Genomic DNA, 51,233 nt, shown 5'->3' on the forward strand with positions numbered 1-51,233 from the left:
CATTCCCGTGAATTTTGCACCAGGGTCAATCTTTAGCCTTAGCGACGATACTGGGGAGTCAGGACGGGATTTTTTGAGAATAATTGTGAACGGAAACTGTCTAAATATTGCTGATTTTTTGTTTCTCAATAGTTGTCTAGCTTGTGCTGAATGAATTGGGTTTAATGGCGTGAAGTTGGTATCTAAAACAAATACTTTGGACATATTGTCCCTCCTTGCGGGTAATGTTAGCCTGGACAAAGATTTAAAGGCTTTTTACGCTAACAGCACTGGATTAACCCAATAAGCCTGTTTAACTGTTAACCTCAGCAGCTACAAACTGGCTGCGTATTTGTAGGTGAGATGACCTGAAAATCGTAGTGATTTAACACTTAGTCGGGTAAACTCTGGGCTTTAAAAGCCCCCACTTACCCGAAGGGAAGTGGTGGGTAATTTACTCTACTTCGGTTTCTATTTTGTCTCCACGTTCAAGTTCCCAAAGAATTTGATTACCTTCACGTCTTACCCGTGAAACTATCCAATTTCGCCAGCGCCATTCATCACCTCTGCTAGTAACGGCGCTAGAGTGAACACTCATTAAGTCTGCTAATTCTGAACTGGTGATTAGGTAGCCTTTTTCGGCAATTTCGTCCGCAATACGCAAAGTTTCCACTAAGTTACGAAGTTGTGAAACCCTCATTTCAATGGGTTGTTCGTTGGTTGTAGTCGCGGTTGGAGCGGTAGAAGGTTCCATAATGGTTATATCTGATACAGATGAACTGCTTTCCAGTGTATTTTGATTAATTATTATTGTAGAGTTGATCGGATAATCAGATACTAGTGATTCACTCATTTCACTGATTTTAGGTAAAGTTTCGTAAACAGAGTTGGAGAATAACTGTTGTAGGTTAGGGGTTTTACCATTAGCGAAGCAGCGAGCGATCGCATCACAGCGTTCATTACCAATATTACCAGAATGTCCGCGAACGTGCTGCCATTTTATCAATTGGCTATTAAGTTGATCGAGGGTTTCCAAAAGGTCTTGATTTTGTACAGGATTACCATCTGATTTTTTCCAGCCTTTCCTTTTCCAACCGGGCATCCATTTAGTAATAGAATTAATCAGATATTCACTATCAGTGTACAGGGTAATAGGTTGAGTTTGTCCAGATGATTTAAAAAATTCCAAGGCCGCGATCGCCGCTTGCATTTCCATTTTATTATTAGTGGTATGCTGGAATGAATCACCCATTTCGTGAACTGAACCATCACAGAAATAGATAACTGTACCCCAACCCCCAGGACCAGGATTACCTGTACAAGCACCATCTGTGTATATACTTTGAATTAGGCGTTGATTAGACATGATCAAGAATTGCTATATTATTGATAACGTTACATTAATTTTAACTTGACAACATCAGTGAAACCGCAAATTTGAGCAAATGGGATCATTTCTGCCCAACTGAAAAAAGTAATATTTTCAATATATCAGTGGTGTAGATCAAAAAAGAATTTTACCCAATTCGATTTTGGTAACACATATATTTAATTATCTTATTTTGGAAATGTCGTCAATTTTTTTTCCACCACTCATTCAAAAAATTAATATGCCAATTGCTGACAAAGCAGGTGTTAAAATATACATCTTGCGTCTTGATCTGATGCACCCCCAAATTAACGGTAATAAATGGTTTAAGCTAAAATATAACCTTGTCGAAGCTAAACAGAGAAATTTATCCACAATTCTGACTTTTGGTGGTGCTTATTCTAATCATATTTATGCTACCGCAGCCGCAGGAAATATATTTGGTTTCCGCACTATTGGAGTAATTCGTGGAGAAGAAAATATCCCTTTAAATCCTACTTTACAATTTGCAGTTACACAAGGTATGGAATTAGTATATATTGATCGTCAGACATATAAACAACGCCATACAGAGGAATTACAAAACCAATTAAAACAGCGATTTGGGAAAGTATTTATTATTCCTGAAGGTGGTTGTAATTTAAACGGTATGCGTGGTTGTATAGAGATATTAGAAACAATTAAAGACTTTAATACTGTTTGTTTAGCTTGTGGTACAGGAACAACATTAGCAGGGATAACACTATCATTAAATCAACCACAAAAAGTGATTGGTTTTCCTGTTTTAAAAGGTGGTGATTTTCTCAATCAAGATATTAATAATTTACTCAGAAATTATCTAAATTCTGACTTACCTACACCTGTTAATTCTCCCGCACATTGGGAATTAATTTGTAATTATCATTTTGGTGGTTATGCTCAAGTAAAAGATGAATTAAAACTATTTTGTGATAATTTTGAACAACAACATCACATACCTTTAGATTATATATATACCGGAAAAATGTTTTATGGAGTTATGGATTTAATCAAAGAAGGTTTTTTCAAGTCCGAATCTTTACTATTAATACATACAGGAGGTTTACAAGGTAATAGCGGATTTAGATAATTTTTATAGATAATTTTTCATCCCTGATTTTCTCAAAATGCAGGGATTTAAGATTGATGATTTTCACTAATTAGGCTTATAAATTTGCTTGTTGTTGTAACCAAGAATCTACAGGTTGTCCGTCCTTACGTTTGAGTTCTATTTCTATGACCATGACTTCTTGAGAACCGGGAGGTGCGGGTTTTTTGTGGAAGATAACCTCATAATCTAAAGGATTGTGATTATGTTCTTTTAACCAATCTTGGACTTTAGTAAGTGCAAAAAATGATTGTCCTTGGGCGAACATTTGGGTAATTTGCATTTGTAATCTATAGGGATTAATGCGACTCATTTTTATTGACTCCTTTGATATTTATAATTATGATGATCTCACGCAGAGGCGCAGATTGAGGTTTTTATTTTTATTCTTGTATGTTGAAATCTACTTTATCATAAATATCTGATAATATCATTTGACAGGAAATAGAGGCTAGATTTAAGTTGATATTTCCATCTGTAAATTCGGAAAATATCCATTGATTATTATCGGTTTTACAATATTGTTCAATGTGCATTGTGTACTGATCGATTAAAATATATTCTTGTAAGGTGGTAATTGTCCGATAAGCTGCAAATTTTTCATCTCTATCATAGCCTTTAGTAGATTTTGATAAGACTTCGGCAATCATTACAGGATTTACTAAAGTGTCGGTTCTTCCTTCTTGATATTCTAAGGGAGTTTTCACGACCATAATATCAGGATAGGTATGAATTTTTCTGCTGGGAATCCAAAGACGTTGATCTGTGACAAAGACTTGATAAGGTTGACGTTTAAGAAGATAATTGAGTGTACCACTGAAATTAAGTGCAAGTTGGTTGTGATTGGGTGTTCCACCTGTCTTATGTATAATTAATCCGTTGATATATTCGTGACGTATTTCTGAGTTTACCTCTAATTCTAGGTATTCTTGGGGTGAATAGTAGGGTGTTTCTTGTGCGAGGGTCATAATTTTAATTTATAGGTTTTATGGGTTGTCAATGTAGGCGATCGCTTCTACTTGCTCAACTAAGTTATAATTATAGTCTAGCAGTTTGTTTGATTTGACAAAAAATTTATGGTGATATTTTTGTCTTTAAATTTTGAAATTACAAATCGTACAAATCCTTAAACCAATTAATAAAACCCTGCACCTTGGGAGTCTGCGGATTTAAAATATTATACTTGATGGCTTGATGTATTTGTCTACCTGGTTCATCTTGCCATGCTAACCAGGTATAAATTTCCGCTTTATCAATATAAGATTCTTTGAATGTTGCACCTTTATTTTTTGCTTCTCTTGCTACATCCTGTGCATATTGCCAAATATATTCTCCCTGTTCTGGAATCATATAACCTAAAAATGTTTCTAACATCCCTTCGATAATATTATCTGGCATAATCCAAACACCAATTTTCTTATCATCTTGTGTATTAATAATTAATCCTGTTTCTGGTATTTGTTCAGGAAGATGAGAAATACTTTCAATTTGCAAACAAGCATTTCTGATACTTTGCCAACGTAAAGACGCATTATCATCTGCATCTACCATTAAACCTAAATGTGTACATCTTCCAGTTTGTAATTCTGTATATATCAGGTCATAAGTAATATTTTCATAACCTCCACATTCTTGAATTGATATAATTGCTTCCTCTTTTTTCGCTCCCCAATAAATTCCATTTTTTTCAATTAATTCTGGTATGACTCGTAAATCATCTTGACCTTCAACTAATAGACTTTTGGGGTGATAATGTTTTGCCATTGCTAACGTACCTCTAATTCTCTTTCAGCAGCAATAACAATTTGTGCTTCATTAAAAACTATACTTTTTTCTTTACCTTTTTCAATTCTATGAATTCTAATACCATCATTAGTTACATTTTCTGTTTTTGCAATATCAGCTAAACTCTGCCAACAATCACTATTATGTGTAGTGGCAAAAACTTGGACATTTAGTCTTTTCGCTGTATCCCAAATCATTTTCCACATATCAGACATTGCAGTAAAATGAAGTCCAGTATCTATTTCATCTACAAATAAATATCCATCTTTAGCTGATACTATAGCTAGTGCAAGTCCTAATATTCGCCAAATTCCATCTCCCATACTGCCAATTGGTACACGCTTACCATCAGCCAGAAGCACCAGAAAACCACCCCGTGAATCTGGTGAATACCTCAATTTTTGAGAACTAATAGGAGCAATACGTTTAATTTTTGAGTCTATTTTATTTAATGCTTCCGCTACAATGTTTTCTTCAGGTGTTAATACTAATTGATCAAATAAATCAATCATTTCTTCTGTTTTTAAAGAAGATGATTTAACAAATTGTGTTTTTAGTTTTATAGATAAACTTTCTTCTTTATTGCGATTACGCGACAATCTAAGAGATTCAACTGAAATACCACTATCACGTGATATTTCTCGTAAAATGACAAATTGTTGTTGCCCAATTTTCCATTTAAAAGAAAGAATGAGTTCATTTAACTTATCAAAAGAAGTATCTTCTTTATAAATAATGGACTCAGGTAAATATGGAGTATGTATCAATACATCAAGCTCTTCTTGAGTATTGTCATTAATACCTGAAATAGAAAATTTACTCTTATCTTCAATTTGATGACCATAAAAAAAATGCCGAATATCAACTTGACGATCTCTTTTATTATGATTACTCCAAAAATACTCCCCTCTGTTAATCATTATTTCACCAAGTGGCTCAAGATTAGTTCGTGAAGATAAAAGCTGAATAGCTTCTAGTATTGATGTTTTTCCGCTATTATTTTCACCAACCAGTAAGTTAATTCTGCCTAATTGCTGAAGTTCAAAAGACTTGAAACCTCGAAAATTCTCTATTTTTACACTTTTTAACATAGTTTTTTCAATGAAGACAACAGAGAAATAATGATAGTAGAATTATTATAACATTCAGATACCTGATTTCTTTTACAAGTGGGGTATCTAAGGGGATAAATTAGTCTATAGCATCAGCATTAATATCTATATAATCTTCTATTGCTTGTTCCAATAGTTTAGTTTCAACACTAGAAAAGTTAGGAGATGGTAAAAATAAACTAACTAAAGGCTGAAGAACTGGATACTTTGCAACTCCCATGAGAAAACCGATTGCAAATTGAGGAATATGATTTCTCACAAAATTTGTAAACTCTATAAAAATACCGTAAATTTGCTCCCACCAAGTTGGATCTCTCCTAGCTATTTCATTATGAATATTGTCAAGTTCCGTTAGAATATCCTTGCGCTTTAGGTTTAAAAAATCAATACCATCACGAGTTAAAATACCATGTCCATTCCACGTCATTGTGAGATGCTCAACATTATCCAGTATTTTTACAATTTTTCCATAATGTAATTCATTAATTAAAGTCTCCTTAGAATATATATGGGTTTTAAATATCCAAAAACCTTTTTGTTCATAAATCATCCATCTTATCCGTTTTATTTCTCTGTCTATCTTTGTGAATGCTCCTCTAAGAATAGTTTTTTGCTCAAATGAATATTTTTGATATTCATTGATTTTTTGTATTATCATCATGATTAGAGTTATCCGGTAAGTTTTTTAATACTTATATTGTATCATACTAAATGTAGTAATTTATATGGATTTAATAAAATTTAACACACAACCTCTGTAGTAGGTTGGCGTTGAAAATTGTCGTTATGACAAGGGAACAGGGAACAGACAAGAGGTTTTGGGCAACTTTACTTTTTGTTACATACTTAGGTTTTTCTCTGTCCACCTACTTAGTGCTGTTTCTCTAAACAGAATAAATCACTAATCACGCTATGATAGTAAACAATAAAAGTTAAAGAAGTTCTCAAAATCCTAGAAGAAGATGGTTGGTATATAGATCGCATTAGAGGTAGTCATCGTATCCTCAAAAATGAAAATAAATCAGGTATCGTAGTTGTACCTGGAAAACCAAGTGATGATATTCCCATAGGTACACTTTCATCAATTTGGAAGCAAGCAAAATTAGGAGAAATATAATGATTGAATACACAGTAATTTATGAACGTGGTCAAACAAACTGGGGTGCTTATGTTCCTGACTTACCCGGTTGTGTCAGCATTGGGGATACTTTAGCAGAAGTACAAGAAAATATTAAAGAAGCTATAGAATTGTATTTGGAAGTATTGAAAGAAGATGGAAAACCTATACCCAAACCTTCTACAGAAGTTGGTAAAGTTGCAGTGACAATATAAATTCAAATCCCCGACTTCTATTAAAAAATCGGGGATCTAAATCCTATTTCAACGCTGCTAACAAATCATTTTTCGCTGTTTCTAAAGCCTCCGGTAATTTACTTGCGTCACGTCCCCCAGCTTGCGCGAGATTGGGTTTTCCACCACCTCCACCTCCACAAATTTTCGCTATCGTTCCCACAAATTTCCCCGCTTGGACACCTTTGTGATTCACTTCAGAACTAAAAGCTGCAACGATACTCACTTTTCCGGCTTCGGGAATAGAACCTAAAACCACCGCCCCATTACCGATTTTTTGCAGTAATCTTTCCGCAGCATCTTTTAATGATTCTGGGTCAATATCTGCCATTTGAGCAACAATAATTTTATGTTCTCCTACTATTTCCGCAGTTTGTAATAAGCTGTCAGATTTAACAATTGCTATTTGTGATTTCAGGCTTTGAATTTCTTTTTCATTGTTGCGAAGTTCGGTTTGTAAAGTGGTGATTCTGTCGGGTATTTCTTCGGGTTTGACCTTAAAGCGATCGCACAAATCTTTGACTACTATATCACGCACATTCAAATAATCCAATACCGCCGCCCCAGAAACCGCTTCTATTCTTCTCACCCCGGAAGCAACTCCCGCTTCAGAAATGATTTTAAAAACGCCAATTTCCGCCGTATTATTAACATGAGTTCCCCCACATAATTCCATGGAAACACCTGGGAAATCAATCACGCGCACTTGATCACCGTATTTTTCCCCAAACATGGCCACTGCACCTTTCGCTTTTGCTTCTGCTATGGGCATCTCCTCGATTGTAGCACCATGGGCTTCAGAAATCCAACTATTTACTAATTCTTCAATTTGGATAACTTCCTCACCGGTTAAAGCGCGAGGACAATTAAAATCAAACCGCAATCTATCAAAAGAAACCAAAGAACCAGCTTGAGAAATTCCTTCATCAACAACTTTCTTTAATGCAGCTTGTAATAAATGAGTTGCTGTGTGATTAGCTTGAGCGCGACGACGACAACCCCGATCAATTTGGGCGGTAATATTGTCACTAATCCTAATTGTACCACGTTCAATATATCCAAAATGAATAAAGAAATCAGATTCTTTTTTCACATCTTCAATTCTGACTAAAACACCATCACCACTAATATATCCCTTATCCCCAATTTGTCCCCCAGATTCAGCATAAAAAGGAGTTTTATCGAGAACAATTTGTACTTCTGTTCCTGCTTCTGCTGCTTCTTGGGAAACACCAGCAACTAACAAAACTTCGATTTTTGCAGTAGTTGTTAATTGGGTATAACCAATGAATTGTGTAGAGTGAATATGTTCTGCAAGTTTATCCAAAGAACCTTGTACAGTTAAATCAATAGTTTCGTGTGCTGCTTTTGCTCGTTCTACCTGTTTTTGCATTTCTGCATTAAAACCATCAACATCAACAGTGAGGTTATTTTCGGCTGCGATTTCTTGGGTTAATTCTAAGGGGAAACCGTAGGTATCATAGAGAGTAAAAGCACTTTCCCCACTAATAGAAGTTAATCCTTTTTGTTTGATATCTTGGATAATTTCAGCTAATAGCTTTTCACCTCTATCAAGAGTTTTCAAGAAGTTAACTTCTTCTCTTTGTAATTCCGCTTTAATAGCAGTTTCTCTTTGTCGCAAATTGGGGTAAATTGATTCGGAAAGAGAAATTGCGGTTTCTGCAACTTGGTTAATAAATTCCCCAGCAATTCCTATTAATCGGCCATGTCTAACTACCCGACGAATTAAGCGCCGTAAAACATAACCCCTACCAACATTAGAAGCGCGAATTTCATCAGCAATCATGTGAACTACAGCACGCACATGATCACCAATTACCTTTAAAGAAACTTTCGTATTTTCATCACCTTTGTGATAATCAATTTTGGCAATTTTCGCCGCAGTTTCGATAATTGGGAAAATCAAATCTGTTTCATAATTATTAGGAACTTTTTGGAGGATTTGCGCCATTCTTTCCAAACCCATTCCCGTATCAATATTTTGATTTTGTAACGGCGTTAAATTTCCTGAAGCATCCCGATTATATTGCATAAATACCAAGTTATAAAACTCGATAAAACGCCCATCATCTTCTAAATTAATATGATCATCACCTAATTCCGGGTGAAAATCATAATAAATTTCCGAACAAGGACCACAGGGACCAGTAATACCTGATACCCAGAAATTATCATCAGCACCCATGCGCTTGATGCGTTTTTCTGTTACACCAATATGGTCGCGCCAAATAGCAAAAGCTTCGTCGTCTTCTTCAAACACACTGACAACGAGATTTTTAGGGGAAATCCCAAACACTTGAGTAGATAATTCCCAACCCCAGGCGATCGCTTGGGCTTTAAAATAATCACCAAAGCTAAAATTCCCCAACATCTCAAAAAATGTATGATGGCGTTTAGTGCGTCCCACATTTTCGATATCATTGGTACGAATGCACTTTTGGGAAGTTGTAGCGCGTTTAAATTCCGGTGTCCGTTGTCCCAGAAAAATCGGCTTAAATGGTAACATACCTGCTATAGTCAGCAGCACAGTAGGATCTTCAGGAACAAGGGAAGCACTTGGAAGCGGTTGGTGTTCTCGCTGTGTGTAGAAGTCGAGGAATAATTGACGAATATCGTTACCGCTAAGAAACTGGAGAGTTGAAGACATGAGTGTTTAAGAAATCAAATTTAATTAATTGAGGAAAATCTGCAAAAAGCATCATTACTATTTATAACTTATGACAGCAAAGATGAAAAATATTCAGCTTTCAGCATTTTTTGTCAGAATTTCCCATGACAGATTAGTATAGAAATTACCATCAATTCCTATACTTTAATTATATTTCCAAGGATCTGATGGAGATTGGATATAAAAATATTAGACATCTTGTGAAAATTATCGTAAGGACAATTCATGAATTGTCCCTACAAGAGTTCCAGGTTATGCACATTTAATGACCAAAGATGTCTATTTAATTTATCTCTGGTTCAACACCTAAAGCACGCAATTGTGCAATTAATTTTTCTGTTTTTCGTCTTTCTTGATCTGCGCGTTGTTTTTCTTGATCTGCGCGTTGTTTTTCTTGGTCTGCGCGTTGTTTTTCTTGATTTGCGCGTTGTTTTTCCCATTCTGCGGGAGTTAATACCCAATTACCATTTTTATCATACCAACGCAACCAAGGCATATTGACGTTTTTATAACTTCCTTCCCAAACTCCTAAACCTAATTCTATACTGGGTATCCAGAAGCGGGAATTTGTTAAATTTGCTTCAGTATAGCGATCGCCATTTAACTGAAACATTCTAAACTCAGATTGATAACGATCAAAAATTGCGTAATAAGGTACTCTTAAAATCTGCTCATAAATCTCCCATTTAACAGGGGGTTTTTCCACATCTCGCAATGTTTGACCTAAATCTTCTTTTTCTGTTCCTGGTGATAGCAATTCAACGATAATATAGGGATTAACAGCTTCTTGCCACACTACATAACTTAATCTTAAATCTTGATGATCACCATATAAATATGGTACACCTAAAACCGCAAACCAATCAGGACGTTTATACCACAATGGATGACGAGAATCATAATACAGATTCATGTCACTACCTGTAAATATTTCCTGACTGTGATAATTAGCAGGTGCAAATGTTTCTGATAATAATTGTGGTTGCAATAAATGGAATTGATCTGGCAAACCTTTCTCCTCTGGATCTTCACTCGGTAGATCATACATTGTGGGTAATGTTTCTTTAGGGGAAAGTGGCGGATCTGTTTGATACATTTTTCACTGTCCTCAAGCTATAATTTATATTTCTATTATGCCGCACTCTCACGAATCACCTTTTTACACTCTTCAACATCAACCCCTTTTTTCATTGCTTCCACCAAAGCTTGATAACTTTCCCAATTCTCCTGAATCAGATTTTTAGATTGAAGCAAATGAAAGCGTTGTTTTTGCTGATAAATATGCTCAGAAAGACCAATAACTTGTAAAAATTGCATTAACTTAATTTTATCATCATCACCACCTTGAGGAGCATCAAAGATCAAAGTTTCCGCAGCAATTCCCGCCATTAAAATTGTACAATAGCGCTCTAAAATTTGGGTACTAATTTCACCTTTTTCTATTTGCGTTGTTAACCCTTTATCATCTATTGATACCCCTCCTTGTCCTGGTTGTCCTTGTTTCCAAGCTTCCCATGCACTAAGAGTATAGCCAGTTATGGGGATTTCTAACAAGTGAGCCACGAGAAAATGACCCGCTTCATGATGTAAAATGCGTTCTTTATATTCTGGAGAAAATCGTGCCAGGAAGTCTAAAAATATCGTTCCTCCCTTACCTTGAAAACTGAAATTATCTAAAGTTGCAATTCCTAAAAACGTCACTGTAGCTAAAGCTGGTATTGTGGGAGAAAGATGTATTAACGGTCCTAATAAAGTGGAAAAAGTCATCAGGAAAATAGATATAGCAACGAGATTTATCGCAGTTTGGCTCATGGGAAGTTTTTTTAATATAATAAAATAGAATTATACCTAATTTCTCAGCCATCAAATCAAAATTATGCAATCTCCATTAAGTATTTTTAGTGTTGAACAATACCTAGAAGCTGAAAAATCTAGCGATATTCGCCATGAATATGTGGCGGGACAAGTTTTTGCAATGGCGGGTGCAAGCGAAGAACATAACCTGATAGCTGGTAATATTTACGCTATACTACGTCCCCATTTGCGTGGGAGTTCCTGTCGTGCTTTCGTGTCAGATATGAAAGTAAAAGTTAAAATCAGGAATGCTAATATATTCTACTATCCTGATATTATTGTTACTTGTGATCCTGAAGATAAGGAAAGGTACTTTAAAACTCGTCCTAATTTGATTATAGAAGTTTTATCTAATTCCACAGCAACAATAGACAAACGTGAAAAACGCATTAATTATCAAACTATAGAGAGTCTAAAGGAATATGTTCTAATTTACCAAAATCAAATAAAAGTAGAAGTTTATCGTCAAGATGATCAAGGAAATTGGTCAACGGAAGTATTAGGAAAAGATGATAAATTACATTTAGATTCAGTGAAGTTAACTTTGACAATGGCAGATATTTATGAAGATGTGATAGCGGAATTTAAAAAGTAATTTTGGTTCTAGCTTGCTTTCCTAAAATGGTAGAATAAAACCCAAAATTAAATTTTTACTTCAAAACAATACCTTATCTAAAACACACTAATCTATTAGTTATAAGTATCATCTCTCCTTGCGGTTGATTTGGAAACTACTGGCGACAGCTTGATACCTTTGCGTTAATTAGGACATGGAAATATATACGCTCTCTGCATGGAAAAACCCCCTGAAGAATGTTAAAGTATGTTGTTTAAAGCTGTGGTGAATTCCTCGTAGGGAGCTACCCCCACAATTGTTTTTGATAATTCACCGTTTCCACTGCCCGCAGCGGATTCTCTAATGCCGGATCTGTGACAACACTTGATGCAACCGGAATTGCAGCTAGGTTAACTACTGCTGTGTTTACAGCTAACTCTGCTGCTCAATTTACCTTTGGTAGTCGCAGCTTTGTCGCTATTAACGACGCTACCGCCGGATTTAGTGCCACTACGGATGCCATCATTGAGGTGACAGGTTTAACTGGTACTCTGACAGTTAATAACTTTACCACTGCCCTAGCGTAGCTTCTGGTATCCTTGAGGTAAACCACATTGTAGAGACGTTTCATGAAATGGCGTTGCTGATTTCCGGTATGATAGGCGAAAGGTGCGATTCATCTAGCGATCGCTAATAAATATCATACCCAAATTCAGCAACGCCTATTATTCAATATTCTCCTGAATATTTTCCTTTGCTACTCGTTGATGAGATGCTACTGCTAAAAGTTCCTCTACTATATCCCAAGCAGATGCACATTCACGAGAAGAATCACCTTTGGCTGTACAAGTTGCTCTCGCTTCTTCCCGTGCCACTTCTATTTCATCCTCAATAAAGATGCGTTTAGGATTTTCAAACAAGTCACTTTTTCTGAGAATATCAGTAATAGAAATTATCCCTAATAACTTACCTTTAATTACAGGAGCGCGACGGATATGGGTGTGAGCAAATAAACGAGCTACATACTCTACTCCCAGCTCAGGATTGACGACAATACAAGGTTTGGTCATAATTTCATAAACTCGCACTTGTTTGGAGTCTTTGCCATAGGCAGCAACTTTATAAACAATATCAGTTTCGGTGATCATGCCATAGGGATCATTTTCGGTACGAGGTTCGACAATTAAAGAACGTAAACCTTTAGATTTCATCAAACTTACAGCTTCCGCTACAGTTGCTGAACCACGAATTGTAATTACTTCTGTGGTCATTATATCTTCAGCTTTCATCATGGTTAAAATCCTTAAAGTAATGAGTATGAATCTGTGGAATTTTGATTGGGTAAATGGAAAAATATCGAGCAGAATGAAATAGATTCACTCATCATTAATATTTCTTCTTCACAAACCTCCGGAGAAAGATGAGATGTAGTTAATGGTTTAAAATTGCTTGGTATTCCGGGTGCATAAGCTTCAATTACACTACCATCCAGAGAGCGCATTACCATCAGGTAGTCACAAACTGGACACTCTGTACGGATAATTTGATTCATCAAAGAATGCTTGTGAGCTAGTTTTCCATCAGTTAAAAACTGACGTTTTGCTTCACTACCGCAATTAGGACATGGAAATATATACGCTCTCTGCATGGAAAAACCCCCTCAAGAAGGTGAAAGTATTTTGTTTAAAGCTGTGGTGAATTTCTCATAGGGAACTACCCCCACAACTGTTTCTGATAATTCACCATTCTTGAAAAACATAACTGCGGGAATACTGCGAATACCGTACTTTTTAGCAACGCTTTGATTTTCGCCGTCACCAACATCTAATTTGACCACTTTTACCCGATCTTTGTATTCTTGGGCTAGTTTATCCATTAAAGGAGCAACGATTTTACAAGGTCCGCACCAAGTTGCGGTACAGTCCATCACAAACAATTCTTTCTCCTCTAAAAGCGATTCAAAGTCTGATTTTTGGATATATTGAACAAGAGTTTCATTCGGACTTTCAGAACTAGCCATAAGTTTCTCCAGCAAAAATTAAAATTGGTGATTATCTGGTCGGGAAATGGAAAATGGTCAATGATAAAATAGAATGTTCATGAGTTAAATTATTGATTGAGGTCAAGCGAACACCAGAATTACAGTAACCCTGATGCCATAGAAAGTTCAATCTTTTGATGTTTCTTTTGTTTCGCATAAAATACTCACGACTTTTACTTGATTTTTGGGTTATGCAGATAAAATCTGTTTTCCTTCCTTGATTGATTTCTTCCTAATATTTAAAGTTTTTTTGTCTATTATTAACCGAGGTTTAGAAACAGCATCTTGCAAAAATTGAGTTATTACTTCCACTGAACGATCGCCATTAATCACAGTTAAAAAACCTTGTTGGCGATAATGCTGAATTAGGGGAGCAGAATGCTCTTGATAGACTTCTATTCGTCTGTAAATAACTTGATAATTATCGTCTGAACGACCCCGTTCCAGTAACCTTTGTACCAAAACATCAATGGGGACATAAAAGCTAAAAACTTGGTTGTAAAGCTTTTCTGGTAATACAGATCTGCCTTGAGGTAGGATTTCTAATAGTAGTTGATCAAGAAGTTTCACCTGGGACAAATTACTAGGAAATCCATCCAGAACCCAACCCCTTTGGGCAGAGGAATGACTTAAGCGTTTGCGGATGATATCAAGGATTAAATCATCTGGAATTAAATCACCTTTTTCTACATAGGGCTTGACTTTTAAGCCCAAATAAGTCTCTTTGGCGATCGCCTGATGGAATATATCATCAATAGATATATGGGGAATTTGCCATTGGCTTGATATTGCAGCCGCTTGTGTACTTTTCCCAGCACCTGGTACTCCCAAGAAAATCAATCGCATTTAAACACCCCCTATTTTCAACCGCAGATCAGACGGACAGAACAGATCTCAATAGCTATGCAAAAATTAATACTAGCATTGATAAAGTAAATGCAAAGATAGAAAGACGTAAACAAAACTCTCACTCATCAACTGGCAAAGACCAATATTTGAGATATAATCCCCATAGAATAGAAATGATTTTTTTCTAAAAACAATGGCAACTGAAAAATCAAAAGACTCTTACATCAGAGACAAGCTAGACCAAGCCAGAAAAGCGAAAGCAGCCAGTGGCGGCTATGCCGGCTATGGTTCACCTGCTTTTGGTCAACAGTCTGTTAATGGTGAATTAGTGGAAGATCCATCTGAACAACAGATTATTGAATTAATTCGCCGTCACCACAAGTCAGGAAAATCACTTCCACAAATCGCCGCTTGGCTTAACCAGCAAGGATATCAAACCAAGCGGGGGAGTCAATGGCAACCTGTATCAGTTAAAAGGGTTTTAGACAGGCTCTATGGTAAAATACAAAGAATTTCCGGTATGGACGAAGACTGATGTACATATTGGCTCTAATTTAGAACCACAAAGTAAAAATGTCTTTTTTACCCCTACTGAGATAGATAACCCCGAATTTTAGCCCATATTTACCTTTTGATAATTCAATCCTTTATATAGAAACTGTTTCCCCCCTTTCATCCTTTACATCCCTCGTATTGTACCTGAAATTTATAGAAAATAATATGTATATCACAAAAAACTTTACAAAACTTTATAAATTAACTTCATCGGCTATTGTCAAATATGGAAATTGATGACCCACTCATTGGCGTTCCTTGCTTAGAAGATGCGATAGATAAGCGTCCACTGGTTGTTACACCGAATACTTCCCTAATTGATGTTGTCAATTTAATGAATCAGACGCGAGGTAATAGTTGTTTCTTACCTGATTTTGATTCAGAAATGGGTTTTAGTTCCATGCAAGGTACGCGGTCAAGTTGTATTTTAGTCATAGAAAGAAACAAATTACTGGGCATTTTCACAGAAAGAGATGTTGTTAGACTTACCGCCATGGGTAGAGATTTTACTGGTGTGAAAATAGCTGATGTCATGATACATCCAGTAATAACCTTAGTGGAAACTTCATTTCGGGATATTTTTGCGGCACTGTTTTTATTTCGGCGGTATCGGATTCGCCATTTAGTGATAGTCAATGAAGATACACGAGTAGTAGGAATTGTTTCCCCAGAGAGTATTAGACAAGTTTTGCGCCCCACCAATTTACTGAAAATGCGACGGGTATCAGAAGTCATGACAAACCAGGTAATTCATGCAGCACCCACAGCCTCCGTACTCAGCTTGGCGCAGATGATGGCAGAACATCAAGTTAGTTGCGTGGTGATAACGAAAAGTGGTTCTGGGAATGATGCTGAATCCGCTGGGAGACCAGTAGGAATTGTTACAGAAAGAGACATAGTACAATTTCAAGCATTGGGCTTAAATTTGCCTGAAATTCAAGCAAAAACAGTGATGAGTACACCGTTATTTTTACTGAGTCCAGAAGATTCCCTATGGTCTGCCCATCAAGAAATGCAAAAGCGACGAGTGCAGCGATTGGTTGTATCCTGGGATTGGGGCGCAAAGTTAGCTATCGTCACTCAAACCAGTTTATTGCGGATATTTGACCCATTGGAGATGTATGGAGTCATAGAAACCTTACAATTAACTGTAGCTCAATTAGAAACAGAAAAAGCTAAATATTTGCAGAAACAAAATAATGTTAGAGAACTATCTATACAGCCTAGTTTAAAGGAGATAGGGAAACAAAACATAGTTACTAATGAAAATTTAGATACCTTGATTTCTACTGTTGAAAGCCGGATAGAACATTTGATCAAAAATCCTGATTTATCCAGAGAATTACAGCAAATGTATTTAAGTTTAGCGACAACGGAGATACAGAAAATCCGTCATTGTCTTAATAACTGAAAAATCCTCAAAAATTGAATTTTTGGGAGATTTTACTGTTTTTTACAGAGATTTGTTTGATTGTGTTCACCTACTTATTCATGATAATCACTACCAGAACCAAACCGCCATTTATCTATTAACCGATGCCAATAATATTGTTTTTCTTGTGGTAGATTATTAACTAATATTTCTAACATTGGACTGAAAGTAAACAACCTAGTATACACAATTAAATTTACATAATGTAACATCCAATCTAATAAACTTAATAAACCCACTTTGGGAATGATTTTTGCAACTAATAAAGGATGAGATAAACCAGTTTTTAACAAAGTTTTTGTTAACGCCCCAAATTGGACAATATCTTGTAAAAAAGGTTTTAAAACAGGTGTTCCTAACTGCTGCATTTGTGCAAATACGGCGGCGAGTAATTGGTTAATTTGATTGGGGTTAATTTGTTGATTTACTCCTACACTCATGGCTTTTTGAAATAGCCAAGTTACACTTAAACTCGGTTGATATGGTTGGAGAATTGCTAAAGATTTGGCAGATAATTGATCAGTTTTTAAGGCTTCATGAACTCCCAAAGTTAACCTTTGTAAATGACGCACCATAGCCCCAAATCCACCAAAACTTAAAGGAGATTGATTTCCGCTACTATCTCCTACAAATAAAATCCGATTCCAAGGAGTTTGTAAAGGACTTTGACGATAACTGGGAAAGAAACCAAATAAGGCCCGTTGAAAATTGAGGTGATTAATTTCCACACCTTGATATTCTGGTAATAGACGGAAATATTCAGCAAATAAAGTTTCTAAGCTCAATCTTTCTGGTGCTGAATCTAAATAAGTGAACAAATAAGTTGTTCTCCCGTCTTTAGCGGGAAATGCTTCCCAAAAATATTGACATTGATTTTCCAATGCTGTAAAAGATAATAATAAATCACCAGTTTTATTCTCAGGAAATCCTGTAGCACAAGTTCCCACAACTAAACAAAGTGCATCTGGTTTTTTTCCTTGACGTGCTTGTTGGCTAATTGGTGATAGATTTCCCATGACATCTAATAACAATTTTCCAGTAAATTGGTTATTGATAATAACTCCATTTTTGTGAATTACTACATTACTAAAGGGTGTATTTTCAAATAGTTTTCCTCCAGCATTCAGAAAGCGAGTTTTTAATGTTTCAAGTAAATAAATAGGACTTATACCAATATTAAGAACATCTTCTACCCAAATTTCCGTACCTCCTGAAAAGCTAACTCGTGCGGGATTATATTCAGTAACAATAGCCTGGTTTAATTCCGTTTCCGTTAGTAATTCCAATTCCCGAAATACTTTTAACTCTTGGCGAGAAATATTCCATTCCTGTTCTCTTCCTCGCAAAATTCCCCTTTCTAATAATGCTACGCGCAAACCCCGCACAGCTAAAGCGCAACCAATTAAAATTCCCAAAGTTCCACCGCAAATAATGACATCAAATTGTAATGATTCTAAATTTTCGGGATTTTCTTGAACTACATTTGGTATGGGTGAGTTATTATCTCTTAGAGATGTTAAAATGGCATCTGCACGACGCAAGCCGCCTAAAATATCCCCTGGGAGTTGAGAAAGAATTTCTTCAGTTAGTGACATAAAGCTTAATTTCAGAAAAGTTCTGTTACACAAAAATAAGGTTTTTAGCCACATCTTGCATAAGTCCTAATATTGATACTATACTATCTTTAACGTTGCCGATAGCCGGGGTGGAGTAGCCATATTCAGCCATGAAAAGTCTCTAAAATCACTATTTACTTAAATTTGCAGGATTTACTTAATTTACAGGAAACACTTATGAACCGTTCTCAGATAGTTGCGATTATTACAGGGGTAATTTCTATACTTCTGGCTATTGCTTACCTCATTGTTGTCCAAATTATTGATTATCGGGATATGAAACCAGCCCCTACTAGTCAACTCAGCCCACAAGTAGTTATTACAGTCAGTAATTTACCTGGGTCACTATGTAAGTTACTTGTTAAAGTATAAAAAATGGGGTGGTAAATACTGCCCCTAGATTATAGATACTGCTTGAAAAGTTAATCTATAGATTAAACATGATGGTTACTATTTAATAATCGAATGTACAGAAATATAAGAATCACTTACAGAAATCATTGCAAATTCATCTACTTAAATAATTTATTTTTGTTACAGATAAGGGTAAACTGTTCATAATAATATTAAATAAAAATAAATTGCGATTATCAATGATCACTAGATTAATAGGGATCAACGGTATTTGCTGTGTTTTCTTTAAGTTTTGCTGCAAATTGTAGAGGTAATTGAATGGGTCAGTATTTACTAGATACTATTTGGCTAGTCCCGGTTTATGCTTTGATAGGTGGGCTTTTAGCCATACCCTGGTCACCAGGAATAATTCGCAAAACAGGTCCTCGACCAGCGGGATACGTAAATGTAGTCATGACCTTTTGCTCATTTGTTCATGCTGTTCTTGCTTTCTTTGTAATTGGAAATCATCCAGCCCAAGAAGTATTTATTCCTTGGTTGTCAACAGCGGGTTTAAATCTCACCATTAATTTAGAAATTTCTGCTGTTAGTGTGGGGGCGTTAATTATTATTACCGGCTTAAATTTGCTGGCGCAGATATACGCTATTGGTTACATGGAAATGGACTGGGGTTGGGGACGTTTCTTTTCCTTATTAGGATTATTTGAAGCGGGTCTTTGTGCTTTAGTATTGTGTAATGATTTATTTTTTAGTTATGTAATTCTGGAAGTCCTTACCTTGGGAACTTACCTATTAGTAGGTTTGTGGTTTAGTCAGCCTTTGGTAGTGACTGGGGCGCGAGATGCTTTTTTAACCAAACGGGTCGGAGACTTGTTTTTATTAATGGGTGTTTTAGGACTTTGGACACTTTCAGGGACTTGGAATTATACAGAGTTGACTGCTTGGGCGGCTACGGCGAATGTTGACCCCACAATTATTACTTTAGTATGTTTGGGCTTAATTGCAGGTCCGATGGGTAAATGCGCCCAATTTCCCCTACATTTGTGGTTAGATGAGGCAATGGAGGGACCTGTTCCTAGTACAATTTTACGAAATTCGGTGGTCGTCGCCAGTGGGGCATGGGTGTTAATTAAATTACAACCTGTATTTAGTTTATCTCCCGTCGCAGCTTCTGTAATGGTGGCTATTGGTACAGTAACAGCCATTGGTGGGGCGTTAATTGCGATCGCTCAAATTGACATTAAACGCTGTTTATCCTATTGTGTTAGTGTTTACATGGGCTTGGTATTTATTGCCGTAGGCACACAACAAAATGAAGCTGCGCTACTATTAGTCCTCACCCATGCTTTATCCTCTGCATTACTGGTCATGAGTACCGGGGGAATTGTTTGGAATAGTGTCACCCAAGATGTTACCCAATTAGGTGGATTATGGTCACGTCGTCCCATGTCCGGTTTAGCATTTATTATTGGTACATTGGGTTTAATAGGTTTTCCCCCTTTAGGTAGTTTTTGGGCATTATTCAAATTAGCTGATGGTTTATGGGCAACACATCCGACTTTAGTAGGAATAATTATTATTGTCAATGCCTTAACTACATTCAGTTTAACTAGGGAATTTGGTTTAATTTTTGCTGGTAAACCTAAACAAATGAGTGAACGTTCTCCTGAAGCTATTTGGTTAATGGTTTTACCAATGATGATTTTATCAGGCTTTGTTTTACACCTGCCTTTAGTATTACAAAGCTTGTCATTGCTTCCCGACTGGGCAACATTAAATAAAGATGTCGCCCTACTATTAATTTGGTCAAGTATATTTGGTTGCAGTATTAGCAGCATCATCTATTTAGGCAACATTCCTAAACCAATTCGTTTACCCTGGCAAGGTTTACAAAATTTATTTGCTTATGACTTTTACACTCCCAAACTGTACAAAATCACCATTATTTTCGGCGTTGCCCAACTTTCTAAATTTGCCGATATCCTAGATAGATTCGTAGTAGATGGTATCGTCAACTTTGTCGGTTTATTCTCTCTTTTAGGTGGTGAAGGATTGAAATATAGTAACAATGGACAAACTCAAACCTATGCCCTGACAGTGCTTTTAGGAGTAGGTGTTTTAGGCGCTTGGTTGTCATGGCCTTTTTGGGGTGTGCAGTTCATGAAATTAATTTTTTAATTTGCACCCGACTTATAGCATTACCAATTAACAATTCCCAGATCATAAATATGTTGAGTGTTTTAATTTGGCTGCCAATTATAGCCGCTATAATCATCGGTTTTTATCCAAGAAAAGATATTCCCGCGAGTCGAATTCGTTTAGCATCTTTAATCATTACAGGGTTAGTTTTGCTGTGGAATATTTTGATTTTGTTCAAATTTGATATCAGCAATTCGGGGACGCAATTCACCGAATATTTACCCTGGAATGAAACCCTGGGGTTGAGTTATCAATTAGGAGTAGATGGATTATCAATATTAATGTTAGTATTAAATAGCTTCCTCACTTGGATTGCTATTTACAGCAGCAGTAAAGATACAGAACGTCCTCGGTTATTTTATGCCCTGATTTTGTTTGTTAGTGGTGGGGTAGCCGGTGCTTTCTTATCACAAAATTTGCTTCTGTTTTTCCTGTTTTATGAATTGGAATTAATCCCCTTTTATTTACTAATTTCCATTTGGGGCGGGGAAAAACGAGCTTATGCCGGCATGAAATTTCTGATTTATACAGCCATTTCCGGGGCTTTAATTTTAGCCACATTTTTAGGAATGGTATGGTTAACAGGTTCTCACAGTTTTGCTTTTGATGCTGTTGCCACTGAAAAGATTTCTGCGGGAATGCAATTAATATTATTAGCAGGAATAGTTCTAGGTTTTGGGATCAAAATTCCCTTAATTCCCTTCCATACCTGGCTACCAGATGCTTACGTAGAAGCTTCCGCACCTATCGCTATTTTATTAGGTGGAATATTAGCCAAATTAGGAACTTATGGCCTATTAAGATTTGGTTTAGGAATGTTTCCCCAAGCTTGGCATATTATCGCCCCAACATTGGCAATTTGGGGAGCAATTAGCGCGATTTATGGGGCGGTTGTAGCCATTGCCCAAAAGGACATCAAACGCATGGTAGCATATAGTTCTATCGGCCACATGGGCTATATTTTACTAGCAGCAGCCGCAGCCACACCTTTAGCATTAGTTGGTGCAGTAGCCCAAATGTTTAGTCATGGAATCATTCTCGCTATTCTCTTTCATTTAGTGGGAATTATTGAAACTAAAGTTGGTACAAGAGAATTAGATAAACTCAATGGTTTAATGAGTCCTATTCGCGGTTTACCATTAATTAGTGCCTTGCTAGTTTTAGGTGGTATGGCAAGTTCTGGTATTCCCGGTTTAACAGGTTTCATTGCTGAATTTATTTCCTTTCAAGGCAGTTTTTCCAGCTTTCCAGTTCCCACAATTTTATGTGTAGTTGCCTCTGGTTTAACGGCAGTTTATTTTGTCATTCTTCTTAACCGTACCTGTTTTGGTAAATTGCAAAATAACCTAGCTTACTACCCTAGAGTCGTCTGGGCAGAAAAAATTCCTGCACTAATTTTAGCATTGTTAATTATCTTTTTGGGAGTACAACCCACCTGGTTAGTTCGTTGGAGTGAAACCACAACTACCGCTATGGTAGCCGCAATTTCCCCCACTGAAAAATCGGTAATTGCCTTAAAATGATATAGCTTGGGAATAAATTCCCAGGCTCATAGCAAAAATCATCTCAAGATGACTAAATAACCCGAAAATTTTTTAGTAAACTTTAGTTTACTTTGATTATTAGCCCGGAAGTTCATTTCCGGGAGGGTTTGAAAACTAACAGATACACTATTGTTTTAACAAACACAAAAAATATTATGGTACAAACTTCAGAAAAACCAAAAGCCAAAATTCCTCCTTCAAAACACGAATTTGCAGAAATTATTCATCGCTTAGAAGCTGGTGGTTCAATGTTACCAGATACCCCAGAAAATTTAATGCAAATTATCGGTATTTATAAAGCTTATGCCGTACCGATGGATTTTTATTGGCGAGATTTATTATATATTGCTGAAAGGGTATTTTTAGATCCTTTACCAGCTTTTAAATACTTCCTACCACAGGAATATTTAGACCTCCATAATCACTATGCAGGTGATGATGCTGATTTAAGAATTTGGCGAGGTGAAGCTACTGCACACCCAGAACTTTTGGCATTTATGGAAAAAGGTGAAACCATTAAAATGCCGAAAATATTCCATCATTTATTCCATGATAGAATCAACATGGAATTTGCCGAAGCTTGTATGCAGGCTATGCTTTGGCACCGCAAAATGTATGCACCAGTAAACCAATTTGATGCTTATTTAGATTCAGCCGAATATCAAGCCAATGCAGATAAAGCAATTAAAGCTTATTTTCGGAAAAATCCTCTAATGTTGGGACTTTATAAACTGTTTCCTGATATGTTTTTGGAACAGTGTCGGATGATGTCCTATTATTCTAATTTAGGACTTTTCTGGGAAGTCATGGCACCGGTATTTTTTGAAATGTCAGATATTTATGATGAAGGTGGTTTCAAAAGTGTACCTGACGCTATGAACTTTCTCATAAATGGTATATTTGCTATTGCAGGTCGCCCCATTTACCATCATGTTTATATTGACGGTGAATGTTATGAAATTATCCCCAAATCAAAAGCGTTTACCTGGTTATATGAAGCCGCTTTACCCTATGTGGAAGCCGTTTTTTATCGCACCGCACCATTTAGAGGCACAAAGTCATATAATGCCCAAGCAGGGGAAGTTCCAGAAGACCAAAAAGACTTCCATTATGGTATTCTTTATGCTGATGTATTTCCCGTCGGTACAGCAGGTATTCCTCCGACATTATTAATGCAAGATATGTTGCATTTTTTGCCTCAATATCTTGTTGATTATTATCAACAATATTGTCGAGGAGAAGAGGATATTTTAATTCAATTGGGAATTACTTTTCAACGTTCCATGTACAATGTAACATCTGCGGTAATTCAAGCTTTAAGAACTGCTCTTTTATATCCTTTAGATGATGAAAATCCCCAGCATTTACAAGCAAATCGAGAATTTTTTGAAATGCAGTTAAATCGCTTTACTCGTAGTGATTATAATATGCGTGATGCTGCTAGATTACGGGATATTCAAAGACAGGATTATAGATAGAATCTGCGGAGAAAATAGATACCCGACTTGTTGCAGAAGTTGGGTATCTCCCTATTTGTTGATTTTGTAAAGATTTATATTTTTTCAGTAAATTATTGAATATCTATGGAAAAATTATGTCCTTAGTTAGACTAAGTTATAAATAATTAATATTAGGCTGTTAAACAAAATTACAGCCAAATCACAAAATATAAAATGACTAAGATCATTGTCACTGGAGTTGCGGGTTTTATTGGTTCTCACTTAGCTGAAACATTATTAAAACAGGGAGAAGAGGTAATTGGTATTGATGAATTTAATGATTATTATGATCCCCTGTTGAAGTGGAAAAATATCGCCAATTTTCAACATTACCCCAATTTTACTTTAGTAGAAGGGGATATACAATTTTTAGATTGGCAAAAACTGCTTTTAGATGTCCAATTAGTTTATCATCAAGCGGCCCAAGCTGGAGTTAGAGCCAGTTGGGGGAAGGGTTTTCGGGCTTATACTGAACGGAATATTAACGCTACACAAGTTTTATTAGAAGCTGCTAAAGATGCTCAAAATCTCCAAAGATTAGTGTTTGCATCTACATCTAGCATATATGGTGACGCGGAAACATTACCAACCCATGAAGAAATTAAACCTTTACCCGTGTCACCCTATGGTATTACTAAATTAGCGGCCGAACAGTTGGGAATGTTATATCATAAAAACTTTGGTGTCCCGTTTGTATCCTTACGTTATTTTACGGTCTATGGACCAAGACAACGGCCAGATATGGCATTTCATAAGTTTTTTAAAGCAGTGTTGCAAGACGAAGCAATTCCCGTTTATGGTGACGGAAAACAGACCAGAGATTTTACTTTTGTCAGTGATGCGATCGCTGCTAACTTAGCTGCTAGTATTGTACCAGAAGCAGTAGGGCAAATTTTCAATATTGGCGGCGGCAGTAGAGTCATTTTATCAGAAGTTTTAGATACCATGGCGGAAATAGTCGCTAAACCCATCAAACGTCATTATATCGAAAAAGCCATGGGAGATGCCCGTCACACCGCTGCTGACGTATCCAAAGCCCGAAAAATCCTTAATTATCAACCCCAAGTATCCTTAAAAAATGGCTTAACCCAGGAATGGGAATGGGTGAAGAGTTTGTATAGTGTATAACTAACAAAGATCCCCCACTTCTTAAAAAAGTCGGGGATCTGAACCTGGTAAATATTCAGCTATAATAAGACAATATAAATCTTAGATTACCAAAAATCCCCAAAATACCCAGGGAGTTAGAGTTATGGTTGCTACTCCAATACCGACCGTTGCCGAACTATCAAAAGTGACAATTTCTTGGGAAGCATTACCCGAAGATTTTATCTTAGAAGAAGAACCTGTGGAAAACACCGCACAACCATTAATTGCTGGAGCATTACGAGAAAGTCTAGAATTAAGTGGATATATTCAACCCACCATGCTTATAGCGGCAAATTTGGGCATCTGTGCCACCATGGATGGTAAACTTGTTGTCAAAGCTCCAGATTGGTTTTTTGTGCGGACAGTTTTACCCTTATCTGGGGTGACAGATAGACGCAGCTATACACCCCACCTAGAAGGGGAAATTCCCAGTATTGTCATGGAATTTTGCTCAGATACTGACGGAAAAGAATACTCAGCTAGACGCACTTTCCCCCCCGGAAAATGGTTTTTTTATGAACAAATTCTCCAAGTTCCTACTTATGTAATTTTTGATCCCCTGACTGCTGTATTAGAAGTTCATCAACTTGAGTCAGGACAGTATAAATTACAGCCAATAGACCCAAATAATCGTTACTGGATTACAGATATGGGATTATTTTTGGGATTGTGGGAAGGGGAAAAGGAAGGTCGCATAGGTTACTGGCTACGGTGGTGGGATCAAGCAGGTAATCTGTTGCCATGGGCTGTAGAAAAGCTAGAACAGGAACAGCAACGGGCTGAACAGGAACAGCAACGGGCTGAACAGGAACGTCAACGGGCTGAACAGGAAAGCCAACGGGCTAAAAGGTTAGCAGAACAGTTACGCGCACTGGGTATTGATCCAATTGATTAAATGTGCGGTTTCTAAAATTGTTGTAGAGATGTTTCATAGAACGTCTCTACATTCTTTTTTGCGGGATACCTAATTAATCCCCAATACTGTTCGGTTAAAGGGAGATAGTGGGTAAAGTCAAAAATATTTTGTTCGCCTAATAAGAATTGTGTATGTTCACCAATGGTGTTGAAGTAGGTATTCTAAGCCCAAGCGAGAGGAAAACATGAGAGAACAAGCTTCTTGCTCTGTGGGTAACATTCCATATTCCAGCAGCGCCTCAGCTTCTGCTTTACTACGAATAGGAAGCAAATGAGAATGCTCTTCCCACTGATCTGTGTGAAAATGGCGATCAGGCATTTGGGTTTGCACCACGAAGACCAAATCAACTTCCCCTGTGAGCGGGTTGCCAGACATACCAATAAACCGAGTATTCTTGTCATTTAAGGTCATGGCAACATTCACTTCTTCCTTCAATTCTCGTTGAGCATCTTGATAAAAATTGATGTCTTGAACTGTCGGAAAAAATGTTGCCCAACCGGCCACAAAGTTGAGAACGCCTGTGTGATCTGATGAATTCAATCGCTTACCAATGTAGATATGACCATCCGCAGTCAGAGGAATCACCGCTACCCCAATTCCTCTGGCAAAATAGGCGTAGGGATCATGGTAATTTGTCAGGCCACGCATCATCAGCTTTAGTGTATCTAACGGACTACGAGTCATATCCAAACGACATTGTGGGTAGCTTGTAGGACCAACTTCCAGGGTAAAGGTGTCTTGACTGCAAGACCAGAATCCCGCTACTCCTGCCCCAGACCAACGGACTTTGCGATCATCATAAGTTCCCGGTTTGCTGCCATCTGTCAGCATACCAGTACGAATCTGAGGATTAATCACAGTTTCCAAGTAAATATGGAATTGCGTGTCAAGTGGCTCATCATTTAGGTTTTGTGCACCATGTCCCTCCCGCACCTGAATTCTGGTTACGCCTACTACCTCAATGGGATGGATCAAGTGAACAAAGTCACGACCTGCAATCAGCGCCTCCGATAACGCTTTACCTTGGGGCAAATCTGTCAGAGCCGCAACTACTTTCTCACGATAAGCAAAATATTCCCAGCTTTGATTCATAAGCGATAATCACCTTCAAATTAAACCGTTTAGCAAAAGCAAATACGCCATTCATATCTGGACTTTGACCTAACTGCTACTTACTTCTCTTTTGCAGTTCACAGACATAAAACTCTTCAAGTCGTTGTATATGATGCTTGATATCGTATTGTTGAGCGCAAAGAAAAGCATTGTGAATGATTTTTTGTCGAAGATGCGTATCGTTTAACAGTGCTAATATGCCTTCAGCAATTTGATCGCTATTCTGGTAATCAACAACCCAGGCATTTTCTTGATGCACAGCATGATCCAATGCACTACCGGCAAGGGTAATCACTGATGGTACTCTTGACAGCATCGCATCTACATAGACTTGCCCGAAGGTCTCTTGAATAGAATCAATAGGTGCATGGACAAAAACATCAAATAATTTAAATAGGGCAAAAAGATCCGCTTCAAATGGGATTTCAACATAACTATGTGCAGGTAATTGCGACAGTTTTGCTGTAATACTTACAATATCCTCATATTGGGGAGCAACAATGTCTTCTTTGCGTGCATTACGCATTTTTTCCTCCAGCTTGGCACGATCAATACCTGTACCTGAAAGAACTAAGATTGCGTGAGGATAAGCTTCGAGAATCTTTTTATAAGCTTCAACTACATATTCAACGCCTTTCCATCTGACATACCTTGCGGCTACTCCAATAACGGGACCTTGATGATTCCCTAAATACTTAGCACGCAATTGCTCAATGCGTGAATTATCTACGTTTTCATACTCATGGACATCAAATCCAGTTGGTATAATTGTGATTATATCTTCAGGTATGCCGTCTTCTATCATCCCTTGTTTGCTTTTATTCGTAACAGCAATAACATTAGTACAGCATTCCCATATCAAGCGATGCTTGCTGGGAGCATGACGGTTATAGTATTTAATTGAAGGGTGTTCTCTGGTAAAAACTCGCACAGGAACCTGGGCATAATAAGCAGCTTGCATTCCTGCTAAACTGCCGGCAAACCAATGAGTGTGAACAATATCCGTCTGATTTTTAATCAAGTGTTCATAGAGAAATTTGACCATTTCTGGTGTATTGATGTAATCCGGATAGGAAGTAACAGTATGACGGATATTCAAATCCTGTAAACAAGCGATCATCGGATCACCTTCATTGAGGATCACATAGTCAATGTCAAATTTACTCTTGTCAATATATTTGGCAACCAATTCAAAAGGAACCCAACGAATGGGATGCGTAAAGATGCAGGTAACTTTAATTTTGTGCTGTGCTATCATTATCACCAGTGCAATTAAGAGTTTTTTCTATTTTATGACTTATCAGGTACTGCCCATATTACTATAATGTGTATGCTACAATGAGAAAATATTCAAGGTGGTTAAAACCGCTCGTGCCGTTTCCTTCTCAGGGCTAAAGCCGCTGAGTTTCCCACTTACCGAGTATTCTTATGACAAAACCTAACATTATTTACCTATGTCGTCAATGACTCATTCTCCTTGGTGGAAGTCGGCTGTTATTTATCAGACTTATATACGTAGTTTTCAGGACGCAAATGGGGATGGCATCGGTGATATCCGTGGCATTATCCAAAGACTAGATTATTTAGAATGGCTGGGCATAGATGCAATCTGGGTGACACCATTTTATCCCTCACCAATGGCCGATTTTGGTTACGACGTTAGCAACCATACAAATGTTGATCCTGTTTTTGGAACTCTTTCAGATATAGATAGCTTGATAGGATATTTGCGCGATCGCAATCTCAAGGTATTAATTGACTTTGTTGCCGCCCATACTTCCGATCAGAATCAGTGGTTTATTGAATCTCGCAGTTCGCGTTCTCATCCCAAGCGAGACTGGTACATCTGGAAAGATCCTCAATCAGATGGTAGCACTCCCAATAACTGGCTGGGACGCTTTGATGGACTTTCAGCCTGGGAATGGGATCACAACACAGAGCAATACTATCTACACTCTTTTCTCAAGGAGCAGCCAGATATCAATTGGCGTAGCCCTGGTGCTAGACAGGCAATGTTAGATGTACTACATTTTTGGTTACAGCGAGGTGTAGATGGTATTCGCGTTGATGCCGCCTATCGTGCCTTGAAAGATCCTCAGTTTCGGAATAATCCAGTGAATCCCGACTGGCATCCGGGCATGGAACCATCGGATCGCTTGTTTGAAGTCTTCAGCAAAAATATACCGGAAATTCACGATTTTAATCGGATGCTGCGGACGCTAGTTGAGGGGTATGGCGATCGCCTTTTGATTGCTGAATTATACAAATCACTAGAAGAAATTGTAAAGCACTATGGCGCAAATGACGAATTTCATTTACCACTCAATTCGGAATTGATGTCATCTGATTTTCAATGGAGTGCAGAGTCCGTCCGAGAAGTGGTTGATCGCTACGAAAGACTACTACCTGAAGGTGCATGGCCCAATTGGACATTAGGTAATCATGATAAACATCGCGTGGCCAGCAGAATTGGTACTGCTCAAGCCAAAATCGGTATGATGCTATTGCTTACTCTGCGTGGTACACCAACGATTTACTACGGAGATGAATTGGGAATGGAAGATGGCTGGATTCCTTCTGAGCATATCCAAGACCCTTGGGAAAAAAAATCTCCCGGTATTGGAGTTGGACGCGATCCCGAACGCACACCGATGCTCTGGGATAGTTCTGCTAACGCAGGCTTCTGTCCAGCATCAGTTCAGCCCTGCTTACCCATCACTCATGACTACAAAAATATCAATGTCCAAGCACAACAGCAGGATTCCCGTTCATTTCTCTCACTAACCCGCGCACTGTTGCACTTGCGCCGGCGAAAAACAGCGCTACAGGTTGGTGACTACCTTTCTTTATACTCACCACCACAGCTTTTCTGCTATCGTCGCTTTTACGAGACTTCAGATATTGTTGTGGCATTGAACTTCAGTTCACAATACCAGGAATGGGTATTACCAGTGGAGTTTCGTAACCAGTCAAAAGTTCTCCTTTCCACATTCATGGATCGCCAGGGAGGACACTTGGGCAACACCCTTGAGCTACGAGGAAATGAAGGTCTGATTATTGAGCGTAATTATCAATCCTAATCAGCCTAAACCCAGGAAAAAAGATGAGCTATTCATCTATTTCGCAATGTATAATTGCGAAGGCTTTGCAATCCTCAACCTATAAAACTATTTCCACTTGTCTTGATTATGATTACTAATGAGCGCACGATCGTTTTCTCCAGCAAACACCAAGCAACCATGAAAGATCAGATCACGCCAGATATGGGCAAAGATCCGGTTTTCATGAATTTATTTGAGCAAGTAAGTCCGTATACAATGACCAGCGTAGAGGCACTTTTTGCATTGTATACATCCGTGAACTATGTTCTTGATCGCGATATCCCAGGTGATATTGTAGAGTGCGGAGTTTGGAGAGGTGGAAGTGCTTTACTGGCAGCTCTGATTTTGAAAGCGCGCAACGTGAGCGATCGCAAGCTATATCTCTATGACACATTTCAGGGTATGCCAACACCCACAGAATTTGATGTGGACAAATATGGACGTACTGGCTTTGAAATGATGGAGCAATATGGAGACGACATTGGTTGGTGTTACGCTTTATTGGAAGATGTTCAAGCAGCTTTCTCCATCCATAATTTTGATTTTGAGATTAATTTTGTGCAAGGAGACGTTCTGGAAACATTAAAAACGACTAAGCCAGAAACCATCTCTGTTCTACGTTTAGATACCGATTGGTATGAATCCACAGCCTTCGAGTTTCAGCTGCTTTATCCTCGGCTCTCCACAAGAGGTGTGCTAATCATTGATGATTATGGCTGTTGGACTGGATCGCGCAAAGCTACGGATGATTATTTCCGTGAAGTTCCAGGGCCAATGTTAATCCGCATTGATAAGGAAGTGCGACTGGGGATTAAGATTTAGAGTCCAGTCAACGGAACAACGAATTGTATTTTTCATGACAACAAATGGAGAATTCGTATTCCTCTCCTGATCGGGAGAGGGTACGGACAATAAGCACAGTTCTGCCCATCTGTATAGTCATAATCTGCGAAATCACCCAGCGCTATTTTTATGGCTTTACTTACTTGGGTTTACTCTGTTTCCTCATCCCTACTTTACACATGATCGGGATGATTGTGATCAGAGGATCATAAATAAATATCATACCCCAATTCAGCAACGCCAAATTTTTATTCTCGTATGTGTGATATAAATAATTATAACTGTATTTTCTTTTCATTAAAATTCATACTTCCTATGGCAGCATACAAAATTATTCAAATTGAACCTTGGATTGACAATAGTGAACTTGAACAGCTTAATCGTGTTATTAAATCTACATATTTAACAGAGTCCAAACTAACCGAAGAATTCGAGGAAGGTATTAAACAATTAACAGCGGCTAAATATGCGATCGCTACCTCTAATGGCACAACAGCACTCTACTGTGGATTAAAGGCGTTAGGAATTGGTTTTGGGGATGAAGTTATTGTTCCAGATTTAACTTTTGTTGCTTCTTCTAACGCCATTATTATGACAGGAGCAACACCTATTTTTTGTGACATAGAAAAAGATAATCTAGGTTTAGATGTGATCAAAGCTGAAGCTTTAATTACAGAGCGAACTAAAGCCATTATGCCTGTCCATTTATATGGACAGAGTGCTGATATGGAAAAAATTACTGAGTTTGCTACCCATCACAATTTAAAAGTAATTGAAGATGCAGCGCAATCTATTGGAGTGAAGTTTAAAGGAGATCATGTTGGACTTCAGGGAGATGTGAGTGCCATTTCTTTTTACGGCAATAAAACTATTACTTGCGGTGAAGGAGGTATAATTTTAACCAATAGTGATAGCATTGCTCAATCTTGCCGTCGGCTCAAAAATCATGGTCGAGATCATCGTGGAACTTTTGTGCATGAACATATTGGATTTAATTTTTCAATTACAGAAATGCAATCTGCTATCGGCATTGCCCAATTAAATAAATTACCTGCAATTATTCAACGCAAGCAAGAGATTTATGAGCATTATGCAGCCGAGCTAAAAGATATTCCTGACCTAGAAATTACGCCTATAGATCCTCGTTGTCAACCAGTTCACTGGTTTACTTCATTTTATACGGATAAACGGGCTGAATTAGCAGAATACCTGGCAGAAAATGGTATTCAAACTCGGCGGTTTTTCTGTCCTTTGCATCTACAACCTTGTTATCAACAGCAAGAATGGCATAATCCCAATCAAGATTATCCTGTCAGTACCCAAGCTTATGAACGGGGAATTTCTTTACCTTCAGCTTATTCTTTAACACCTGAACAACAAGATTATGTAATTACCAATATTCGCCAATTTTATGGCGTATAAGCGCAGATATTGTCAATATTGAGATCCGATTTTAGGCAATTAACCTCTATTTTCCGAGGTGGGAGTGACGACTTAATAGTAAAATGATCATCTCCCATTAAACTATGACACCTTTATGACACCTTAGTGAAATTTAATGAACATACAATGCAAAAAAAACTAGAGCCTGATAACAGAGATGATTACTCTTTAAACAAGCATTCAATATTCGACTATAATTTAGAGGGTCTTAGAGGACTAGCTGCACTTTCGGTAGCATCATCTCATGTTTTCTTCCTGAAAAACTTTCTAGATCCTACCTATCATCCCCATATTTATTTTGGTTATTTACACGCGGCACATAGTGCTGTTTTATTATTTTTTGTTCTCTCAGGCTATGTCATTGGCTTAACGACTACAAAAGAGTTTTCAATTCGGCATACCTACAATTATATATTCCGCCGAGCCGTAAGAATTTTACCAATTTATTTCATTGCTATTGGTTTGGGGGTATGGGCTGAACCCAATGAAAAATTAAATATAGTTTTAGGCAATTTATTTTTCTTACAGAATTTTGACAAATACTTTTATTTTTCGATAGATTGTATATCAGGTAATGCAGCAGTATGGACTTTAAATTACGAAGTTATATATTATTTACTTTTTATCTTAGTTTGGTGGTTGCGTCCTAAAATTTTAGATTTATTTTTAAGTATTATTATCATTAGTATGATTGGTTGGTTTCTGCCTTCATTTCCACAATTTATTTCTGGTTATGCATCGGGATGGATTTTTTGGTTGAGTGGGCTATTATTATCATGGAAAGTAAAACCTGCTACTGATAAGGAGTCATATTTTCCTCTTATTAGCTATATTTTGTTATTTCATGGGACAAATCACTTGCTCACAGGTGAATCTATTTTGAATTCTTTAGGTTTTGCCAATCCATCGGCTAGTTTTGTTTGTTTCCCCGATCTGACTATTCTGCCAATCTGTATATTAATTATCTGTGAAATTACTGGACGCTATTTTTATGGTTTTATATATTTACGTTTACTCTGTTTCCTGATCCCTATTTTTCATCTGTTGGGATTGATTTTGACAGGAAGTATTTTTCAAGAACCCAAATGGATAGCATCATCTTTTTATATTATACTTGCAATTCTCCTATTTAAATATGATACATCTCCCAATGTCTTGAGAAACATCAATTTTATGGGTCGTATTTCTTATGCATTCTATTTATTACATATGCCGATAGCTATACTCATGCGTAAATACTTTCCTTGGCAAGGAACTGTTTTAAGTTTCTGCCTAGGTTTATTGATTTGGCTGGTAATCACAATAACATTGTCAAGTTTTCTAGAGCTTGTGATCCAACCTAAAGTAAAATTTTATTTTCGGGAATGGGTAGAAAATAAAAAGGAACAGGAAATAGTAAACCGGGAGATGTCATAATTTTTAAATTGCATTTTTTTGCTTTTCAAATAATTCTCAAAGTCAATAGTGTTAAAGTTTATGCAAATAGCCACAGAACCCGTTTTCATTACTCTGTGTGACGCGGATAGCCCACTTGTCCAGCCACTGTATTCATCATTACGAGGTAACTTACGTATTCTCAATAATTACTCTCAGAAGCTGGGATTGCTCTCAAAGATTTTTAAAGTTCGTGATTTCTTAGCTGCTGATACCGATATTGCTGACGACGCAATCATCGTCTTTACAGATGCCTATGATGTCCTGTGCATTCGTTATGATCCTGTTGGATTAGCAGCAGACTTTTTTGCCACAGGTAGAGATTTGATTGTCGGTGCTGAAACTGTATTTTGCCACCACAGTGCTGATGTAATGCCCTTCTTTTTGTCTAACTATTTAGGACATCCAGCCAAGTATCTCAACAGTGGGTTTATTATTGGCTACAAATGGGCTTATCTGCGTATGCTTAACTACATTGCAACTAATTTTGTAGAAAAGTATATGATGGATTCTCGTCAGAATGACCAGCGTGTGATTTCCCGATTCATGTTAGAAAATTCTGAACTGGGTTTGTTGAATATGGATATTGATAGCACATTCAAATTCTGCTATACCCACACCTACGACAATAATCCACTATGCTGTGACAATTTACGGTCTTATTTTGTCCACGTCACCTGGTTGACACTAGAAATACAGAAACAAGCATATGAGGAAATTCGGAGAGTCTTCAACATTTAAAAATGTAAGTATTCAGCTATGACAACTAGATCCCTGACTTCTAGCCGAGATTTATCATTTATTTACATCATTAAAAAAGAAGTCTCTTCAGCCCCAGATTTACCAAACTCCTGAAAATCGCTGTAAAAATTTCAGAAGACTGATTCAAAATTGAGTGAATGCGCCTGGAAATTAAAACCATACGTAGAAATAAAGTCTTCTGTACCAATCACTATTTGTAGGATAAGAACAAATGAAACTGATTATTGTACGACATGGGGAAACCGAGTGGAATGTACAGGACAAGGCTACGGGTCAACTCGATAGTCCATTGACACCCAAAGGTATCCGACAAGCTTACGCCATTGCCGATCGCCTACGTCGTCTTTCATTCACCAGCTTTTACAGCAGTGAACTGGGTCGTGCTGTGCAAACAGCTAACATTATTGCTGAAGTATGTGGCAAGAAAGTGATGATTGACCCGCAATTACGAGAGTGGAATATGGGAATATTTCAGGGATTAACAGTTTCTGAAATGCACCAGAAGTTTCCACAGGAGAGGCAAGACTATGAACGTATTGGCTATGAATACGTCATCCCAGAAGGAGAAAGTTTAAGGCAATGTAGGGATAGAGCCTTTCGGGTGATGAATGCGATCGCACAACGACATCCAGATGAAACCGTTGTGGTGATCACTCATGGTTGTGTCTTGATGGGTTTTTTTGAAATGGTGCTTGGTCTCCCACCTGGAAATAGTTGGCGTTTCCAGCTGTATAATGCGAACATCTGCACTTTTGAGTATGTTAACGGGTGCTGGAGTCTGATTGTCTGGAATGATGTGAGTCATCTCGAACAGATGGAGACCGTCACAGCTTAGTAGTATAGTTTAGAGAAGTCTGGCCAGGAATAATAGTCATTTAAACATTTTCGGCAGACTGAATCTGGCTGAGAATATCCGAAAGCGGCCAATATCCCCAAGATTCTGTAATCTTCTCGTTTTCAATCTTGAATATCTCTAAAGCCGCAAATTCTACTTTTGCGCCAGTGGGAGCTATTCCCACAAATTCACCCAGGTGCGTAGCTGTAAAGTGACCTCTAAATACGACTTGGTTATTTTCTTCAATTAGATCGTCAATCACTACTTTGATATCTGGAAAGGCTTTGTGAGTTCCCTTCAATATTGCGATCGCATCCTCGACGCTTCGCACTTGAGGTAGCCCATGATCTATATAATTTGCCGCAACATATTTGTAAGCAATTTCATAATCTTGAGTATTATAAATTTCAAAAAACTGTCTAACCACTTTCTTATTAGTCAGGCTATTCATAGAATCTTTTTTGTAAATTGACAGGTAAATCATACCTGAAGGCTATGACATTGTCAAACTTATCTGCCTTCTTACAGCAGTTTTCATGTATTTAGACCACACCTGGAATTAATCTCTTCTTTCTTCCTTTGTCCCTTCGCGCCTACTCTTGCGAGATCGCCTAACGGCGATTGCGTGAGATATAAAGATGTGATTCATTGACCCGAAAATTGCTGTAAGTTTCTAGTGGGAAGGCGTAAGTTTCTTAATCAGGGCTTACGCAAAAAATCTCTCAAACTCTCTTGCCTTCGTGTCCTTTGTATCCTAATGCCTACTGACTCGTCAGGGATACGTGGTTTGTTCTTTTGTAACTTGTGCATAAGTCCTATTGATGATCTTGAGAATCTTGCCAATATCAGAATAGCTACTTTCCTCACTTGCGAACCACTGATACTAGTATATTGTCAATTGCTGCCAATATATCTGCATCCAATTGCACTCCTGAAGCACCAACATTGTCAACAATTTGTTGCGGACGACTAGCACCGATAATGGCTGAAGATACATATTCAGAATGTAGTACCCAAGCAAAAGCTAACTGTGCCATATTCAACCCTAAGTCTTGGGCAATGGGTTTTAGGTTCTGCACTGCTGTGAGAATGGAATCACTAAACAACTCCTCCAGCAAATACCAATTCATTTTCTCATTTGCAGCGCGAGAATTTGCAGGTGGAGCTTGTCCTGGCTGGTATTTGCCTGTAAGTACACCTTGAGCTAGTGGCGACCAAACAATCTGACCAATACCATTAGCTGCACACAATGGAAATACTTCTGCCTCCGGTGTGCGCCAGAGCATAGAATACTGAGGTTGGCTGGAAACAAAGCTTTCAACATCAGCAATATCAAGCGCAGACTGAATTTGTTCTGGAGTCCACTCGCTAAATCCTATGTAACGAGCTTTTCCCTGACGCACTACCTCAGTCAATGCTGTCATTGTTTCCTCCAAAGGTGTATCTGGATCGTAGCGATGGCATTGATACAGGTCAACATAATCGGTACGCAGTCGGTTTAAGGAAGCATCAATTTGTTTTTTGATCTGGGCAGCTGACAACCCTCGATCAACAGGTGACGTGGGAAAAAATACCTTCGTTGCTAAGAGATACGATGAGCGATCAATTCCTTGTAATACTTCACCGAGAAATGACTCAGCACCGCCAGCGGCATAAGAATTAGAAGTATCAATAAAGTTAATCCCCAGGTCAAAGGCTTTGTAAATACAAGCTTCTGCATTTTCCTTTTCTACACCTTCATGAATACCCCATGAACCAAGACTGATTTCAGAAATAAGCAATTCACTGTTACCTAATTTTCTGTATTGCATTGTATTTATGATTTCATTGTATTTATGATTTGGTTAGTATTTTGCTCTTGATTTACGATCAGAAACTAATTAATACCAATTTAATATGAAGCTGCACATTATTTTTATTTTCACCCCTCCCAACCTCCCCTCTTGAGGGGAGGTGCCCAAGGCGGTGGGGATTCTGGTGCGTCTTCATGTAAAAATGGTTTAATCCAAATAATATGAACCGCCCAATTGCTATGATAATATGAAAGTTTGGGCGGTATTAAGTAGGTTGGCGTTAAAAATTGTCGTTATGACAAGGGAACAGGGAACAGGGAACAGGGAACAGGGAACAGGGAAGAGGTTTTGGGCAACTTTACTTTTCGTTACTTATGTCGGTTTTTTTCCGCTCACCTACTTATCCAGATAAATTAAATTTGATTATGAGTTGACAACAGTTTCTTTTTCCTCATTTGATGGCAAAGTCATGGGTATCTGTATTCCCAGAGTCAGAGTACAGGATAACATAAATATGAATAGAGCCAACCATAAAAAATGATTGCTATGAAAATAGAAAGTTGATAAACATAGACCGATGAATCCCAGCAAGCCACTGATTAAGTATGTATTGCGTACAGCAACTCCCTCACCCAAGCCAGCAAAATATCCATCTAAAATATAAGCAAATCCCGACCACACTACAACAAGCAGCACCCAAGGAATATAAACTCTAATTGCTTCTACCAATTCAGAATGGTTAGTGAATATATTAAATATGGGGTCAGGAAAAAAGACAGCAGCCAACCCAACTACTAAACCAATTACCAGATTAGTTCCTAATGCAATTTGCAAAAGTGGGACGAGTTTATGTGTTTGGCCTTGACTTTGAAAGTTACCTGTTAAAGTTGTTGTAGCGTATTCTACTCCATCACACATATACATACTTAACGCTACTACTTGCATAAGTAAAATATTTTCCGCCAAAATATTAGTTCCTAATGTTGCACTAAAAACATTAAAAAGAACAAAAATACATACGATAACTACAGACCTAACAGATAGATTGCTGTTGAGAACAAAAGGATTTTGCAATGCGGAAAAACTGCGGACTTTCCCTAGTAAATTAACTACTTCTTGGAACGTAACTTCACGGCTAATCATCACCAGCCCTACAAATAAAGTTATATACTGGCTGATAGCTTGGGACAATCCAGCCCCCATGCTTGACCAATCCCAAAGCACAATGAAAACGTAATTGAGTAGAACATTAGCAATGTTACCTATAATAGTTAGTAAAAGGACTTGACGATTTTTTTCTCTGCCAAGAAACCAGCCAACTAAGACGAAATTGACTAAAGCCACAGGCGCTCCCCAAATTCGTCCCTGAAAATAAGCCATACCAGCAAGTTCTACGTCTGAACTAGTATTTAACAACATAAAACCTAGCTTCCCTATAGGGTATTGCAGTAGCAGAAACAGGATACCCAATCCCAAAGCAATTAAGACATTTTGTAGTCCTGCTAACAACATTGCTTCTCGATCATCTCTGCCAACGGCTTGAGATGTAACTGCGGTTGTTCCTGACTTGATAAACGAACAACTCTCATAGAGAAAATCAAACAAAATAGCACCTAATCCCACTCCTGCTAAATAACTAATGCTTGATAAGTGTCCCAAGAACGCTACGCTGATTGCACCGGACAGGGGAATAGTCATATTAGATACTACGTTAACAGTAGCCGTTTTCAGAAAGCGATATAGAAAGTCGTATTGAAGCAATGTCACAGTCTTTTAGGATAGATAATCGAATACATTTTACAATACTGATACCTTAATATGATTAAAATAAACCCAAGATTAATTAATACTGTTGTTGGGTTGCGCTGTTACTTAACCCAACCTCCAAAATCTACAAAATCAAACTCAAGGAGTTTCAGAAATTGCACCTTGCATTTTCATGAAAGTATCAATTAAAGTCTGCAATTGTTGATCTGCTTTAAAAACTCCTAAACCTCTTGCTGTCACTTTTCCAGGAGAATAAACAAACCGAGATTTCATATTTGAAGTTAACTTTTCTGCTAATAGATTCCAAGCTGGTTCTTCCATTGGTGTTTCTAAAACAATATGCTGTTTATTCTCTGGTTTAATGCGACTAAATCCCAGGTTTTTAGCTAATTGTTTTAATTCCATCACGCGCAATAATTGATTTGCTGGTAGGGGTATAGTACCATATCTATCAGTCCATTCAGCAGCGATTTGTTTTAATTCATATTTTGATTTTACCGTGGCTACAGCGCGATAAGCACTCATTTTTTGATCAAGATCAGTAATGTAATTGGAAGGAATAAATGCAGTGAGATTAAGATCAATTTGCGTATCTTCAACTTTGGGTATTTCTTGACCTCTAATTTCTCGAATTGCTTCCTCTAACATCTCCATATACAAATCAAAGCCAATTGCATCCATTTGACCAGATTGTTCTGCACCTAGCAAGTTACCCACACCGCGAATTTCCATATCTCGCATTGCTAATTGATATCCAGAACCGAGTTGAGTAAATTCTTGAATTGCTCTTAATCTTTGTCTAGCGGCATCGGATAATTCTCTTTGTTTGGGGTAAAATAACCATGCGTGAGCTTGAATTCCCGCACGACCGACCCGACCCCGCAATTGATATAATTGAGATAAACCAAAACGGTGAGCATCTTCAATTAAAATTGTGTTAACTCGCGGAATATCTAAACCAGATTCGATAATTGTCGTACAAACAAGAATATCCGCGTCATTATTTCCGAAAGTCAGCATAGTTGATTCTAATTCACTTTCGTCCATTTGACCATGAGCGATCGCAAATCTTCCTCCGGGAACCATTTCCCGCAAATTTGCAGTGGTTTCTTCAATTCCGTCTACTCGCGGAACTACATAAAATACCTGGCCACCTCGATCTAATTCTTGACGAATTGCACTTCTGACAATTTCCGGTTTTAGGGGTGCGAGGTGGGTTTGAATTGGTCTTCTGGTGGGGGGTGGAGTGGTAATTAAACTCATTTCCCTAATTCCTGATAATGACATATACAAGGTTCTGGGAATAGGGGTAGCGGAAAGAGTTAAAACATCAACTTCTGTTTTCAGACTTTTGATTTTTTCTTTTTGATTAACTCCAAATCTTTGTTCTTCGTCAATTACTAAAAGTCCTAAATCTTTAAATTGCACACTTTTTCCTAATAATTGATGTGTACCAACTACTATATCTAATTCCCCAGTTGCCAGACGTTTTTGAATATTCCGTTTTTCTTCCGCACTACGAAAGCGATTGAGTAAACCTACATTAATTGGATAAGGTGCAAAACGTTCTTTAATTGTGTGATAATGTTGTTGAGTTAAAATTGTCGTTGGTGCTAAAAGTGCCACCTGCTTTCCTGCGGTGACAGCTTTAAAAATTGCCCTAATTGCTACTTCAGTTTTACCAAAACCCACATCTCCACATACTAACCTATCCATGGGTCTCTCACTTTCCATGTCCCGTTTTACGTCTTGTACTGCTTTTAGTTGATCTGTGGTAGGATGATAAGGGAAAGAATCCTCCATTTCTTCTTGCCAAGGCATATCTGCGGGATAGGAAAAACCCTGTTGTTGCGATCGCGCTGCATACAATTTTAACAAATCTACTGCTAATTTCTTAATCGCTTTTCTGACTTTATTCTTAGTATTATCCCAAGCTTTTCCAGTCATTTTATGCAGTTCTGGAGGTTTATCTGCATTGGTTCTAAATCGAGATAAAGAACCAACTTGATCAGCAGCAACCCTTAATAAACCATCTGCATATTGCACAACTAAATAATCACGGGTTTCCTCGTTAATTGTCAGACTTTCTAATTTCACAAATTTGCCAATTCCATGACTACGATGAACAACAAAATCCCCTGGACGTAATTTATTAGGATCAACTTGCTTAGATGTCGCTTGACGACGTTTACGGACATAGCCGAAATTAGCTAAGGAATGTTGTCCATAAAATTCTCTATCAGTGACAATAACTAACCGATAAGAAGGTAAAATAAAACCTTCTAATTCCGCTAAACCAGAATATTTTAGAGCAGTTGGTGTATGATTAATTTGTAGTTTATCAATGGCTTGATAATCACGAGGATTGGGAATAAACTGCGCGGGACAATCGTGTTCTTGTAGGAGAGAAACCGAACGGGAAGGTTGAGCCGAAAGTATCCAAATTCCAAAATTACGATCGCGTTCTTTCCTAATTGTCTCCGCTAATTTAGCAAATTGGTGAGGAGTCACCGGTAAAGGTCTACTCCCCAAATTCAAACCACTATTTTCTTCTGATAATTCCGATAAATATAACTTTTTAAAATTACTAATTTCTGCTATACACTCATCAAAATTGCGATGAATTTTAGGTAATTCAACAGATAACTGACCACTGACCACTGACCACTGACTTTGAGCATTTTCCACCCAGCGATCGCTATGAGCATAACATTGCTCTGGCTCATCAATGGCCACAAAAGTATTTTTAGGTAAATAGTCAAGTAATGAAGCGGGTTTTGTAAAAGCCAACCCCAAAAGCCGCCGACTCCCCTCTATATTGTCCTCCTTCATATCCCCTTCTAAAAGGGGTAAAGCGTCTGAATTTAATAATGTATCATCCTTTAATCCGTTTAAAATAATTGGTGCGAAACTTGTGGGAGTGAGGGTAATTTTTTCTACCTTCTCCAAAGCTGAACGCTGGGTAGACGGGTCAAATTCCCGAATTTGTTCAATTTCATCTCCAAACCATTCCAAGCGCACAGGTAACTCCGAAGACACCGGAAACACATCCACAATATCCCCTCGTCTACTCCATTGTCCTTCAGTTTCCACCAGGGGAACTCGTTCATATCCCAAAACAGTGATTTTTAGAGCAAATTCATCCAAATCAAAACCCATTCCTTTTTCCAAAGTCACAGAGAATGACTTAAACGCCTCCGGTGGTGGTAAATGTGGTTGTAATGCGCTTACAGTGGCAATAATGGCTATATTATTATTATTCTTAGCTAATTGACCAGCCACCGCTGACGACTGACAATTAACCAAATCAGTTAAAACCTGCATTTGTCCCCAACTTAACTCATTTTCAGGGTCAAAGGGTTCGTAGGGAGAAGCTTCCGAAGTAGGGTAAAAATGGACAGTTTTCCAGCCCATGGCTTCCATTTGGGCGAAAACCCGCCCAGCTTCCTCCAGAGTAGCACAGACCACGCACAAATTTTGATCTTCATAATTTGCTAATGCTGAAGCTACCAGTCCCTTGGGGAAACGAGAAATCCCATTTAACCGCAATTCCTGTTGTTTGTTGAGTTTAGTGATTAGTTCTGCGGTCAGCAAAGATCGGGACAAAGCACGGACAATAGAAGAAAATGGCATAAGTTTTACGCTAAATTGGCAGTTGTTACCGATATGAAAATCTAGAAGCCCTTGATATCAACTATTTTAAAAGTTTTAATCGCTCTCTTGACAGTGAAGGGGCAAAAAATCTAGCCTAGAAATGATTTATCAAGTCAACCTTAGATCAACCAGACTGGATTTAACTTGTATAATTCTAGTAACATCTTACTAAAGCGTGTTACTTTCAGCGTAACACACCCTACTGAATATTTACTTGATAATTAGACTCTTAACTGCTAATAGATAGAAGAAATCTGACCACTACTTTGTTTATAGTCAAAGTATTTAAGAGAATCACCTAAAATAATGGATACTAAAATAAGTCAGATTTAATTAACATTAGCCCGAATTTTGGAACTCCGTATAATTTTACTCTTTATACCAGCAATTTTAAAAATGTCTTCCCTCTCTTTTGAACTTTTCACAATTTTGGTGCTAATTTTCGCCAACGGTGTGTTTTCCATGTCGGAAATGGCCGTAGTCTCGTCCCGGAAAGTTAGACTACAGCAGTTAGTTAACCAAGGGGATATTAACGCTAGGGCTGCATTAAAATTAGCAGAATCTCCCAATCATTTTTTGTCTATTGTCCAGGTGGGGATTACACTGATTAATATTCTTAATGGTGTATTCGGAGGTGCTACTATTGCCAAAAGACTAGAAGACTATATTAAGCTAGTCCCCATTTTAGCCAATTATAGTAATGCGATCGCCTTTGGGATAGTTGTTTTACTCATTACCTATTTTTCCCTAATTGTCGGTGAACTCGTACCCAAACGTCTCGCTTTAAATAACCCCGAAAAAATCGCCGCTTTTGTAGCTATACCTATGCGGGCTTTAGCAAGAATCGCCTCACCTGTAGTTTATCTTTTAAGTGCATCTACAGACCTAGTATTGCGAATTTTAGGAATTACACCCTCAGAAGAACCCCAAGTCACAGAAGAAGAAATTAAAATCTTAATCGAACAAGGTACGGAAGCAGGGACCTTTGAAGAAGCCGAACAAGACATGGTAGAAAGGGTTTTCCGATTAGGCGATCGCCCCGTTACCTCCTTTATGACACCCAGACCTGATATAGTCTGGTTAGACTTGGAAGATCCTGCTGAAGAAAACCGCCAAAAAATGACCGAAAGCGCCTACTCTCGGTATCCAGTTTGTCAAGGGGGATTGGATACAGTTCTGGGTATAATTCCTGTCACCGACTTACTAGCCAGAAGTTTACGTAATGAACCCTTAGATCTAACCCTGGGATTACGTCAACCCGTATTTGTTCCCGAAAGTACGCGGGGATTAAGAGTTTTAGAACTGTTTAAACAAACCGCGACTCACATGGCCTTAGTCGTAGATGAATATGGAGTCATACAGGGATTAGTTACCCTGAATGATATCATGAGTGAAATAGTCGGTGATGTTCCCGCAGGACCAGGACAAGAAGAACCCCAAGCAGTACAAAGGGAAGATGGTTCTTGGTTAGTAGATGGAATGTTAGGAATAGAAGAGTTTTTAGAACTATTTGATCTCGAAGAATTAGAAACTGAAGAAAGGGGAAATTATCAAACATTAGGAGGTTTTGTGATCACCCATTTAGGACGTATTCCCGCAGCAGCAGATCATTTTGAATGGGATAATATGCGCTTTGAAGTTATGGATATGGACGGAAATCGGGTTGATAAAGTATTAGTTGTACCCAGGAGAATGAATAATGGGTAATTGGTAATTGGTAATTGGTGATAAACTAGAAATTATCTATTTATTGTCTTTAATTTTTCTTGTTTAATGCACGTTATCAGCCGGAAAAAGCTCAGAGATTTTTGTCAGGAACACGCAAACAGTTGTGAAATTCTTGACGACTGGTATATTACTGCTAGTAAAGCTGATTGGCGTAATTTAGTACAAGTACAATCTGTTTATCCTAAAGCTGAAGCTGTTGGTAATTTCACAGTTTTCAATATTAAAGGCAATAAATACCGTTTGATTTCTAGTATTAATTATGATAAACAGGTAATCTATATTAAATATGTCTTAACTCATGCAGAATATGACAAAGACTACTGGAAAAATGACCCTTACTTTTAATTCAGACGCTTACAGCAAATTACTGTCCCAGTATCAACCACGAGTAATAAAAACGGAGGAAGAAAATGAGCAGTTTTTAGCAGTTGTGGAAGATTTACTTTCTCGTTCTCATCTAACTTCAGAAGAAGATACCTTATTGGAGTTATTAATGAGGCTAATTGAAGACTTTGAAAGTCAGCATTATCAGTTAAATATTTCTACTCCTGCTTCAAGAATTTTGCATTTGCTGGAAGCGCAGGGTTTGGAAACAGATGATTTAATTTCTATTTTTGGTTCAAGTAATTTGGTTTCTCAGATAATTAATGGTGAGGTGGGAGTGACGCAAGAACAAGCTAATATTTTGGGGAAATTTTTAAAAGTCGATGCTAGTTTGTTTGTTAGCTAAAAAACGACTTTTTCAGCAAAATCCCATTTTTGTATCATGGGTATTTCTGATTCCGAAACACTCCCACAATCACAGCAATTCCCGTTTTTATGAAATAAAATATCAGAGATAGGTTAAATATGCTTTCATGACGATATCTATTTTTATTCTTTCTGGGCTTACCTCCTAACTTCGGAAACTGCTGTATTAACCATATAAATAACATATAAATAATCAAATATGTTCAGGTATTTCTCTCTTCCTCTGCGACCTTTGCGCCTCTGCGTGAGACAAAAAATCCCGTTCACTGATACCAGACTCAATAGATAATTTATTGAGTTTCAGTTAGAAAAAAGGGTACTAAAAAACCATTTTCTTCCTTTTTTCTAACCATTAACTTACACCATTACATCAGGAAATTAAAGCTGTCTAACAACAGGTTTACCGTCAATAACCTCACCGACAAGAACGATATCTGCACAATTGACAAAAATACCATTTTCCAGAACACCAGGAATATTATTCAGAGTTTTTTCTAGATTTACAGGATCTTCGATCTGATCAAATGTCACATCTAAAACCATATTACCTTGGTCAGTGATCACAGGTCCTGCTTTTTTTACACCCATACGCAGTGTTGGCTTACCACCGAGCGCTTTAATAGCATTAGTGACAGGAGTAAGCGCCATAGGAATGACTTCTACAGGGACAGCAAACACAGAACCCAGTTTATCTACTAGTTTACCACTATCAACGACCACAATAAACTGTGTTGCCAAGTAATCTACAACCTTTTCGCGGGTATGCGCGGCACCACCACCTTTAATTAAGTTTTTATGGGGATCTACTTCATCCGCACCATCTATAGCAATATCAATATGGTCCACAGCGTCTAAAGTAGTGAGGGGAACGCCATACTCTTTTGCTAAAACTTCTGACTGAAATGAGGTGGGAATACCGACAATATCCTCAAGTTCTCCAGATTTGAGCCGTTCTCCTAAATACTGAATTGTGTAGGCTGTGGTTGAACCTGTACCCAAACCGACTATCGAACCTGATTTTACCAAATTGGCCGCGGCCTTGCCAACTTCTTGCTTCATCAATTTAACTGGGTCTGCTGGTATGGACATTCTTTAACTCCTGAAAAACTCATGCCAAGGTACTGTTACAGCCGACTATACTACAAAAGAGGATCAATTTAGCTTAGTAATTATAGGAGTTATGCAAAATATCTGGAGAAACTCTTTCCTTCGTGGTTCATTATTCAGTGACTTGTACCTAAGTCCTCAATTAGTTAAACTTAAAATTTATTTTCTCATTCTCATATCCAAAAACTTCAATTGTTGATATAAACAGCGAATTTGTTGTAAATATACACCCGCTGCTTCGGCTTTCCTAAATGGGTTGCCAAAAATTGCTTCTATCTCTAAAGGACGACATTCATCAAAATCAATCTTCATACTGGTGCGGTAGGGTTTCATTTTTACGGTGTAATCTAACATAGTTTGAATAAAACTTTCGGGAATAATTCTCCCTGTACTTTTTGCCCCCGCTGCTACTTCCCACATCAAATTTTCTACTAATTGTCGAGTATGAATATCGGCCATGAGTTCATCAGTTCTCGCATCAAGAATTACAGATAAACCATTGTAGGGAATATTCCAGACTAATTTTTTCCACCGTCCTAATAGTAAATCTTCTAACAGTTCTATAGATATGCCCGCATTTTCAAAATCTGCTGTAACTTCCCGCATTTTTTGAGTAATGCCAGTTAATTGATAATTAGATGTATATTCCCCCAAAGTAATTTGTCCATAATCTAAATGATGAATATGCCCTGGTGCAACTTTATTAGAACAGAGGAAACATAAGCCGCCAATAATGCTAACATTGCTGACAATTTCCGCAACTTCTGCCTCTATATCCAGTCCATTTTGTAATACTAATACCGTCCCATTATCTTTAACTATTGGTGGTAATAAATCGCGTAAAAGTTGATTTTGAGTAGTTTTTAATGATACTATTACCACATCACACTGTGGCATCTTTTCTACATTGTTATAAGCATTAACTTGGGGGAGGGTAAAGTCACCGTCTTTAGACTCAATGATTAAACCGTTTTCCCTTACCTGTTGATAATCACTTTTGAGTAAATAGTGAACTTCTAAACCGGATTTTTGCAGTTTTGCACCATAAAATCCGCCTAATGCACCAGTTCCCAATATTGCATAAGTGCGTTTAACCATATTATGTATAGAAAAATCATCAGGTCAGATTTTACCAGAATTGTAGCTAATTAAACTTAAACATGATTTACTATTTTCTAGAACCTTTGCTAGATATAAGGTGAGGTAAAATTAATGGCTGATATTGTTGATATTGCAGTTAGTAATGATGCGTTTAAAACTTTGGTAGCGGCTGTGTCCGCTGCTGGGTTAGTAGAAACATTAAAAAGTCCCGGTCCATTTACCGTGTTTGCACCCACTGATGATGCTTTTGCCAAATTGCCCCCCGGCACAATTACAACTTTATTACAAAACCTTCCCCAGTTAGCACGGATTTTAACCTATCATGTCGTTCCTGGTAAGTTAACAAAGGATGATTTGGCAAAACTGGGTACAGTAACTTCTGTGGAAGGTTCTCCTATTAAAATTAATTGTGATCATGGTTTTGAGGTGAAAAATGCTACAGTTTTAGCCGCCGATATTGTTGCAGATAATGGCGTGATTCATGTTATTGATACTGTGATTTTGATGGGTTAATCCCACCTTTTCACTTGGGAAATCTTATAGAGACGTTTTATACAGCGTCTCTATTATGAATAAATTTAGTTGTCAAGGCTAATTCTTTAAAAAAAGTAACATAAATACTATGATTACTCACTTTTGATATACTATAATCTTATTAATCTATTATTTACAATAAAACTTAATCATAAGTACCGACAATTATCCCCAAAAATCAATGTTAGATTTCAACACCTTAGCTGAGTTTTCCCGCAACAACTGTATAGGCATTTGTGCCTTTCTTGTCCCGGCCAATATCCTAACAACCTTATTAACGATTATCCTCACCTTCCTAAATCGTCCCCTGGGTCAAGTATGGATATCTACAGGATTAGCCTGTTTATTTGCCAGTGTCATGGTGCTGCACGTTTATACTTGGTTTATGATTGGTGTAGTCATGGCACCAACTTATATTTTATTGTCCCTAGCAGTTACTTGTTTATTGACCAATCTTTTGCTAATTATCTGGCGGAGAAATTCTCTACAATTATTTTCTCTTGGTAAGTAACTACAACAAAAGTCAAAATTTCAGGAATACCAAAAACTGGATATTTGGCTTTTTTTATAAACAGTCAGAATAGTAGTTAAAAATATAAATCACTATTCTGACTATGGTTAATAGCTGTTAATCAACAGCTTATTTTTTAGGTTTTAGCAGTAACCCCAGCCGCAACAGGGATTATAACCGCCATAATAACGGCCATAACCGCCATAACCGCCATAAACGCCATAACCGCCATAACCATAATACCTATGTCCACCAACAACGTTTTGTACTTCCTCGGTAGCTAGTTCATTAAGAAAACTAGTAGCATCATTAAATAAATCATAACCGATAGGAAGTAGTGCAGATATTTGGATATTAGCCATGATAATTACTCCTTGATTTGATGAATTGTCTTGACAAAAGATAAATGAGATTAGACTTGCTATAGACTAACCTTACTTCTGATTCTTCCCAAAATCATTGATAAATTCAAGGCTTTGACCTCAATGGATAAGACTTAATTGAACTATTTTTGTCTAGTTATTCATGGTAATTAGCAGTTAAAAGATGTTTATTAATTTACAGTTTTTGAAACTTACCAGGAACGTATTTTAGAGATGTTTCATGCAACATCTCTACAAAAAATGTCATTTTTATTGTGGATTAGATTTACGGAAAATACCGACTTAATTAAGTTTATTTTGTCTAAATTACATGAGATAGACAACATATCTAAACCCAATATTCAATTGTCTTTAATTGGTAAATTCTGCCCGTAATTGATTAACAACTCGATCTAATCCCACAGAATGGGCGGCTTTGAATAATAAGCAATCTCCCGTTTGCATAAATGTTTTCAATCTTGTTACCAAATCAGTATGGGTAGTAAAACATTCACAAGATATATTATCGGCACTATTAGCAATAATTTCCGCATCTTGACCATCAACTAACACCAACAACCCATCAAGATGCAAATTTTTGACCATTTCCCCGACTTTTTGATGCAGTTCTGCGGATCTTTCTCCTAGTTCCTTCATTGCCCCTAAAACCGCAATTTTCCGCTTTCCTGGTGTGTCTGCTAACAACTGTAAAGCAGCTAACATGGCTTCTGGGGCGGCATTATAGGTTTCATCTAAAATCACGATATCATGAGGTAAAGTGAAGCGTTGACTTCTACCTATAGGCATATTTACCATGATACCAGATTGTAATAATTGCCAATCAATTTCTAATACCTGAGCTACGGCTAAAGCTGCTAAAAAATTACTAGCATTATGACGACCAGGTAAGGGTAAAAGTAAACGCTTTCCAGCAACTTCTACGATTTCATTATTAATTAATTCTCCTTGAATATCACCACCAGAAAAACCGTAACTGATAACTTTACCCTGCCAAAATTTCGCTGCTGTCGCCATTAATCGGGGATTATCATAGTTAAGAATGGCGATACTATGATCTGGCATTGTGGCTAATAATTCACATTTAGCTTCAGCAATTGCTGCTTCTGAACCAAGTAATTCAATATGGGCTGTTCCCACATTAGTAATTACCCCAATTGTTGGTTTAGTAATTTCTGTGAGTTCGGCAATTTGTCCCCTTCCCCGCATAGCCATTTCTATAACAGCAAAATCATCTCCTTTCGTCAATTCTAAAAGAGTTTTGGGAACACCTATTTCATTATTAAAATTCCCGTAGGTTTTATGAACTTTTCCTTTTGTAGCTAAAACTGCGGAAATTAGTTCTTTAGTGGTGGTTTTACCTACTGAACCAGTGATGCCAATTACAGGAATAGAAAAGGTTTCCCGCCACCATTTAGCAATTTGCTGATATGCTTTTAAAGTATCTTTAACCCGCAAAATCGGAAAACCCGGATTTTGATTTTCATAGCCATAATCAACTATAGCCAATATAGCCCCTTTAGCGATCGCTGTTGGCACAAAATCATGTCCGTCAAACTTTTCCCCTCGCAAAGCCAAAAAGACCTCACCCGGTTGCAAAATGCGGGTATCTGTTTGTATACCAGCCAACTGGGCTAAGGTAGATACAGATACATTCACAGGTTCAGCTACAAGAACTTCAAGCAGTTGAGAGATAGTGGTAGAGACTGACATACTGATAAACGATAAGGTATTTTAAAGGTAATAACCTTATCATTTTTTGTGTCACGTGGACATAGTGCTATAATTTAGTTTATATTGTACTACAAGTTTTTTCAGAAAATCGCTAAAATAGAAATACACTTGCTACTTATGAATTACAGAGACTATATTACAATCGAAACTCGCTTCATGTTCGGGATGTAGGGATGAAAGCAATAATAGACCCGATAGTTTGGAATGATGCAAAAGATAATGATTTGATGATTGTCTCGAAAGATGCCTGCCATTGCTTGCTCTCTCATAATCGCACTGAAAATTTGCAACTGCATTCAAACCAGTAATAAGGTGCGTTACATTTCATTAACGCACCCTACAGGATTTGCTGTATACTGAAACAATAAGTATTATAATATCAGCTTAAAATCATGTGTATATCAATATTTAACAATGAGGATAAAAATGATTAAATTCATAGATTTGTTTTGTGGTACAGGGGGATTTAGAATAGCCGTTGAAATGATTTGTAATCAGTATAATATTTCCTCTCAATGTGTTTTTTCTAGTGATATTGATATAGACTCGCAAAAAATACAGCACTTCCCGGTGTTATGAGGTACAGTAACAACAATTAGTGAACCAATTTTTTAAATGTTGAGGATTCATCAAATCGAGAGCAACAGAAATAACTTTATCAACTATTTC

General features: G+C 37.5%; 50 protein-coding genes and 1 pseudogene. 26 read left to right on the forward strand and 25 right to left on the reverse strand.

Annotation, left to right across the window (positions count from 1 at the left end; genetic code table 11):
- Together H6F39_RS13150 and rnhA are read right to left on the reverse strand one after the other, a co-directional pair.
- On the reverse strand, positions 1–204 hold a 204-nt coding region (locus H6F39_RS13150), incomplete at its 3' end, for an RRXRR domain-containing protein (RefSeq protein WP_190396833.1).
- A 229-nt stretch (positions 205–433) separates the two neighbouring features.
- Positions 434–1,345, reverse strand: a complete 912-nt coding sequence (gene rnhA, locus H6F39_RS13155; protein WP_137909549.1) for a ribonuclease HI — start codon at positions 1,343–1,345, stop codon at positions 434–436.
- A 202-nt stretch (positions 1,346–1,547) separates the two neighbouring features.
- Between rnhA and H6F39_RS13160 the strand changes: the two genes are divergently transcribed.
- On the forward strand, positions 1,548–2,456 hold the full coding sequence (locus H6F39_RS13160; RefSeq protein ID WP_190396834.1) for a 1-aminocyclopropane-1-carboxylate deaminase/D-cysteine desulfhydrase: 909 nt from the start codon (positions 1,548–1,550) through the stop codon (positions 2,454–2,456).
- Between the two features lie 76 nt (positions 2,457–2,532).
- Here H6F39_RS13160 and H6F39_RS13165 read toward each other — a convergent pair whose 3' ends face one another.
- The 5 genes from H6F39_RS13165 to H6F39_RS13185 all read right to left on the reverse strand — a co-directional run bounded on the left by H6F39_RS13165 (position 2,533) and on the right by H6F39_RS13185 (position 6,032).
- Positions 2,533–2,787 (reverse strand): hypothetical protein, encoded by a 255-nt coding sequence (locus H6F39_RS13165; RefSeq protein WP_190372283.1) that lies wholly within the window; start codon positions 2,785–2,787, stop codon positions 2,533–2,535.
- 70 nt (positions 2,788–2,857) lie between these two features.
- A complete protein-coding gene (locus H6F39_RS13170) occupies positions 2,858–3,442 on the reverse strand; it encodes a Uma2 family endonuclease (protein WP_190396835.1) in 585 nt (194 codons plus the stop codon).
- 139 nt (positions 3,443–3,581) lie between these two features.
- Positions 3,582–4,238 carry a DUF3226 domain-containing protein gene (locus tag H6F39_RS13175; protein WP_190372284.1) on the reverse strand — a complete coding sequence of 219 codons (657 nt, stop codon included), beginning with the start codon at positions 4,236–4,238 and terminating at the stop codon, positions 3,582–3,584.
- Positions 4,239–4,240: 2 nt separating this feature from the next.
- Positions 4,241–5,350, reverse strand: coding sequence for an ATP/GTP-binding protein (locus H6F39_RS13180; RefSeq protein ID WP_190396836.1), 1,110 nt, complete (start codon positions 5,348–5,350; stop codon positions 4,241–4,243).
- Positions 5,351–5,450: 100 nt separating this feature from the next.
- Positions 5,451–6,032, reverse strand: coding sequence for a hypothetical protein (locus tag H6F39_RS13185; RefSeq protein ID WP_190372286.1), 582 nt, complete (start codon positions 6,030–6,032; stop codon positions 5,451–5,453).
- A gap of 264 nt (positions 6,033–6,296) precedes the next feature.
- On the opposite strand from H6F39_RS13185, the gene H6F39_RS13190 reads away from it, so the two are divergent.
- Together H6F39_RS13190 and H6F39_RS13195 are read left to right on the forward strand one after the other, a co-directional pair.
- Complete coding sequence (locus H6F39_RS13190) at positions 6,297–6,488, forward strand: type II toxin-antitoxin system HicA family toxin (RefSeq protein ID WP_137909550.1); 192 nt, start codon at positions 6,297–6,299, stop codon at positions 6,486–6,488.
- On the forward strand, positions 6,488–6,703 hold the full coding sequence (locus H6F39_RS13195) for a type II toxin-antitoxin system HicB family antitoxin (RefSeq protein ID WP_137909542.1): 216 nt from the start codon (positions 6,488–6,490) through the stop codon (positions 6,701–6,703). Before H6F39_RS13190 ends, H6F39_RS13195 begins: the two co-directional genes overlap by 1 nt.
- Positions 6,704–6,746: 43 nt before the next feature.
- On the opposite strand, the gene alaS is transcribed toward H6F39_RS13195, so the two are convergent.
- The 3 genes from alaS to H6F39_RS13210 form a co-directional block, all read right to left on the reverse strand.
- A complete protein-coding gene (gene alaS / locus H6F39_RS13200; protein WP_190396837.1) occupies positions 6,747–9,389 on the reverse strand; it encodes an alanine--tRNA ligase in 2,643 nt (880 codons plus the stop codon).
- A 304-nt stretch (positions 9,390–9,693) separates the two neighbouring features.
- Positions 9,694–10,506 carry a Uma2 family endonuclease gene (locus tag H6F39_RS13205; RefSeq protein ID WP_137909540.1) on the reverse strand — a complete coding sequence of 271 codons (813 nt, stop codon included), beginning with the start codon at positions 10,504–10,506 and terminating at the stop codon, positions 9,694–9,696.
- Between the two features lie 35 nt (positions 10,507–10,541).
- Complete coding sequence (locus H6F39_RS13210; protein ID WP_137909539.1) at positions 10,542–11,222, reverse strand: ATP-dependent Zn protease; 681 nt, start codon at positions 11,220–11,222, stop codon at positions 10,542–10,544.
- Positions 11,223–11,286: 64 nt separating this feature from the next.
- Here H6F39_RS13210 and H6F39_RS13215 point away from each other — a divergent pair, with 64 nt between their 5' ends.
- A complete protein-coding gene (locus H6F39_RS13215; RefSeq protein WP_137909538.1) occupies positions 11,287–11,859 on the forward strand; it encodes a Uma2 family endonuclease in 573 nt (190 codons plus the stop codon).
- A 335-nt stretch (positions 11,860–12,194) separates the two neighbouring features.
- Positions 12,195–12,407, forward strand: coding sequence for a bluetail domain-containing putative surface protein (locus tag H6F39_RS13220; RefSeq protein WP_190372289.1), 213 nt, complete (start codon positions 12,195–12,197; stop codon positions 12,405–12,407).
- 138 nt (positions 12,408–12,545) lie between these two features.
- Here the strand turns inward: H6F39_RS13220 and H6F39_RS13225 are convergent, their stop codons facing one another.
- From H6F39_RS13225 to H6F39_RS13240, 4 genes are all read right to left on the reverse strand, one after another.
- A complete protein-coding gene (locus H6F39_RS13225; RefSeq protein ID WP_137909537.1) occupies positions 12,546–13,112 on the reverse strand; it encodes a CBS domain-containing protein in 567 nt (188 codons plus the stop codon).
- A gap of 11 nt (positions 13,113–13,123) precedes the next feature.
- The gene (locus H6F39_RS21175; protein ID WP_306420261.1) at positions 13,124–13,468 is read right to left on the reverse strand and encodes a hypothetical protein; all 345 of its coding nucleotides are present in this window, start codon (positions 13,466–13,468) and stop codon (positions 13,124–13,126) included.
- Between the two features lie 12 nt (positions 13,469–13,480).
- Complete coding sequence (trxA, locus tag H6F39_RS13235) at positions 13,481–13,840, reverse strand: thioredoxin (protein WP_137909536.1); 360 nt, start codon at positions 13,838–13,840, stop codon at positions 13,481–13,483.
- Between the two features lie 210 nt (positions 13,841–14,050).
- Positions 14,051–14,707, reverse strand: a complete 657-nt coding sequence (locus tag H6F39_RS13240; RefSeq protein WP_137909623.1) for a nucleoside monophosphate kinase — start codon at positions 14,705–14,707, stop codon at positions 14,051–14,053.
- Positions 14,708–14,903: 196 nt separating this feature from the next.
- Here H6F39_RS13240 and H6F39_RS13245 point away from each other — a divergent pair, with 196 nt between their 5' ends.
- Together H6F39_RS13245 and H6F39_RS13250 are read left to right on the forward strand one after the other, a co-directional pair.
- On the forward strand, positions 14,904–15,245 hold the full coding sequence (locus H6F39_RS13245; protein WP_137909622.1) for a recombinase family protein: 342 nt from the start codon (positions 14,904–14,906) through the stop codon (positions 15,243–15,245).
- Between the two features lie 246 nt (positions 15,246–15,491).
- Positions 15,492–16,676: a CBS domain-containing protein gene (locus H6F39_RS13250; protein WP_190372290.1), complete on the forward strand. Its 1,185-nt coding sequence runs from the start codon at positions 15,492–15,494 to the stop codon at positions 16,674–16,676.
- Positions 16,677–16,750: 74 nt separating this feature from the next.
- Here the strand turns inward: H6F39_RS13250 and H6F39_RS13255 are convergent, their stop codons facing one another.
- On the reverse strand, positions 16,751–18,292 hold the full coding sequence (locus tag H6F39_RS13255) for an FAD-binding oxidoreductase (RefSeq protein ID WP_190396838.1): 1,542 nt from the start codon (positions 18,290–18,292) through the stop codon (positions 16,751–16,753).
- A gap of 198 nt (positions 18,293–18,490) precedes the next feature.
- Here H6F39_RS13255 and H6F39_RS13260 point away from each other — a divergent pair, with 198 nt between their 5' ends.
- The 6 genes from H6F39_RS13260 to H6F39_RS13285 all read left to right on the forward strand — a co-directional run bounded on the left by H6F39_RS13260 (position 18,491) and on the right by H6F39_RS13285 (position 25,953).
- Complete coding sequence (locus H6F39_RS13260) at positions 18,491–18,685, forward strand: hypothetical protein (RefSeq protein ID WP_137908888.1); 195 nt, start codon at positions 18,491–18,493, stop codon at positions 18,683–18,685.
- A gap of 300 nt (positions 18,686–18,985) precedes the next feature.
- Positions 18,986–20,845: an NAD(P)H-quinone oxidoreductase subunit F gene (locus tag H6F39_RS13265; protein ID WP_190396839.1), complete on the forward strand. Its 1,860-nt coding sequence runs from the start codon at positions 18,986–18,988 to the stop codon at positions 20,843–20,845.
- A 50-nt stretch (positions 20,846–20,895) separates the two neighbouring features.
- Positions 20,896–22,389 carry an NADH-quinone oxidoreductase subunit M gene (locus H6F39_RS13270; protein ID WP_190396840.1) on the forward strand — a complete coding sequence of 498 codons (1,494 nt, stop codon included), beginning with the start codon at positions 20,896–20,898 and terminating at the stop codon, positions 22,387–22,389.
- Between the two features lie 176 nt (positions 22,390–22,565).
- Entirely contained in the window at positions 22,566–23,888 is a 1,323-nt protein-coding gene (locus H6F39_RS13275; protein ID WP_028090925.1) for a CO2 hydration protein, read from the forward strand.
- A 195-nt stretch (positions 23,889–24,083) separates the two neighbouring features.
- A complete protein-coding gene (locus H6F39_RS13280) occupies positions 24,084–25,037 on the forward strand; it encodes an NAD-dependent epimerase/dehydratase family protein (protein WP_190396841.1) in 954 nt (317 codons plus the stop codon).
- 124 nt (positions 25,038–25,161) lie between these two features.
- On the forward strand, positions 25,162–25,953 hold the full coding sequence (locus H6F39_RS13285) for a Uma2 family endonuclease (RefSeq protein WP_190396842.1): 792 nt from the start codon (positions 25,162–25,164) through the stop codon (positions 25,951–25,953).
- A gap of 156 nt (positions 25,954–26,109) precedes the next feature.
- Here H6F39_RS13285 and H6F39_RS13290 read toward each other — a convergent pair whose 3' ends face one another.
- Both H6F39_RS13290 and H6F39_RS13295 read right to left on the reverse strand, forming a co-directional pair.
- Positions 26,110–27,066, reverse strand: coding sequence for an NUDIX hydrolase (locus H6F39_RS13290; RefSeq protein WP_190396843.1), 957 nt, complete (start codon positions 27,064–27,066; stop codon positions 26,110–26,112).
- Positions 27,067–27,142: 76 nt separating this feature from the next.
- Positions 27,143–28,345: a glycosyltransferase family 4 protein gene (locus tag H6F39_RS13295; RefSeq protein WP_190396844.1), complete on the reverse strand. Its 1,203-nt coding sequence runs from the start codon at positions 28,343–28,345 to the stop codon at positions 27,143–27,145.
- A 205-nt stretch (positions 28,346–28,550) separates the two neighbouring features.
- Here H6F39_RS13295 and H6F39_RS13300 point away from each other — a divergent pair, with 205 nt between their 5' ends.
- The 6 genes from H6F39_RS13300 to H6F39_RS13325 all read left to right on the forward strand — a co-directional run bounded on the left by H6F39_RS13300 (position 28,551) and on the right by H6F39_RS13325 (position 35,505).
- Entirely contained in the window at positions 28,551–30,167 is a 1,617-nt protein-coding gene (locus H6F39_RS13300; RefSeq protein ID WP_199290933.1) for an alpha-amylase family glycosyl hydrolase, read from the forward strand.
- Between the two features lie 108 nt (positions 30,168–30,275).
- Positions 30,276–31,010 (forward strand): TylF/MycF/NovP-related O-methyltransferase, encoded by a 735-nt coding sequence (locus tag H6F39_RS13305; protein ID WP_206753554.1) that lies wholly within the window; start codon positions 30,276–30,278, stop codon positions 31,008–31,010.
- Between the two features lie 336 nt (positions 31,011–31,346).
- Positions 31,347–32,453: a DegT/DnrJ/EryC1/StrS aminotransferase family protein gene (locus tag H6F39_RS13310; protein ID WP_190396847.1), complete on the forward strand. Its 1,107-nt coding sequence runs from the start codon at positions 31,347–31,349 to the stop codon at positions 32,451–32,453.
- A gap of 147 nt (positions 32,454–32,600) precedes the next feature.
- The gene (locus tag H6F39_RS13315) at positions 32,601–33,890 is read left to right on the forward strand and encodes an acyltransferase (RefSeq protein ID WP_190396848.1); all 1,290 of its coding nucleotides are present in this window, start codon (positions 32,601–32,603) and stop codon (positions 33,888–33,890) included.
- 60 nt (positions 33,891–33,950) lie between these two features.
- The gene (locus tag H6F39_RS13320) at positions 33,951–34,649 is read left to right on the forward strand and encodes a hypothetical protein (protein WP_190396849.1); all 699 of its coding nucleotides are present in this window, start codon (positions 33,951–33,953) and stop codon (positions 34,647–34,649) included.
- Between the two features lie 232 nt (positions 34,650–34,881).
- Positions 34,882–35,505 carry a histidine phosphatase family protein gene (locus tag H6F39_RS13325; protein ID WP_190396850.1) on the forward strand — a complete coding sequence of 208 codons (624 nt, stop codon included), beginning with the start codon at positions 34,882–34,884 and terminating at the stop codon, positions 35,503–35,505.
- 40 nt (positions 35,506–35,545) lie between these two features.
- On the opposite strand, the gene H6F39_RS13330 is transcribed toward H6F39_RS13325, so the two are convergent.
- From H6F39_RS13330 to mfd, 4 genes are all read right to left on the reverse strand, one after another.
- Positions 35,546–35,956, reverse strand: coding sequence for an ester cyclase (locus tag H6F39_RS13330; RefSeq protein WP_190396851.1), 411 nt, complete (start codon positions 35,954–35,956; stop codon positions 35,546–35,548).
- Between the two features lie 412 nt (positions 35,957–36,368).
- Positions 36,369–37,316 (reverse strand): aldo/keto reductase family protein, encoded by a 948-nt coding sequence (locus H6F39_RS13335; RefSeq protein ID WP_190396852.1) that lies wholly within the window; start codon positions 37,314–37,316, stop codon positions 36,369–36,371.
- Between the two features lie 405 nt (positions 37,317–37,721).
- Positions 37,722–39,065 (reverse strand): guanitoxin biosynthesis MATE family efflux transporter GntT, encoded by a 1,344-nt coding sequence (gene gntT, locus H6F39_RS13340; protein WP_190396853.1) that lies wholly within the window; start codon positions 39,063–39,065, stop codon positions 37,722–37,724.
- A 138-nt stretch (positions 39,066–39,203) separates the two neighbouring features.
- Positions 39,204–42,698, reverse strand: a complete 3,495-nt coding sequence (gene mfd, locus H6F39_RS13345; RefSeq protein WP_190396854.1) for a transcription-repair coupling factor — start codon at positions 42,696–42,698, stop codon at positions 39,204–39,206.
- Between the two features lie 417 nt (positions 42,699–43,115).
- On the opposite strand from mfd, the gene H6F39_RS13350 reads away from it, so the two are divergent.
- The 3 genes from H6F39_RS13350 (at position 43,116) to H6F39_RS13360 (ending at position 45,177) form a co-directional block, all read left to right on the forward strand.
- The gene (locus H6F39_RS13350; RefSeq protein ID WP_190372294.1) at positions 43,116–44,426 is read left to right on the forward strand and encodes a hemolysin family protein; all 1,311 of its coding nucleotides are present in this window, start codon (positions 43,116–43,118) and stop codon (positions 44,424–44,426) included.
- Positions 44,427–44,492: 66 nt separating this feature from the next.
- Positions 44,493–44,792: a type II toxin-antitoxin system HigB family toxin gene (locus H6F39_RS13355; RefSeq protein ID WP_137908881.1), complete on the forward strand. Its 300-nt coding sequence runs from the start codon at positions 44,493–44,495 to the stop codon at positions 44,790–44,792.
- Positions 44,776–45,177, forward strand: coding sequence for a type II toxin-antitoxin system HigA family antitoxin (locus H6F39_RS13360; RefSeq protein ID WP_236097162.1), 402 nt, complete (start codon positions 44,776–44,778; stop codon positions 45,175–45,177). Before H6F39_RS13355 ends, H6F39_RS13360 begins: the two co-directional genes overlap by 17 nt.
- Before the next feature lie 398 nt (positions 45,178–45,575).
- Here the strand turns inward: H6F39_RS13360 and rpiA are convergent, their stop codons facing one another.
- Complete coding sequence (gene rpiA, locus H6F39_RS13365; RefSeq protein WP_190372295.1) at positions 45,576–46,286, reverse strand: ribose-5-phosphate isomerase RpiA; 711 nt, start codon at positions 46,284–46,286, stop codon at positions 45,576–45,578.
- Positions 46,287–46,463: 177 nt separating this feature from the next.
- Positions 46,464–47,402 (reverse strand): putative 2-dehydropantoate 2-reductase, encoded by a 939-nt coding sequence (locus H6F39_RS13370; RefSeq protein WP_190396855.1) that lies wholly within the window; start codon positions 47,400–47,402, stop codon positions 46,464–46,466.
- A gap of 114 nt (positions 47,403–47,516) precedes the next feature.
- On the opposite strand from H6F39_RS13370, the gene H6F39_RS13375 reads away from it, so the two are divergent.
- Together H6F39_RS13375 and H6F39_RS13380 are read left to right on the forward strand one after the other, a co-directional pair.
- Positions 47,517–47,918, forward strand: coding sequence for a fasciclin domain-containing protein (locus tag H6F39_RS13375; RefSeq protein ID WP_028082616.1), 402 nt, complete (start codon positions 47,517–47,519; stop codon positions 47,916–47,918).
- Positions 47,919–48,120: 202 nt separating this feature from the next.
- Positions 48,121–48,450, forward strand: coding sequence for a hypothetical protein (locus H6F39_RS13380; RefSeq protein ID WP_137908877.1), 330 nt, complete (start codon positions 48,121–48,123; stop codon positions 48,448–48,450).
- A 143-nt stretch (positions 48,451–48,593) separates the two neighbouring features.
- Here the strand turns inward: H6F39_RS13380 and H6F39_RS13385 are convergent, their stop codons facing one another.
- Entirely contained in the window at positions 48,594–48,812 is a 219-nt protein-coding gene (locus H6F39_RS13385; protein WP_190372301.1) for a hypothetical protein, read from the reverse strand.
- Between the two features lie 372 nt (positions 48,813–49,184).
- Positions 49,185–50,543: a UDP-N-acetylmuramoyl-tripeptide--D-alanyl-D-alanine ligase gene (murF, locus tag H6F39_RS13390; protein ID WP_137908876.1), complete on the reverse strand. Its 1,359-nt coding sequence runs from the start codon at positions 50,541–50,543 to the stop codon at positions 49,185–49,187.
- Positions 50,544–50,695: 152 nt separating this feature from the next.
- Here murF and H6F39_RS13395 point away from each other — a divergent pair.
- Positions 50,696–50,872 (forward strand): annotated as a pseudogene (locus tag H6F39_RS13395) (DUF5615 family PIN-like protein); the annotation flags it as partial.
- A 118-nt stretch (positions 50,873–50,990) separates the two neighbouring features.
- Positions 50,991–51,143, forward strand: a complete 153-nt coding sequence (locus H6F39_RS13400; RefSeq protein ID WP_190396856.1) for a DNA cytosine methyltransferase — start codon at positions 50,991–50,993, stop codon at positions 51,141–51,143.
- The last annotated feature ends 90 nt before the right edge of the window (positions 51,144–51,233 follow it).

This window comes from Dolichospermum sp. FACHB-1250 (assembly GCF_014696335.1).
Taxonomy (GTDB): Bacteria; Cyanobacteriota; Cyanobacteriia; order Cyanobacteriales; family Nostocaceae; genus Dolichospermum; species Dolichospermum planctonicum.

Bases quoted from the DNA above. Each gene is read 5' to 3' on its own strand.
- H6F39_RS13380 (WP_137908877.1), top strand. From the start codon at position 48,121: ATGTTAGATTTCAACACCTTAGCTGAGTTTTCCCGCAACAACTGTATA.
- H6F39_RS13265 (WP_190396839.1), top strand. From the start codon at position 18,986: ATGGGTCAGTATTTACTAGATACTATTTGGCTAGTCCCGGTTTATGCT.
- H6F39_RS13305 (WP_206753554.1), top strand. From the start codon at position 30,276: ATGATTACTAATGAGCGCACGATCGTTTTCTCCAGCAAACACCAAGCA.
- H6F39_RS13375 (WP_028082616.1), top strand. From the start codon at position 47,517: ATGGCTGATATTGTTGATATTGCAGTTAGTAATGATGCGTTTAAAACT.
- H6F39_RS13325 (WP_190396850.1), top strand. From the start codon at position 34,882: ATGAAACTGATTATTGTACGACATGGGGAAACCGAGTGGAATGTACAG.
- mfd (WP_190396854.1), bottom strand. From the start codon at position 42,698: ATGCCATTTTCTTCTATTGTCCGTGCTTTGTCCCGATCTTTGCTGACC.
- H6F39_RS13315 (WP_190396848.1), top strand. From the start codon at position 32,601: ATGCAAAAAAAACTAGAGCCTGATAACAGAGATGATTACTCTTTAAAC.
- H6F39_RS13400 (WP_190396856.1), top strand. From the start codon at position 50,991: ATGATTAAATTCATAGATTTGTTTTGTGGTACAGGGGGATTTAGAATA.
- H6F39_RS13260 (WP_137908888.1), top strand. From the start codon at position 18,491: ATGAACCGTTCTCAGATAGTTGCGATTATTACAGGGGTAATTTCTATA.
- H6F39_RS13385 (WP_190372301.1), bottom strand. From the start codon at position 48,812: ATGGCTAATATCCAAATATCTGCACTACTTCCTATCGGTTATGATTTA.
- H6F39_RS13245 (WP_137909622.1), top strand. From the start codon at position 14,904: ATGGCAACTGAAAAATCAAAAGACTCTTACATCAGAGACAAGCTAGAC.
- H6F39_RS13270 (WP_190396840.1), top strand. From the start codon at position 20,896: ATGTTGAGTGTTTTAATTTGGCTGCCAATTATAGCCGCTATAATCATC.
- H6F39_RS13165 (WP_190372283.1), bottom strand. From the start codon at position 2,787: ATGAGTCGCATTAATCCCTATAGATTACAAATGCAAATTACCCAAATG.
- H6F39_RS13330 (WP_190396851.1), bottom strand. From the start codon at position 35,956: ATGAATAGCCTGACTAATAAGAAAGTGGTTAGACAGTTTTTTGAAATT.
- H6F39_RS13175 (WP_190372284.1), bottom strand. From the start codon at position 4,238: ATGGCAAAACATTATCACCCCAAAAGTCTATTAGTTGAAGGTCAAGAT.
- H6F39_RS13320 (WP_190396849.1), top strand. From the start codon at position 33,951: ATGCAAATAGCCACAGAACCCGTTTTCATTACTCTGTGTGACGCGGAT.
- H6F39_RS13255 (WP_190396838.1), bottom strand. From the start codon at position 18,292: ATGTCACTAACTGAAGAAATTCTTTCTCAACTCCCAGGGGATATTTTA.
- H6F39_RS13250 (WP_190372290.1), top strand. From the start codon at position 15,492: ATGGAAATTGATGACCCACTCATTGGCGTTCCTTGCTTAGAAGATGCG.
- H6F39_RS13295 (WP_190396844.1), bottom strand. From the start codon at position 28,345: ATGATAGCACAGCACAAAATTAAAGTTACCTGCATCTTTACGCATCCC.
- H6F39_RS13280 (WP_190396841.1), top strand. From the start codon at position 24,084: ATGACTAAGATCATTGTCACTGGAGTTGCGGGTTTTATTGGTTCTCAC.
- H6F39_RS13225 (WP_137909537.1), bottom strand. From the start codon at position 13,112: ATGATGAAAGCTGAAGATATAATGACCACAGAAGTAATTACAATTCGT.
- H6F39_RS13210 (WP_137909539.1), bottom strand. From the start codon at position 11,222: ATGAGCCAAACTGCGATAAATCTCGTTGCTATATCTATTTTCCTGATG.
- alaS (WP_190396837.1), bottom strand. From the start codon at position 9,389: ATGTCTTCAACTCTCCAGTTTCTTAGCGGTAACGATATTCGTCAATTA.
- murF (WP_137908876.1), bottom strand. From the start codon at position 50,543: ATGTCAGTCTCTACCACTATCTCTCAACTGCTTGAAGTTCTTGTAGCT.
- H6F39_RS13370 (WP_190396855.1), bottom strand. From the start codon at position 47,402: ATGGTTAAACGCACTTATGCAATATTGGGAACTGGTGCATTAGGCGGA.
- H6F39_RS13170 (WP_190396835.1), bottom strand. From the start codon at position 3,442: ATGACCCTCGCACAAGAAACACCCTACTATTCACCCCAAGAATACCTA.
- H6F39_RS21175 (WP_306420261.1), bottom strand. From the start codon at position 13,468: ATGCAGAGAGCGTATATATTTCCATGTCCTAATTGCGGTAGTGAAGCA.
- H6F39_RS13335 (WP_190396852.1), bottom strand. From the start codon at position 37,316: ATGCAATACAGAAAATTAGGTAACAGTGAATTGCTTATTTCTGAAATC.
- rnhA (WP_137909549.1), bottom strand. From the start codon at position 1,345: ATGTCTAATCAACGCCTAATTCAAAGTATATACACAGATGGTGCTTGT.
- H6F39_RS13355 (WP_137908881.1), top strand. From the start codon at position 44,493: ATGCACGTTATCAGCCGGAAAAAGCTCAGAGATTTTTGTCAGGAACAC.
- H6F39_RS13275 (WP_028090925.1), top strand. From the start codon at position 22,566: ATGGTACAAACTTCAGAAAAACCAAAAGCCAAAATTCCTCCTTCAAAA.
- H6F39_RS13195 (WP_137909542.1), top strand. From the start codon at position 6,488: ATGATTGAATACACAGTAATTTATGAACGTGGTCAAACAAACTGGGGT.
- H6F39_RS13180 (WP_190396836.1), bottom strand. From the start codon at position 5,350: ATGTTAAAAAGTGTAAAAATAGAGAATTTTCGAGGTTTCAAGTCTTTT.
- H6F39_RS13240 (WP_137909623.1), bottom strand. From the start codon at position 14,707: ATGCGATTGATTTTCTTGGGAGTACCAGGTGCTGGGAAAAGTACACAA.
- H6F39_RS13300 (WP_199290933.1), top strand. From the start codon at position 28,551: ATGACTCATTCTCCTTGGTGGAAGTCGGCTGTTATTTATCAGACTTAT.
- H6F39_RS13215 (WP_137909538.1), top strand. From the start codon at position 11,287: ATGCAATCTCCATTAAGTATTTTTAGTGTTGAACAATACCTAGAAGCT.
- H6F39_RS13205 (WP_137909540.1), bottom strand. From the start codon at position 10,506: ATGTATCAAACAGATCCGCCACTTTCCCCTAAAGAAACATTACCCACA.
- H6F39_RS13160 (WP_190396834.1), top strand. From the start codon at position 1,548: ATGTCGTCAATTTTTTTTCCACCACTCATTCAAAAAATTAATATGCCA.
- trxA (WP_137909536.1), bottom strand. From the start codon at position 13,840: ATGGCTAGTTCTGAAAGTCCGAATGAAACTCTTGTTCAATATATCCAA.
- H6F39_RS13290 (WP_190396843.1), bottom strand. From the start codon at position 27,066: ATGAATCAAAGCTGGGAATATTTTGCTTATCGTGAGAAAGTAGTTGCG.
- H6F39_RS13360 (WP_236097162.1), top strand. From the start codon at position 44,776: ATGACCCTTACTTTTAATTCAGACGCTTACAGCAAATTACTGTCCCAG.
- H6F39_RS13350 (WP_190372294.1), top strand. From the start codon at position 43,116: ATGTCTTCCCTCTCTTTTGAACTTTTCACAATTTTGGTGCTAATTTTC.
- rpiA (WP_190372295.1), bottom strand. From the start codon at position 46,286: ATGTCCATACCAGCAGACCCAGTTAAATTGATGAAGCAAGAAGTTGGC.
- H6F39_RS13185 (WP_190372286.1), bottom strand. From the start codon at position 6,032: ATGATGATAATACAAAAAATCAATGAATATCAAAAATATTCATTTGAG.
- H6F39_RS13285 (WP_190396842.1), top strand. From the start codon at position 25,162: ATGGTTGCTACTCCAATACCGACCGTTGCCGAACTATCAAAAGTGACA.
- H6F39_RS13310 (WP_190396847.1), top strand. From the start codon at position 31,347: ATGGCAGCATACAAAATTATTCAAATTGAACCTTGGATTGACAATAGT.